Here is a 56,834-nt window from a genome sequence, read left to right on the forward strand (position 1 = left end):
TGCAACAGGCCGGGGTCAATACCCGCCTCCGCGGCAAGGTCCATATAGGTCCGTCCCAGCGCATCGAGCGCGATCGTCAAGCCGCCGGAAGCCGACCCCGTCAGCGCCGCAAGGATGTTCGTCGCGACCGCGAGCGACACCAATGGACCGCCTTCAATTCGCAACACCCAGTCCCGCACCACGCCGAAGGCGGGAAGCGAGGCGATAACGGCGCCGAATCCGACAAGGCTTGCGACGCTCAGGGCCGGCAGGACCGACGCGTTGGCACCGGCATCCATCGTTCGTCGCAGTGCGGGCAGCCGCGTCCAGTTGCAGAGGATGACCGTCACGATCGCTCCCGCCAACGCCACGACAACCGACCAGACACCGGCCACGGCAGCCAGTGATGTATTTCCCCACCGCTGTTCGGCCAGGAACGAGAAATCAAGCCGAGGCAGCACAACCAGCGACATCACTAGATTGACGGCGACGACGACGATCAGGGGAAGGATGGCGTTGAAAATCGGGACAGCGGCATCGCTGTGATATCCGTGGCGGAGCTCCGCCGGGTCGAATTCTCGCGCCGTCGTAGCCCGCTCGCGCAACAGCTCGTCGTCGGCTGCATCCGCCGGCACCGGCGGCTCGTCGCCATACCCCTCTTTTGCGCGATGCGCTGCCTTCTCCGCGCGAAGCAGCCACCACAGCCCGACGCTCAGCATGATGATCGAGGCGACAACGCCGAGGCCCGGTGCGGCAAAGGGGGTCGTGCCGAAGAAAGGCATCGGTATCGCATTCTGTATCGACGGCGTGCCCGGCAGCGCCGACATGGTGAAGGTCGAAGTCCCGAGAATGACCGCCGCCGGTACCAGACGACGTGGAATCCCCGCCGTGCGAAACAGCGACTGCGCCATCGGAACGATGACAAAGAAGGCGACGAACAGGCTGACGCCGCCGTAGGTGACCAGTGCGCCTGCGAGCACGACCGCAAGGATGATCCGGCGTTCGCCCAGGCACCGGGAGATGAAGCCCGCGACCGCAGCGACCGCGCCGCTGTCATCCATGAGCTTTCCGAACACGGCGCCAAGCAGAAAAATAGGAAAGAACTGCGCGAGAAACTCCGACGCACTACCCATGAAGGTCTGCGTCCAGTTGGCAAGCAGCGGCTCGCCACCGAAGGCTGCGGCCACCAGCGCACAGAGCGGCGCGAGCAGCAGCACGCTCCAACCGCGGAAAGCGAGACAGACCAGCAGTCCAAGCCCGACGAGAATGCCGAGAAGACCCATCGTCTCAGCACTCCGCCAGCAGAATATCGAGATCTGCGGTCGAACGCTCACCGAGATCGGCGCCATGGGCGTCGAGGAATTCGCCGGCGGCTCGCCGCCCTTCCTCGTGCAGCTTGGCCACGAACGCCCATTCGGCATTGAGCTTGGATGACGAACCGAACGTCGCGAGCATGTCGCTCTTGATCCGGTGCGTCTTCATCTGCGCCCAGCGGGCGCCTTCCCCTGTACCGGGATCGGCGACCTGGCGAAGCAACGCGATCATCCGCAGCTCCTTTGCCAGCGGCGAGTTGAACGAGATCTCGTTAAGCCGGTTGAGAATGTCAGCGGCCGTGCGCGGCTGCTCCGGACGCTCGGTCGGGTTGATCTGGACGACGACGGTGTCGCGCGCGTCGGTCTCGCGGACGAGCGGTGTAATCGTGGGATTGCCCGCGTAGCCGCCGTCCCAATAGGGCTCGCCATCGATCTCGATCGCGCGAAACATCGTTGGTAAGCAAGCCGACGCGAGCAGGACTTCCGCGGTAATCTCCGCGTTGCGAAAAATCCGTCCGCGGCCCGTACGCACGCGCGTGGCGGTGATGAAGAGCTTGATCGGCGCGCGTGCAAGACGCTCGAAATCGATACTGTCGTTCAATATGTCGCGTAGCGGATTGAAGCCAAGCGGATTGAGGTCGTAGGGTGAAAGCATCCGCGACATCAAATCGGTAAAGAGATAGGCCGGGGAGCTGTCAAGCGACCAGCGTCCCATCAGGCGGTCGAGCGGCGACCGTTGCAACGGACTGAATGCGGCGGCGCGCGAGACGCTTCGCCAATATTTTTCAAGCGCTTCGCGTGCGCCGGCAGCGCCGCCCGCGGTCCAACCATCCGCCAGCACGGCTGCGTTCATTGCTCCGGCCGATGTCCCGGATATGCCCGCAATCTGAAACCAAGGTTCTTCGAGAAGCCGATCCAGGACACCCCACGTGAACGCACCGTGCGATCCCCCACCTTGAAGCGCCAGGTCTACGAGCACGGGGCTACGGTTCATGAATCCATGCTCACCAGCACGCGAGGCGCTCATTATGTCGCAGTTCAACCGAACATGCGAGACAAAGTTGCGGTCGCTGCCTAGTTCCGACGGCGAACTTCGAACGATATTATCTCAACTCGAAGCGAAGCGAAGCGAACCGATCGCTTCAGTGCCGCCACAGCCCACCTTTCTTAAAAGGCGACATGCATGGGGTGGCGGGCGTAGAGTGTGCCTCTCGCGGAGGATCGCAGATGGACCTTCAGAAGATCATGGCGAAGGCAAGAGACATCGCCAGCAGCACCGGCACGATCACGACCGAGCAACTGAACGGGATGTGCCCCAACAATATGGAGCCCGAAGATATCGCGGCTCTCTTTGCGGCTCTGCGCACTGAGGGGATTCGTCTCAAGGACAACGACGCAGAAAAGTAGGAGCCACTGTGCTTTGACAATCGATCACTGCGATCGAAGCGCTGCCCGGGTTTGGATGGTAGCAGATTGGCCATCCGGCGACATTGCAGCTATGATCCGCTACAGCTGGACGTGTCCTTCTGCCCCGAGATTCAAGAAGATCAAAAGGAGGAATAGGAATGTCGGTCGCCTGCAAGTTCGAACGCAGCATCCTCAGCCACGACGAGTATGAAGCAATCCGCCTGACGCATCATCCCGCCATCTACGGCGTCGAGGTGAGCGAGCTCGAGGCCATGCGACCCCGCTTGCGCAAGATGCGCGACAAGGAGCGAACGGTCGGCCGACAAAAGCAGCGAGAGAGCCGCGGAAAGGCCGAGGCTCGCGGCACGAGCTTTCCAGGAACCGCGAAGCATGCGTCAGAGCGAAAACAGGTCTTCGCGGCAGCGCTGAAACGGGTCAACACGGAGCTGAGGCGTCAGCACAATCTGGCAGCCCGGACCGCACATGTCGAAGCAGCGCGAAAGGCCCTCGCGCTGCACCGGGCCGCGAACTTCACGACGCGTCCCCCGGCAGGAGGCACCGCGGGCGAAGGCATGGCGTCGAAGCCAAGCGAACGCCGACGAAAGATCATTGCAGGCGCAAAGATCGGACGCGTATCGCAGGCGACAAAGGTCGCTCAAGCCGTCCGCGACGCGCGCGGTGCATGATCCCGGGCAAACAAGCGGCTGATTGATTCCGGCGCGGCATCGGCAGCCCGCGGCATACGCCAGCCGTCGCGGTTGCGCGCGGTCTGTCGCATGCTGAAGCGGACAGGGCGCGGCGTTGCAGCGGCATTGGTCAATGCAACCGCCAGTCGATCAGTGCCCGCCAGAACCTCAAACCCAATCCGGACGCTGATTTCCCGCATGAACCGCGTGACCGACCGGATACAAGCTCTTGATGCGGTCCCGGACGGCGATGATGCCAAAACAGGGCGTAAGAGAGACATGCCCCGGCTGAGGCGCCGTGCCGAGCTCCTCAATCGCCTATCATGTTCTCCACAATAAGCGCCATCCTGACGTGCCTGCTGGTGATCGTGGCATTCGTCAGTACCTATTTCCAGCTGCGGCACGAATATGGTGTCGCCATACTTTTTATCGTAACGCTCGGATCTTTCACCGCAGCGCTGATAGATCTCGTCCGTGAACGAGGATTGCCGTGCACGAATACGATCTGGATCGCTAGAGATCGCCTCAGGAAACAATCTCCATGAGCATCGCCATCAGCGCCTCCGGTGCGGTGACGTTCGGCGAGTGGCTGGCGTCGATCTCGAAATAGCGCCAGCCGGCTTCGTTCCTGATGCGCCGGGCGAACTGGCCGAACGTGTCGGCCTGCGTGGCGCGGGTGGCGTAGATGTAGCTGCGCGGCAGGCTGGTCTCGCCGTGCTTCAACCGCAATTTCTGCTCGAAGCATTTGATCGGCATGTCGACGCGCCGCGCGCTCAGCCATGCGACGTCGGCGGGCGACGTGTCCGGCGGCACCGGCATCGGCGGAATACGCCAGCCGTCGCCGTCGCTCGCGAACTCACGCATGGTCTCGATGGCCGATTCGTTGAGATCGAACAGCGACTGGCCGTCGCGCGGCACGAAAGCGTCGATATAGATCATCTGCGCGATGCGCTCGCGCACCCGATCGGCGACGCCGGTCGCGACCATGCCGCCATAGGAGTGCCCGATCAGCACGATGTCGTGCAGGTCCTCGTAACTGATGACGCTGAGCACATCCTGGATATGCGCCTCGAGGTCGAGTCCTTGATGCGCAAGGTGCGCGCGCTCGCCAAGCCCGGTGTAGCTCGGCGTGACCAGCCGATGGCCGGCGGCCTGCATCAGGGGATGCATCTTCTTCCATGCCCAGCCTGCCGACCAGGCGCCGTGACAGACCAGAAAGGTTTTTTGCGAATTCGCAGGCGAGCCTGAAGTCATGGGATGCTTCCGTTCCGATTATCGTTGATGAGCCGCGATTTTGAATAGTACCTGCGAGACGCGTTGTGTAAACGTGGCGCCAAACACCACCGTCGTTCCGGGGCGATGCGCCAGCATCGAACCCGGAATCTCGAGATTCCCCGGTGCGCGATTGCGCACCTGCGGTCTGGTCCTTCGGACCATCCCGGAATGACGAAGGAGAAAAAATGAACCCGGCAAGCTATGCGATCCTGTTCTTCGGCGCGCTTGCCGGCGGTTTCGTCTCCGGCCTTGCCGGCTTCGGCACCGCGCTGATGGCGCTCGGCATCTGGCTCTATGTGCTGCCGCCGACACTCGCGGTGCCGCTGGTGCTGGTCTGCTCGGTCATCGCGCAGCTCTCGACCTTGCCGTCGATCTGGAAGAGCATCGATTTCCGTCTGGTCTGGCCGTTCGTCATCGCAGGCCTCGCGGGCGTGCCGATCGGCATCCTGCTGATCGCGCGGGCCGACCCCGAGGTCTTCAAGCTGACGATCGGCGTCTTCCTGCTGGTGTTTCCGACCGCGTTGTTCCTGCAACGCAAGCCGATGTCGATCGCCTTCGGCGGCAAATGGGCCGACGGCGCGATCGGATTTGCCGGCGGCATCCTCGGCGGCCTCGCCGGACTGTCCGGCCCGCTGCCGATCCTGTGGGCCAGCGTGCGCGGCTGGGGCAAGCAGCAGCGCCGCGGCGTGTTCCAGATCTTCAACTTCACGATCCTGGCGGCCGCGCTTTGCGTGCAGATCGCAAGCGGCCTGGCGAAGCCCGAGCTGATCTGGCTGGTGGCGTGCGCGTTTCCGGGGACGCTGCTCGGCGCCTGGCTCGGCGCGCGGCTCTATCACGCGCTCAGCGACCGCAATTTCTCCGACGTCGTGCTGCTGCTGCTGTTCCTGTCCGGCGTCGCGCTGGTGTGGAACGGACTGGCGCCGACATAGCGCGGGCGATACGGGAGCGCCGGTGCTGATCCAATCAGAACCGGCGCTCCAGCCATGCGCCATCTCACTCAGCCGCGGCCTGACCGAACTCGGTCGCCTGGCGCTCGAACAGGCCGCGATAGATGCCGCCGGGACGCGCGGCCAGCACCGCATGGGTGCCCTGCTCAACGATCTCGCCGCGGTCGAACACCAGGATGCGATCCATGCTGCGCACGGTCGACAGCCGGTGCGCGATCACGATCGAGGTGCGGCCCTTCATCAGCCGTTCCATCGCCTGCTGGATCAGCGCCTCGGATTCCGAATCGAGGCTCGAGGTCGCCTCGTCCAGGATCAGGATCGGCGCATCGGCCAGGAAGGCGCGCGCCAGCGCCACGCGCTGCCGCTCGCCGCCCGACAGCTTGACACCGCGCTCGCCCACCAGCGTGCCGTAACCCTTCGGCAGCCGCATGATGAAGTCGTGCGCATTGGCAAGCCGCGCCGCCTGCTCGATCGCCTCCATGCCGGCGCCCGGCCGGCCATAGGCGATGTTCTCCGCCAGCGTGCGGTGGAACAGGATCGGCTCCTGCTGCACGATCGCGATCTGGCTGCGCAGCGATTGCTGCGTCGCCCTGGCGATGTCCTGACCGTCGATCAGGATCCGGCCAGCGGAGACGTCGTAGAGCCGCTGCACCAGCTTGACGAAGGTCGTCTTGCCGGAGCCGGAGCGCCCGACCAGGCCGACCCGCTCGCCGGCGTCGATGTCGACCGACAGCCCGTCATAGAGCGGCCGGCGGTGGCCGCCATAGTGAAACGTGACGTCGTCGAACACGATGCGGCCGCCCTGGATGTCGATCGTCCCAGCATCGTCCGCATCGACGATGCCGAGCGGCTCGCCATGGATCTGCACCAGTTCCTCCATGTCGTTCACCGAACGCTGCAGGTTGTTGATGTGCATGCCGACATCGCGCAGATAGGCGTGGATGATGTAGTAGCTGGTCAGCACATAGGTGACGTCGCCCGGCGTGGCGCGGCCCTGCGCCCACAGCAGGATCGCCGCCGATCACCGAGGCGCGGAAGCACAGCAGCACCACGAGCTGCGCCGTCGAGGTGTGATTGTAGCGGAACCAGGTCCGCCGCACTCGTCGGCGCCAGCGGCTGATGACGCCGTCGAGCCGCACGTCCTCGCGCGTCTCCGCGCCGAACGACTTCACCACCGCGTTGCAGGTCAGGGCGTCGGCCAGCGTGCCGCCGACCTTGGTGTCCCACGCATTGGAAACGCGCGCGGCAGGCGCGACGTAGCGCACCTGGAACACCATGGTCATCGCGACATAGATCACCGAGCCGACCGCGATCACCGCGCCGAGCTGCGGCCAATGCACGCCGAGCAGGATCATCGAACCGACCAGCACCACGACCGACGGCAGCAGCGCCATCAGGATGGTGTCGTTCAGCAAATCGAGCGCCCACATGCCGCGCGTGATCTTGCGCACGGTGGAGCCGGCGAACGAATTCGCGTGCCAGTCCGTCGAGAAGCGCTGCACCCGCATGAAGGCCTGCTGCCCGACATCGGACATCGTCTTCAGCGTGAACGGCACGATGGTCTGGATGCCGACCAGCCGCAGCACCAGCGACAGCGCGCCGAGGCCGACGATGGCGCCGAACGCCAGCATCGCCGCATGGCGCGCGGCCGCATTGGTGGCGCCCGCGGTCAGCGCGTCGACCAGATGGCCGGAAAACACCGGCATGAACAGGTCGGCCGCGGTTGCGCCGAGGAATCCGGCCGTCACCGCGGAGGCACGCAGCGGCTGTTCCAGCCAATGGCGGAAGACAAAGGGAAGCACGATCCGGATTGCGGCCGGCCGCTTGGTCGTCAGAGAGGTCATGGCACATTCCGGCCACGCCTTTGCAGCGCGTGCCGACTCCATCTGAGGCGACGTGCGGGCGGAATCCGGCCGCGAGCGCCGCTGGAAATTGTCGATAAATTGTTGGGACGTTTTGATGATCGGGGATCAGACCCGATCAGCGCCGGGAGCTAACGCGTAAAGGCGTCCAGCACCGTCGAACGCGGGCGCGCGATCTGCGAAATAAGCGACTTCATGCGCATCTCCCCGGTTCGAGTAAGGAAGCGCTGCTTATAAATGCATCACGCGCGATTGGCAAGGTAACATCGGCGTGAGTGCGTCAATGTGTCGGCGATATCAGCTATTCACGCGACCGGGCGCAGCCCGCGCGCCGATGCGATGCACTCAGCCCGGCGACAACGGCACACTTTCGTAGCCCGGATGAGCGAAGCGATATCCGGGGCCGCGTCACGTTCAGTGATGAACTGCCGAGATCGGTCCCGCATATCGCTTCGCTCATGCGGGCTACGAAAACCGATGACACCTAATGCGCGTCGCCGCCGCTCGCGGTCATCGACGGCGGCTTGTTGACGAACAGCACCAGAAGGCTGAGCGCGACATAGAACAACGACAGCATGAAGAAGGCATCGCCATAGCCCATCACTGCTGCCTGACGGTGCACGATCTGCGAGAGCTGCTTCATCGCCATGATGGCGGAATCGCCCATGCCCTGCATGCGCTGGGTGAACATGTTGAGGGTCTCGACCGCGGTGGTGTTGCCCCAGGTCACGCGGTCATGCAGCCGCGAGATGTGCAGATCGGTGCGGTCGTTGAGCACCTCGTTGATGACGGCGAGACCTACCGCGCCGCCGAGGTTGCGCATCAGGTTGAACAGGCCGGAGGCGTTCTTGACGCGATCCTGCGGCAACGTCGCGAGCGCGATGTTGTTGGTCGGCACCATGGCGCACATCATGCCGATGCCGCGCAGGATCTGCGGCAGCAGCAGCTCGTAGAAATCATAGTCGCGGGTGATCCAGGTCATCTGCCAGGAGCCGAGCGCGAAGGTCACGAGGCCGAAGGCGATGATGTAGCGCAAATCGACCTTCTGCATCAGCCGCCCGACCACCGGCGCCATCAAGAACATGGTGACGCCGGAGACGAACATGGTCTCGCCGATCATCAGCGCGCTGTAGCCGCGAACCTCCGCGAGATAGCGCGGATAGACATAAGTCAGGCCATAGAGCCCGATGCCGATGCAGAACTGCAGCACGCAGCCGACCGCGAAGTTGCGGTTACTGAAGGCGTAGAGATCGACGATCGGCTCCTCCGCGGTCAAGACGCGCCAGAAGAACGCGACCGCCGAGACGAAGCCAATCGCGGCGCAGACCGCGACCGAGGTGTCCTGCAGCCACTCATATTGCGGCCCCTCCTCCAGCACATATTCAAGCGAGCCGAGGAAGCCGCCCATGAAGATCAGCCCCCACCAGTCGAAGCGCTCGAGCAGCGCGAAGTTCGGCTGGTCGAAATCGACCAGCGCCAGCACGCCTGCCGTGATGATGACGCCGGGCACGATGTTGATGAAGAACAGCCAGTGCCACGACATCAGGTCGGTGATGTAGCCGCCGACGGTCGGTCCAACGGTCGGCGCCAGCGTCGCGACGAGGCCGATGATCGGCGCCACGATGTGGAATTTGGTGCGCGGGAAGATCGTGTAGGCCGAGGCGAACACCGTCGGGATCATGCCGGCGCCGAGAAAACCCTGCAGCGCGCGCCACAGGATCATCTGCTCGATCGAGGAGGCGAAGCCGCACAGCAGGCTCGAGGCGGTGAAGCCGAACGCGGAGATCGCGAACAACAGCCGCGTGCCAAGCGCGCGCGACAGGAATCCGGACAACGGAATCGCGATCACTTCGGCGATCAGATAGGCGGTCTGCACCCACGACACTTCGGTCGAGGATGCCGACAGGCCGGCCTGGATCTCGGACAGCGAGGCCGAGACGATCTGGATGTCCAGGATCGACATGAACATGCCGAACACCATGATGATGAAGGCAACCAGCCGCTTCGGCTGGATGCGCTCGGACTCCGGGGCGCCGGTCATCATCGAGGGTGAAGCAGTGGTCGTATCAGCCATGGGCTCATCGGCTCCGAGCCTCGGACTCTGTCCGAAGCTTCAAGACATCACTGCGGATGGATCATCATCGGCGCGTCGAGATCAGTTTCGGCGTCGGCATCGGCCGCGCCCTCGCGGGTGTCGACGGTGGTGTAGACCGACATGCCGGCGCGCAAGAGGCCCTGCTTGGCGACGCTGGCAGGCACGCGGATGCGGACCGGCAGGCGCTGCACGATCTTGGTGAAGTTGCCGGTGGCGTTGTCGGGCGGCAGCAGCGTGAACACCGAGCCCGCCGCCGGCGAAATGCTGTCGACGAGGCCGGTGAACTTGCGGAAGCCGTAGGCGTCGACCTTGATCGTCACCCGCTGCCCGGTGCGGATGCGCTTGAGCTGGGTCTCTTTATAGTTGGCGTCGATGTAGACGCCGTCGAGCGGCACCACATTGCCGAGCCGCTGGCCCACATTGATATAGTCGCCGGTGTTGACCAGGCGGTTGGAGAAGGTGCCGTCGACCGGCGCACGGACATTGGTGAATTCGAGATCGCGCTCGGCCTTGGCGAGCTGGGTCTGCAATTCGGCGAGCTGGGCGCGGGCCTCGGCCTGCTGCGCCTTGGTCACCTCGACATTGTCCTTGGCCGCATCATAGGCCGCCTGCGCGGACCGCACGCTGGCCGCGCCCTGATCGCGGCCGGCCTCCGAGACTTCAAAGGTGGCACGCGAGGCAAAACCTTTGGTGCTGAGCGCCTGCTGCCGATCGAAATCGAGATCGGCGCGCTTCAGGCCGGCCTGGGCGGACACGAGCTGGGCCTGCGCCTGCTCGACCGAACTCGCCGCCGCCGCAACCTGGCGGCCGATGCGCTCGATCGTCGCCTGCTGGGTCGCGATCCTGGTGCGCGCGGCGTCGGCCGCGATACGGTAGTCGCCATCATCGATCCGGAAGATTACGTCGCCTGCGCGCACCAGCGCGTTGTCGCCGGGCAGGATCGCCGCGATATGGCCCGCGACGCGCGCGCCGAGCATGGAGTTGTTGGCGCGGACATAGGCATCGTCGGTCGAGACGTAGAAGCGCCCGACCATCAGGTAATAGGCGGCATAGCCCGCGGCAGCGAGCGCGAGCAGGCCGACCACGCCCAGCATCACGAATTTGCGCTTGCCGGATTTCGGCGCCGGCGCCGCAGCGGGCGAAGCCGCCGGCTGCTCGGGCGCAGACGCGGGCGGCGCCTCCGCGGGACGCTTGGCTTCTTCAGCTCGGCCCTGCTCGCCGAGATCGGCGGATGCATCGCGCGCGATCGCGTCCTCGGCCATCTCAGGCTCGGAACGAACAATGCGTGCAGCCTGATCCCGTGCTGCGGCCATGGCCGAGGCTCCCCACAAAAATCTTGACGCGCGCGATGGCGGAATAAGGGCCGTGCGGCGCATCGTCACTCCTAAGATACCATTGACCGAACGGTTCGGTCAATCTATATTCCCGCCCGCTAGATGATAAAGCTTCGATTCTTCCCTTTCCTACTCTGGGTTGAGTTCTTTCCCGAGAAGCTAATTCAATGGTTGCAGCGCCCCGAACCTCCCTCCAGTCCGTCGGCGAGGAGGAATCGTCGAAACGCCGCCAGATCCTGGACGGCGCCCGCAAGGTATTCCTGGAGCTCGGCTTTGACGGCGCGAGCATGGGCGAGATCGCACGCGCTGCCGGCGTCTCCAAGGGCACGCTCTACGTCTATTTCCCCGACAAGGCCGGGCTGTTCGCGTCAATCGTCGAGGAGGAAAAGCTCGAGCAGGGCAAGGTCGCCTTCAATTTCGATCCGGCGCGCGACGTCGACACCACCCTCCCCGAATTCGGCCGCGCCTATGTCGCGGTGTTGTGCCGGCCCGGCGGCGGCTCGGCGATCCGCACCGTGATGGCGATCGCCGAGCGGATGCCCGAGCTCGGCAGCCGGTTCTACACCCACGTCATCGCCCACACCGTCGACCGCTTTGCCGCCTATCTCGAGGCACGCGCCGCGCTCGGCGAGCTCGTGATCGACGACTACCAGCTCGCGGCCTGGCAATTCATGCAGATGTGCCAGGCGACGCTGTTCCAGGCATTCATCTTCCAGGCCAGGCCGTCGCCCTCGCCGGAGCGGATCGCAACCGTCGTCGACAGCGCGACGCGCGTGTTCTTCGCGGCGTACCGGCCGAAGGCCGGGTGAGATCGACGTCTCATCGCGGACCAACGCGCTCTTCATCCCGTCATGCTGAGGTGCTCGCGTAGCGAGCCTCGAAGCATGCGCGGCCCGGCTGGTGGCCGTCGTGCTTGGAGACGGCCAAGAGTTTATCATCCGGCCGCGCTTTGCGCGGACTCGTTGGCAGCCTCATCAACATGACGGACGTACGTTCTTTAGATCGTCACGGGGGGTATTGTTCTCCAGCCGTCGATGTGCACGATCAATAACTCCAGCACGACGAGGCGATCGACCATGAACGACCTCAGCATCCGACAGATGCAGCCGGACGAGATCGCGCTCGCGGTGGACTGGGCCGCGGCGGAGGGATGGAATCCCGGTCTCGCCGATGCGCCCTGCTTTGCCGCCGAGGATCCGCAAGGCTTCTTCATCGCCGAGCTCGATGGCGAGCCGGCCGCGGTGATCTCCTGCGTCAATTACGGCGCGCAATTTTCGTTTCTGGGCTTCTACATCGTGCGCCCGGATCTGCGCGGCCGCGGCCATGGCCTGAAGATCTGGAATGCGGCCATCGCGCATGCGCGCCCGCGCGTGATCGGGCTCGATGGCGTGGTGGCGCAGCAGGCGAACTACCAGAAGTCCGGCTTCGCGCTCGCTTACGCCAATGTGCGCTATGGCGGCACTGTCGCCACACCATCCGCGCCGAGCGGCGACACCGTCGCGCTGACCGATCTGCCGATGGCGCTGATCGAGGCCGATGACGCCACGGTGTTTCCCGCACCGCGGCCGGCATTCCTGCGCGCCTGGATCAACACGTCAGGACATGTCGGGCGCGCGCTGATGCGCGACGGCAAGCTGGCCGGCTGGGGCGTGATCCGCCCGTGCCGGACCGGCCGCAAGATCGGTCCGCTCATTGCCGATGACCGTGCCGGCGCCGAGGCCGTTGTCGCGGCATTGCTCGCGAGCGCGGGCAGCGGTGAGGTCTTCCTCGATGTCCCCGCGGTCAACCGCGACGCCGTCGCGCTGGCGCAAGGCCTCGGGCTGTCACCGGTGTTCGAGACCGCGCGGATGTATACCGGCACGATCCCGCCACTCCGGATCGATCGCGTGTTCGGCGTCACGACGTTCGAGCTCGGTTAGCGCGAGAGATTTCGGGATATTAGAAATATACCCGTGAGTTGCCCGACGTGTCAAGTGGCTAGGTCGAACAGTCGCCGTGTCGGATTCCGGCCGCCGTCGGCTCCTTTGCATGGGGTTGTTTTCGATATTTTCGCAACGCGCCTCCCCCGCAAGTGCCCGCAAGCGGGAGAGGGAGCGCGGCTGCAATTCAAACCCGAGCTAGTTCGCCGCCGCGTTGACCTCCGGCGTAGCGACGTTGTCCTGCTCGACCTCCTCGGGCAGGCCGGCGAAGCGCCGCAGCGCCTTCGCCATCTTCACGCGGCCGGCAACGCCGGTGATGATGACGTCGACCATCACGAACGACGAGTGGAAGTGGCCCTGCGCCTCGAGCTGCTCGACCTTGACGCCGGCCTTGGCGAGCGCGTCGCCATAGGCGATGCCCTCGTCGCGCAACGGATCGAACTCGCTGGTCGCGATGAACGTCGGCGGCAGGCCTTCGAGCTTGCCGCGCAGCGGCGCGACGCGCGGGTCGGTGCGGTCGGCCGGCGAGCAGTACAGGTCCCAGAACCAGTACATCAGCCCGCGGGTCAGGAAATAGCCGGTCGCGTTGTCGACATAGGACGGCCGGTCGAATGTGGAATCGGTGACCGGACAGATCAGGAGCTGGCCCGCGATCTCGGGCCCGCCGCGATCGCGCGCGAGCTGGCACGTGACGGCCGCGATGTTGCCGCCGGCGCTCCAGCCCGCGACCAGCAGCGGCCCTGCCCTGCCGCCGAGCTCGGCGCTATGGGCCGCGATCCAGCGCGTCGCCGCAAAACCGTCCTCGGCCGCGGCCGGGAAGCGATGCTCGGGCGCATGGCGATAGCCGACACTGACGATGATCATGCCGGTGCGCCGGCACAGGTCGCGGCAGAACGGATCGTCCGACATCTCGTCGCCGAGCACCCAGCCGCCGCCGTGGAAATACACCACGATCGGATGCGGCCCCGGCGTCGCCGGCCGGTACAGCTTGTACGGCAGCGGACCGTCCGCGCCCTGCAGCATGCCGCTGCCGACCTCGCCGACCGGGCGGCCAAAGGGACGCCCCTTGTTGAATTCGGTGAGGAAGTCGCGCGCGCCCTGCGCCCCCATCGTCTCGAGCGGCGGCAGGTTCATTTCGCCGAGCAGGTTCAGCACCAGCCGCACATCCGGCTGCAGGCGCACGATCTCGCCGTCATTGCATTGCTCGGCAACGCCGGGACCCGAGAGCTTGAAGCCGAGCATGCCGCGGCCGACCACCTCGTTGCAGATGCTGCGATACGGACCGACGCCGCCCGTATAAGGCATCACGCCTTGCGGCTTGCCGGGCACGTTGGCGCCCGTGTACCAGGTGTTGGCGAGCCGGTGCAGCGTCAGCGTCGCGCAATCGGCCATGTGCCGTTCCCAGCCGGCCTGCGCGGTCTCGGTCGCTTCCATCGTGGTGAAGCCGGCGTCGCGCAGCGCGGCGATCCGCTCCACCACCCAATCGACGTGCTGCTCGATCGAGACAGCCATGTTCGACAGCACCGACGGGCTGCCGGGACCGGTGATCATGAACAGATTGGGAAAGCCCGCGACGGTGACGCCGAGATAGGTCTGCGGTCCGTGCGCCCAGACATCCGACAGCGACTTGCCGCCGCGGCCGGAGATCGGATGCACCGCCATGATCGCCCCGGTCATCGCGTCGAAGCCGGTGGCGAACACGATGACGTCGACGTCGAACTTGCGTCCGTTGGTGAAGATGCCGCTGGTGGTGATCCCCTTGATCGGCTCCTGCCGCAGATTCACCAGCGTCACGTTGGGACGGTTGTAGGTCGCGTAGTAGTTGGTATCGAGGCAGGGACGCTTGGCGCCGAACGGATGATCATGCGGGGCCAGCGCCGCCGCCGTCTCCGGATCCTTGACCACAGCGCCGATCTTTTCGCGGATCAGGTCGGCGACCAGTCTGTTGCCGTCGACATCGACCGCCTGGTCGGCCCAGAGCTGGGTCAGGATATGGACGAGGTCGCCCGCCGCCCACGCCTTCTCGAACCGCTCGCGGCGCTCGGCGTCGCTCAATTGCCAGCTCACCACGGTCTGCTGCGGATAGGGCACGCCGGCCATCGACCAGCGCGCCTGGTCGCGATAGGCGGCGCGGTCGCTCTCGAAATAGGTCTTGCGATCCTCGGGCGCTGGGCCGTTGCCCGCGGGCAGCGCGAAGTTCGGGGTGCGCTGGAACACGGTGAGCTGCGCGGCCTGCTCGGCGATGATCGGTATGGACTGAATGCCCGACGATCCGGTGCCGATCACGGCAACGCGCTTGCCCTTGAGATCGACGCCCTGATGCGGCCAGCGGCCGGTGAAATAGATCTCGCCCTTGAAGTCCTTGACGCCGTCGATCTCCGGGGGCTTCGGCGACGACAGGCAGCCGGTCGCCATGATGTAGTAGCGGCACGAGACGTCGGCGCCGTTGTTGGTCGAGATCTGCCAGCGCGAGGTCGCATCATTCCAGGTCGCCTGCGTGACCTTGGTGCCGAACCTGATGTCGCGACGCAGATCGTAACGGTCGGCGACGAAGCCGAGATAGCGCAGGATTTCCGGCTGGGTCGCGTATTTCTCCGACCAGGTCCAGGCCTGATCGAGCTCGGGATCGAAAGTGTAGCTGTAGTCGATGGTCTGGATGTCGCAGCGCGCGCCGGGATAACGATTCCAGTACCAGGTGCCGCCGACATCGGCGCCCTCCTCGAGCGCGACCGCCGAGAAGCCCGCCTTGCGCAACCGATGCAACAGGTAAAGTCCGGCGAAGCCGGCGCCGACCACCGCAACGTCGACCTGCTGCGTGGTTCCGCTCTGCGTGGAGTCTGAAGCGCGTGCTGCAACTGCTGCGTCTGGCATGCCATTCCTCCGTATGTTTTGATTTGACGGAAGGCTATAGCCCTGCGCCTTCAGTTTGTCATCACGACAAACGCAATCAGAGGTCGCCGCAATTGTGACGCCCGCGGCCTGGAGCGCGCCGCGCAGCGCGTAGACGCAACTGGTGACGACGCAACGCGGTACGAACGGCGCCGCACACTTTGATGTCGTCCCGGCGAAAGCCGGGACCCATACTCCGCGGCGGATGTTGTGGACGGGACTCGTCGTTCCATCGACGCGCAACGATGACCATCGGTGGTTATGGGTCCCGGCTTTCGCCGGGACGACACCGAATATTTGGTGCCGCTTGTGAATCACAAGCTCGCTTGCTCCTCAGAGTCCGTCTATGAGTCAGGCCCTGGGGATGACGGGTTTAGCAGTTGCCTCAAATCGACCGCATCAATCCGCCGTCGACGCGGATGTTTTGGCCGGTGATGTAGCCCGCGCCGTCGGAGACGAGGAAGCTGATGGTTGCGGCGATCTCCTCCGTCTTGCCGTAGCGCTTCATCGGCACGCTGTCGCGGCGCTCGTCGGTTGCCGGGAGGCTGTCGATCCAGCCTGGCAGCACGTTGTTCATGCGCACATTGCTGGCGGCGTAGCTGTCGGTGAACAGTTTGGTGAACGCGGCGAGCCCGGCGCGGAACACCGCCGAGGTCGGAAACATCGCGCTCGGCTCGAACGCCCAGGCGGTGGAGATGTTGACGATCGCGCCCGACTTCTGCGCCTGCATGTGAGGCGCGACGAGACGCGTCGGGCGGATCACGTTCATCAGGTAGACGTCGAGACCGGTGTGCCACTGCTCGTCGGTCAGTTCGAGCACACCCGCGCGCGGGCCGTGGCCGGCGCTGTTGACCAGCGCATCGATGCGGCCCCAACGCTCCACCACGCCGTCGACGGCGCGTTTCAGATCATCGTTGGAACGGTTCGAGCCGGTGAAGCCGAGGCCGCCGAGCTCCTTTGCCAGCGCCTCGCCCTTGCCCGACGACGACAGGATCGCAACGCGGAAACCATCGGCCGCGAGGCGCCGCGCCGCCGCCGCTCCCATGCCGCTGCCGCCTGCGGTAACGAGCGCGACCTTCTCCAAAGCCATGACCTGATATCCCTTCTTATTGCTTCGTTCGAGGCGACCCTAGCACTGCCGATCGCAACGCGCGACATCGCGCCTGCTTTGCGTCACCGGACGAAATGCGGCATGGTGACCGACATCGTTCTCCGGTACGCAGTATTCACATGACATCCCTCCTTCGACACCTTGTCATCGCCGCCGTGATGCTGTTCGCCGGTCCCGCGCTCGCGCAGACCCGGTCCATCACCGTCGCCTCGACGACATCGACCGAACAGTCCGGCCTGTTCGGCTATCTGCTGCCGCGGTTCTCGGAGACCTCGGGCATTGCCGTGAAGGTGGTCGCGGTCGGCACCGGACAGGCGCTCGACATCGGACGGCGCGGCGATGCCGATGTCGTGTTCGTGCACGATCGCGTGGCCGAAGAGAAATTCCTGGCCGAGGGCTTTGCGACCAGGCGATATGACGTGATGTACAACGATTTCGTCATCGTCGGCCCGAAGGCCGATCCGGCGCATATCGCCGGCGACAAGGATGTCGCGGATGCCCTGCGCAAGATCGCTGCGACCAGTTCGGCCTTCATCTCGCGCGGCGACCACTCCGGCACGCACGAGGCCGAGCTGCGGCTCTGGAAGGCGGCCGGCGTCGATCTCGGCTCAGCGAAGGGCCAGTGGTATCGCGAGATCGGCCAGGGCATGGGTCCGGCGCTCAACATGGCATCCGCGTCGAATGCCTATGTGCTGTCCGACCGCGGCACCTGGCTGTCGTTCAAGAACCGCGGCGAGCTCGCCGTGCTGACCGAAGGCGACCGGCGGCTGTTCAACCAGTACGGCGTGATGCTGGTCAATCCGGCGAAACATCCGACGGTGAAGGCCGCGGACGGCGAGGCCTTCATCGACTGGCTGGTCTCGCAGGCCGGGCAGTCAGCCATCGCCGGCTACAAGGTCGGTGGCGAGCAGCTATTTTTCCCCAACGCCGCGCACTAGCAGAAACGCGATCGTGCTGACGCTGACGCTCAGCGCAAGCAGGATGACGCCGAGCCCGAGACCGAGCGCCAGCTCGCCCTTGCTGGTCTCGAGCGCAATCGCGGTCGTCATCGTTCGCGTATAGCCGCTGATATTGCCGCCCACGATGATGATGGCGCCGACCTCCGCGATGGCGCGGCCGAAGGCGGCGAGGAACGCGGTGAGCAGCGAGGCGCGGCCGAGCGAGAACACCAGCGCGAGGCTGCGCAGGCGGGACAGGCCGTCGGTGCGGATCAAATCGGCATATTCCGCCCACAGCAGCGCGACCGGACGATGCACCAGCGCAACCACGATCGGCGTCGCCAGGATGACCTGCGCCACCACCATCGCCGTCGGCGTGAACAGCAGCCCGGCGAAGCCCAGCGGTCCGGATCGCGACAACAGCAGATAAAGCCCGAGGCCGACCACGACCGGCGGCAGGCCGAGACAGGCATTGGCGAGCACGATCACCACCTGCCGTCCGCGAAACCTCGATATCGCAAGCCAGCCGCCGATCGGCGCGCCGATCAGAAGCGCGAGCAGGCTCGCCAGCAGGCTGACGCGCAACGACAATGCGACGATCCCAAGCAGGACCGGATCGCGACCGGCTATCAGCGATGCCGCCGCCGTGATCGACTGTGCGAAATCATTCATGCCGGCACGTTTTGCCCGCACAACGTGCGCATCGTCAAATCGCAGGAACGATCAGTCGCTCAGGCCGGCGCGCCGTTCTTGAGCAGCTTGGCCACGGCCGCGACCAGTTCGTCAGGCGAGAACGGCTTGTTCAGCAGCACGCTGTCCGGCACGCCCCGGGTCGGCCACTCGTCGCCGCCGCCGCCGGTGATGTAGAGCACCGGGAATGACGGGTCGATCTCGCGGGCGCCGCGCGCCACGCGCCAGCCGTCGAGCCGTCCGAGCAGGCGGATGTCGGTGACCAGTGCTGAGTATTTGGTGCGGAACGCCTTCAGCAGCGTCAACGCTTCCTCGCCCGAGCCCGCGATCGCCGGCTCATAGCCGCCGTCCCTCAGGGCGTCCTCTACCATCATCTGAAGATCACGATCGTCTTCGATGACGAGAATGATCGGCGCGTCTTGCAAAGCTATCCCCCAGAAATCAGCCGGGTGCGCCCGGCTCCGAAGCATATGCAGCATAAAAGTGGCTACCGTTTGCACGGTGTCACCCAGTAAAAATACGGGTATCAGACGCGTCCCTATTCGTCGGCGAATTCGTCTTCTTCGTTGACCCCCGCCTTACCCCGCAGGGCCGGCTTTCTGCCGCCGAGCGATCCTGTGACATAAGGTTCGCGCGTTGCATAGGGGTTACGGCCGCCGGCACGCGCCGCGAGCTCCTCGCCCGAGACGGCGGCGGGCTGGCAGATCAGACGCCGGCTGGCCCGGCGCATCAGATCCACATGGATGTGGTCGTAGTGATAGACGTTGGACCCCGGCGCCAGCACCGTGGTGAATAGCTGGCAGGCGGCGGCCTGGACATCGCGCAGAAAGCCCTGCTCCTCCGGCAGGCCTTTCCAGCCATCCTTCACGGTGATGCGGCGACCGTCAGCCAGCGTGAAGGCTGCGATGTCGAGCGCATTGCCGAAGGCGTGCTCGGAAATATGCGCGTGCGAATTGCCGTTCATGCCGCGGCAGGAATAGGCCGAGATCTGCTTGATCTCGACGACACGCGCGCCGAACCAGCGCTGCGCCGCCGGCTGTACGGAATCGGCGAGCCAGCGCTCGAGCACCGAGACGATCGGGCACGCCAGCGTTGCCGCCGGCTTCACTGCGACCGGGCCGACCGTCACCACCGGATTGCCGCTCGAGGGACCGAGCCGCGGCGGCGGTGGCGCGCCGGGCGGCTGCTGGGAATACGGTGCCGGTGAATAGGGCGCGGCCGCGCTGTCGCGCTGCGGATTGGATGGCAGGCCGGGATAATAAGGTCGCTCGCCCCTGGCGTCGGGCGAGCCTTCCGGCGGCAAATCGATCTCGTCCTGCTGCGGCGGAACACCGGGCGCCGACAGCGAGACCGGCCCATTCTGACGGCTGCCATAGCCCGGCTCGTTGCCATAGCTCGGCTGGCCGACGGCCTGATTGGAATACGGCGCCTGCGCGGGCGGCGGAGGCAGCTGGCGGTTGATCGGCCAGCGCGGCTGGTTGCCGACTGATGCCGGCGGGCGCAGGCTGTCGTCGGCAAATCCGTAAGCCGAACTGGCTTCACCGAGCGCGGCGACCTTGAGCGGGAACTCGGCGCCGCAGACGCCGGGACCGGAGATCGGATCGATGCGGACGAGGTCAGCGCTCTCCTTGACCGCGCCCGACTTCAGGCATGCGGCCTCGGCCTCGGCCCGCCACGGTTCGCGCTCGGCGGTCTGAAACAGACCGCGACCGCAACCAGCAAGCGACACAAGGACAAGGGAGCCGACGAGATACAAACGAACTCCACGCGTCATGGCGCGGAGGTTCTGCGAATTTGATTAAAGACTCTTCAACGCATTTCGATGCGTTGTTTTCAGCTGTCCTTAACCATGCAGCGGAACCCGGCAGGGCATACGCGCCCTGCCGAGATGATGTCATCACCACGTGTAGCGAACGACACCCTTGCCGCCATAGGACGACGTGACGTCGGAGAACTCGCCCTCGAAGGTGAGCGCCGCCGACCAGCCGCTGGTCCAGTTCATCGCCGCGCTCGCGGTGGTGAGCACCGCATCGCTCGCAGGCGCCGCACCGTTGACCACGAAGGACGCGCCCGGCAGCGTCTGGAATGTCGCGGCAACGCTGCGATCGGCGTTGTAGTCGTGCGCCCAGGCGAGCCGGCCGCGCAGGCTGAGAATGCCATCCTGCAACGCGATCAAGCGATCGCTGCGGAGGCCGAGTTCGCTGCGCGTGGCGGTGACGGTCTTGGCGCCATAGGCCACCGCGAACGCGCTCGATCCCGACAGCACCTGCTCGGCATAGGACGGCAGATCGTAGGTCGTGAACTGTCCGGCGGCATAGGGCGTCAGCGCCAGCGACCACGGCGTGATGAAGCGATAGCCGCCTTCGATCCGGCCCGACAGCGCATTGGCGTTGAATTGCGCGCGCAGCCGGTCGATGCCGGCGATCGTCACCGTGCGATCAGTGGTGACGTCTTGCCAGCCATAGGCCAGCGCGCCCAGCAGATAGGCCGGCCCGAATCCATGACGGATGAAGGCGCCGGCCTGGAACAGGTCGGAGCGTCCGCCGCCGAGTGCGTTGGCCACGGTGAAATTGGTGCCGCCGCCGGCGAGCGCAAAGCCCGCGATCGTGTCGGGCGAGATCCGGTAGTCGGCGCCGACGGCGACACCGAAAATGCGGCTCGTCGTCGAATTCGATCCGGCGGCAGTGCCGCCATCGGTGCTCTGCCCGCCGCCGAAGCCCGCCGCCCAGACGCTCCAGCGCTGCTCGAACGTCTGTTGCAGCGGCGGTGCCTTGCGATAGATCGCGGCATAGGCGTCGCGCGCGCCATTCGCTCGCGACATGCCGGTCGACGCGTAGCTCATGGTGTCATCAGCGAATTGCGACGCGCCGCTATTTGCAGGCACGCCGCCGCGCCCTTCGGTGAAGGGATCCGTCATGACGCCGAGGAACATGTTCATGGCGTCGAAAGTGGTCTGCTGCGAGCCGGTGCCGAATTCGCCCGACGCCTGCATCAGCCCGGCCGGCGTCAGCGCGCCGAACGCGGCGGAAATGCTGCCCGTGCTGTTGAAGGCGTTGCTGATCGCATGGCCGACCGCGGCCTGATTGCCGCTGAGCCTGGCGGCTGCGGCAAAATTCAGCGCCAGATTGAGATAGACGCTGTTGGCGTCATAGCTCAGGCTGGAGATGAAGTTCGATGGCAAATTGCTGTTGACCGGCCCGGCAAAGCTGCCGCTGACACCGCCGGCCGCGTTGAGGATGGTGTACTGCTTCTGGAACGTGGTGCCGGTGAAGGACGCGTTGACCGTGGCGCCGCCGAGCGTTGCCGCACCTGTCACGTTGGTGCGATCGGACGCCGCGGCCGACACTTCGACCAGATAGGTCGATGCGGCGGTGAAGGTCAGGCTGCCCTGCACCGTGAGCGTGCCGATCGAATTGCCCGGCGACAGCGTGCCGCCATTGACCAGGACATTGCCGACGCTGCCATTGCCGCCGAGCGTGCCGCCGGCATTGACGGTCACGGCATTGCCAAGCGAGCCATTGACCAGCAGCTTCGCACCGGCGCCGATGGTGGCGCCGGCCTGGTAGCTCTGCGCGTCGGTCACGGTCCAGACGCCGCCCTGCACGTTGAGCACCTCGAAATTGATCACGTTCGAGAGCGTGCCCGAGCCTGGCCCGAACAGGTTGAGCGTGTCGGTGCCGACGCCGCCATCGATCCGGCCGGTGATGGTCGAGCCGCCATAGAGATTGAGCGTGTCGTCGCCGCCTTCCATGCTGATCGCGCGGCCGGTATTGCCAATGATGGTGCCGTAGTTCGACAGCACGTCGGCGCCCTCGCCGGTCTGGATCGCTGCGCCGTCCCCGCGGATGAAGCGGGTCGAGCCGGTACCGGTATAGGTCACGCCGTTCAGCGTACCGACCGAGCCGGTATCGGGCGTGCCGTTCTGCAGCAGCGTAACGCCATTGGGATCGGGAATCGTGCCGTTGCCGATGATGGTGCCGTAGTTGACGATCCTGTCGTTGTCGACGGCGGCATTGCCGGTCTTGTTCTCGGAGCGGATCGCATAGATGTTGTTGCCGACGATGGTGGCGCCGGCATAGTTGATCAAGTCGAGCGCCGCCGATCCGCTGCGCGAATGGTCCGGATTTGAATCGTTGTTGACGACGATGCCCGCCGCGGCACCGCTGATGGTGCCGTAGTTGCGGATGGTGCCGCCGCCGATCGCAAGGCCTTCGCTGTTGTTGAAGCGGCCGCCGTCATCGGCGCCGGTTGCGCCGGTGCCCTGGACGATGCCGTAATTGGTCAGCGTCAGGACATTGTCGATATCGATGCCGTCGCCATCGCTGCGCGTCGAGACGCCATCGATCGCCCCGGTGATGGTGCCGTAGTTGGTGACGATGGCGTTGCTGCCGCCGACGCCCGCACCGTTGCGGCCGATGATGGTTGCGCCGGCAAAATTGTTGACCGTGATGGTGCCGGCGTCGCCGGCGGTGCCGTTCTTGGCACCCGAGATCAGGCCGCCGGCATAGTTGTTGACGGTGCCGTTGTGGCCGCCCTGAAGATCGATCGCATCGGCGCTGGGCCGGCCGGTTGCGGGATCGATCGTGCCGTTGGCGATGATCTGGCCGTAATTGTCGATCGTGAAGTTTTCGCCGGGACGGATCGCGTCCGCATTGGCCGCAGTGATCAGGCCGGTCGCGCGGTTTGTGATGTGAACGCTCGCGGCGGTCGAGATGAGATTGTCGAAGTCGATCGCCTGCCCGGTCGCCGATTTGATGGTGCCGGCATTGTCGACCGAGAACCTGGCCGCGGTCGTGCTGTTGCTGCCCGACGCGCCGTTGATCTGGATGGCATCATCCGCCGACTGGATCGTCGCGCCCGCATTGTTGACGACCGACAGCGAGATCACGTTGTTGAGATTGGTGGTGGCGCGGATCGCGCGAGACCCTGCCGTATTGGTCGCGTCGATCATGCCGGAATTGGTGATCGTGGTGGTTCCGCCGCCGATCCGCATCACGTCGCTGCCTGATGACTTGATGATGCCGCCGCTCTGGTTGGTGATCGAGAACACGGTGGTGTTCGACGTCGCGTTGACGAAGTCGAAGACGCGGCCGTTGCCCGTCGACTGGATGGTGCCCGCATTGTCGACGGTGACCGACCCGCTGCTCAGGCCGCCATTGATCCGGAATGCATCATTGGACGCGGTGAAGAGCGCGCCGGAATTGTTGATCAGCGTGAGATTGCCGCTGATGGCGCTGCTCGAGGTGTCGATGCCGCGCGAGGTCGCCGAGATGGTGCCGTTGTTGGTGATGACGACGCCGGGCGACGACAGGCCGGTGATCCAGGTGATCGCGGTGCCCGTCACCGACAGGCTGCTGCCGGCGGCGACCGAGCCGGTATCATTGTTGGAGACGGTCTGCGCCGTCGTGCTGTTGGGAGGAGTGCTGAAGCTTGCGGCCAGTGCCGGACAGGAGAACCCCAACGAAGTCGCAGAAATAGCCAGCGCAAGCCGGCTTGCGCGGCTCAGAAACTCAGATTTCACGTAACGCCCCAAGTACTTATTACCGGGGTAGAGCCCCGGTCATTGCGGGCGGCAATCTGGGTATGGTTTGTGACAGGCGCACAACAAATGACGATGCTGCCTTGCGGCGCAACGACACAGGGGCGAGAGCAACCGACGGACATCCAAGCGGGTACTGCTATCGGCCCCTGGAACCGGCGCCGCCGCCGAATATATTTGCGACGCGTCAACGCCTTGATTCGGCGGCTATTTGAGCCGCGCATCGCAATGCGGTATTGCCGCGAATAGCGAGCCTGACAACAAGACTGCCTTTTTCGGCCTGGAACCCCTTGCTAGCTTTGACGTTAATGCGGGCAGCGTGTGTGAACCGAGGGAGTTTCCCCAATGGATTTCGCGAGTCCTCTGCTGAGCAAGCTGAGCATTGTGGCCGCGTACATCGCGTTAGCCTTCGTCGGCGCCATTATTCTCGGCGTGTTCTAGGACATTCGACAGGCATGAGTTCAGCGCCCGGCGGCCGCCCCCGCCGGCGCTGTGCTGTTTTGCGTTCACTCCGCCACAACTACAGCTCGATGATCGCGATGAGGGGCTCGAATGCGATGCGCGTGCAGCGCTGCGCCGTGCAACGGCGGGGCGAGTCTTGCGGTCGCCCTTCAGGTAAACCGCTTATATCTGCCCGGCGGTCGCTTCATGTGCGTCGCCGGACCCGCTATAAGAGCCGCATTGTCGAAAATGAATTGAACCTGCGGGCGACCGGCGACCAATGAAGCATTTCCTCACCGCGGCCAGGCTGTTGGCCCTCGATCTCGCCTCGACGCTTGTCTTTCTTGTTCTGTTCCTGCTGACGCACAACACCGCGCTCGCGGTCGGCCTCGGCATCGCATTCGGCGTCGTGCAGATCGGCGTCCAGATGGTGCGCGGCAAACGGATCGACACCATGGAATGGCTGAGCCTGTTCCTGGTCGTCGCCGCCGGCTCCGCCACGCTGCTGACCCACGACCCGCGCTTCGTGCTGTTCAAGCCGAGCGTGATCTACGCCATCGTCGGCGTCGTGATGCTGAAGCCCGGCTGGCTCAACCGCTACCTGCCCGAGATCGCACAGAAGGTCGTGCCCGATGTCGCCGTCAAGGTCGGCTATGCCTGGGCCGCCCTGATGTTCATCTCCGCCGCGGTGAACGCCATCGTCGCGCTGACCTGCGAGATCACGACATGGGCCGTCGTGATGCCGATCTTCGGCATCTTGAGCAAGATCGTGGTGTTCCTCGGCGGCTTTGCCGCGCTCCGCCTCACCGCGAGGCGCCGTATCCGCGCCATGCCGGAGACGCAGCGCGAGGCCGTGCTCGCGCTCGAAGGGGCACCGGCGCCAGCTGCGCCGTAGCCCCCGACCGGGGTGTGGTCGACGAAACAAACGGCCCGCGCGACGAAACCATTTTGCCGTGACAACGAAGAATTGCTGAAACCAAGCCTGCCTAGTGATCGGTTCGACAACGCGCTGCTTCGGCGCGATCACAAGGGGGACATGATGGCTTTCACCGCTTCCGCGCTTCGTCACGGCAAACTGCTGGCGGCAACCGCGTTCACGCTCGGTCTGCTGACCTCGGCGTCCTATGCCTACACCGACGAGCAGCAGCAGATGTGCACCAGCGACGCCATGCGGCTGTGCAGCTCGGAAATCCCCGACGTCGATCGCGTCACCGCCTGCATGATCCGTCAGCGCGCGCTGCTCAGCGACGGCTGCAAGGCGGTGTTCCACTACGTGCCGCCGGCGGCTGCGCAACCCGCGAATTATGCGCCCGCGGCCAAGCCGGCGAAACCGCTCAATATCACTCCTCACAAGCGCGGCTAAGCAAAACCCCAACAGCGACCAGGCACCGCGCTTCCGGCAACGGAGCGCGGTGCTTGATCGTTTCGGTCCGCCATGACAACAAGGCACGACCGTTCATCCGGCATTCAGCCTGACGCGGCTCAATTGCCGTCCCCACTGCCTCCCCCGGGAATCGATGGCGATGCGCCGCAGCCTTCTCTTTGCGCTTCTGCTTGGCGCCGGCGTCACGATCGGTTGGCAATCAGCGGCCAATGCTGCGCCGGACTTGACGCGGCTTGCACAGGCGCAACCTGCACAGGCGCCCGCCCCGGCGCCGAGTCCGACGCCGCCTACGCCCGCTCCCGCAACACCCGCGCCTGCAACGCCGGCGCCGGCCGCGAGCGCGCAGCCCGCAGCGCCCGAGCCGATCGGCAACGTGGCGACACTGACAGGAACCGCGACCGTCACGCGCAACAGCACCGCGACGCCGCTGCAGATCCGCGACGACATCTTTGCCAATGACGAGGTCGCGACATCAGGGACCTCCTCGCTCGGCATCACCTTCAACGACGGCACCACCTTCAACCTGCGCGCCAATGCCAGGATCACGATCGACAATTACGTTTATGAGGACGGCGGCCAACAGAACAGCGCGCTGTTCAACGTCACCAAGGGAACGGCGGCCTTCGTCGCCGCCGCGGTCGCCAAAACCGGCGACATGAAGATCTCGACCCCGACCGCGACGCTCGGCATCCGCGGCACCACCGGTCTCGTCGAGGTGCCCGAAGGCGCCACCGCGACCAGCAGGAATGTCGGCATCAAGCTCTATCCCGACGCCGACGGACATGTCGGCCGCATCGAGGTCAACGACCGCAGCGGTGCCTCGCTCGGCGTGCTGACGCGCGGCGCCAGCGGCTTTGCGATTCGTCCGGGCACCGGCGGTGCCCGCTTCGCCGCGGTGCCGCTGACGATCTCGCCGCAACAGATCACGCGCGACCAGGGCTTTGTGCGCCAGGTCCATAGCGCGCAGACGCTGGGCCGCCAGGTCGTGACCGAGCAGCGCGACTTCCGCCGCGCCAATCCCGATTTCCGCAGGGCCAATCCGGCCGCGCCCTATCCGAACCGCGGCCAGCCCGTGCAGCCGAACCCGCAGCGCCAGAACGGCCTGCCGGGCCAGAACCGCAACACGCCGCAGCAGCCGGGTCAGCAGAACCGTCCGGGCCAGATGCAGCAGCCCGGTCAGCCGAACCGTCCCGGCCAGCAACCGGGCACGCCTGGCCGGCAAGGTTCGCAGCAGCGGCCCGGCACGCAGCAGCAAGGCGGCGCACAGCATGCGCTGCCCGGCCAACCCGGCGGCGCGACGCTGCCGCACGCGCCCGGCGTCCAGACGCCAGCCGGACAACAGCCGGCGGGACAACAGCCAACGCGCCAAGCCCCCACGCAAGAGCCCGCGCGCCAAGGCGGCACGACGCAACCCGGCGGACAACAATCGCCGGCACGTCAAGGCGGTCTGCAGCCCGGCCGCACCCAGGCGCCGGGCGGCGTGCGCCAGCCAGGACCACCAGCGGCCCAGCCGGGTCAATCGGGCGCGCCGCGACAAGGCACAGCGCAGCCCGTGCCGCAGGCGCCCGGCCAGATCCGACCCGGCATCCAGCAAGCCGCACCGGGCATACAACGGCCCGCGGTGCAGGCGCGGCCAGGCTTCCAGCAACGGCGCGCGCCGCCTCCGCCGCGCGGCGCGAAGCCTCCACCCAGGGACAAGCGCCAGTAACTGAGATCACAGCAATGTCGATCAAACGAGCGAATGGCGCCGGCGAGTTACGCCGGCGCCATGCACAGATCGACCAATGCCGAGCGGCAGGTCAGCCGCGCCTGGTGATCACGGCCTCCAGATATTCGCTCGGGATCACCAGCGTGCCGTCCCTGGCGATATTGAACTGGTCCATCAGGCTGAACATGTCGGCGGCGAGCAATTGCTGCTTGACCGGATCGATCGCCCCGAACGCCTTCAGCACGGGCCCGTAATAGGTGCGGAAGATCTCGAGGAAATGCTCGCGCGACCTGTAACGGAAATTGAAGTGCCTGCGCCTGGCATCGAGCGTCGCCTGCGGGCCGAACAAGGCGCCGAGATGCGCCTCGGTGCCCCACAGCGCGGGAGACTTCACGCCCGGCGCCGGCGGCACATACTTCCCGATGGTCTTGAACAGCTGGCCGATGAAACCTTCCGGCGTCCAGCTTGCGAGGCCGATCTTGCCGCCGATGCGGCAGACGCGGCGCAGTTCATTCGCCGCCTGCTGCTGGTCGGCGGTGAACATGACCCCGAAGGTCGACAGCACGACATCGAAGCTGGCATCGGCAAACGGCAGCTTCTCCGCGTCCGCTTCCTGGAACGTGATGGGCAGACGCTCCGCCGCCGCCCGCTCGCGGCCGCGCTCGAGCAACGCCGCGACGTAGTCGGTCGAGACCACGTCGGCAAAGCGCCGCGCCGCAGCCAGCGTCGCATTGCCGTTGCCGGCGGCGACGTCGAGCACCATCTGATTGCTGCGCAGGTCGACTGCCTCGCAGAGCATCTCGCCGACGATCTGGAGCGTGGTGCCGACGATCGCATAGTCGCCCGCACTCCAGGTGGCTTGCTGGCGCGCCTTGACGGCGGCAAGATCGATGGTCGGCATTTCGGTCTGAACGTTCATGTGCATCTCCTTTGAAAATGTGATGCGGCTCGCGGCGAGGCCGCCGGCTTCGCCGAAAGTCCGCGGGTTGCGCCAAAAAACGGCGTCGAGCAGTGCAATGACTTCAAATGTGCTGCGCGCTATGTGCGGCGGTCGAGCAGGACCGGGATGGTCGATGCGGCAACTATGCTCCAGTCCGAGCGATGCCTGCAGCCGTGGCTGCTACGCTGCGTCGAGGCGGCCTGCTGCGCCGGAGCTGCACGATGCTCCAGAACGACAGGTTCCTCCGCTCGGGTGAACACGGGCGAGGACAAACCCGCGATCACCAGCCCGAGCAGCGCGCTTCGCCCGATCGGCCGTGAGCAGCGGTTCCCGGCGCCCTTCGACTGGCCGCCGGCGTCGCGCGGCATCAGGCGACTGGCCTGCCGCTCGCGATGGGCGAGCATGCCTGCGACCGATTGATTGACGATCCGGCGGATCCGCAAAAGCAGGAAGGAAAAATGCCTTCGTACCTGACTTGAAATGGATTCCATGAATGAAATCGACATAATTGTTTCCTTGATCGAAGTGTGATGGCGCTCCGGATCAGGTTTGGTCGGGATACGCCATGCGACGCCGCGCAGGCGTCATTCGGCCGCAATGGGCGGTTGGACCGGATCACCACGCACCACCACGGTTGCCGCGACCTTGTAGAATTCCTCGCCCGGCATGCCGACGCAGCGCGCATGCTCCCGGATCGAGTCACCGTCACGCGCCTCGTATATGCAGAATGTGCCGATGCGACCATCCGCCTCGTGCACCACATAGCTGCGGATCCAGCGGACACGGTCCGGCATCTGCTCGTCGCCGACCCTTGCGGACGTTGCGCCGGCGAGTTCCAGCTCGCTCATGTCCGCCCAAGCGCTCGGACGGCGAATGACATAGAGTTCCATCGAAATCTCCTCGGTTGCAATTATTGAACGGCCGGCGCTCATGGCGAGCCATGATCAGCTATAGGCGCTGTCGATGCCGACTGTCCTTACCGCGGACTGATCATTGCCTGATCTTTGTCTGATCCTTGCCTGAACCTTTTCCGCCGAGCCCGCACTCATACACATGGCATTCTCATTTGGACTGTTCGAGCTTGATGAAGCTGGACGCGTGTTGCTGTGCGCGCGCCAAGAGGTCCCATTGCAGCCGCGTGTGTTCGATCTGCTGATTTATCTGGTTCGACACCGCGACCGGGTCATCCCCAAGGAAGAACTCCTCGAAGCCGTCTGGCCGGATGTGACGGTCACAGACAACTCGCTGCAGCGGGCGGTGAGTGCGTTGCGCGCCGCGCTGCGCAACGGCGGCATGGACGGCGCGATCCGAAATCTGCCGGGCAAAGGCTATCGCTTCTTCCTCGAGTCCGAGATCCGGCAGCCGGAACGCATCGACCCCAAGCAAGTCGATGGCACCGTCGGTGCAATCGGTCTCGCCCGACGCGCAGCGGCCGGACAATTGTGGTTGCAGGCAGCGACCCTGTTCGCGAGCGCGGATGAAAGCGGCCAGCTCAACGCTGAAGATCTGCACGATTGGGCGCTTGCCCTGCAGTGCCTCGGCAGGGCCACGGCAGCGATTCCGATTCTGGTTCGCGCGGTCAGCGCACGCAGCCAGGCCGGTGACGCGGCAGGCGCCACGGTCGACGCGATAGCACTCTCGGCCTTGCATTTCGAAAGCGGCCAGGCCGCGATCGGAAAGGGCTGGCTCGCGCGGGCGGAAGATTGGGCTTCAACGCTCGACGATCCTCCGACGACGGCCCTGGTGTTATGGATGAAGTCGAAACTGGCTGCTTTCGATGGCGAGCCGGAACAGGCACTCGCGTTGGCCGACGCTGCCTACACCGCCGTCAGATACAAGGATGCGATCAATATCGAAGCGCTGAGCCTGGCCTATCGCGGCTTCTATCGGCTGTGCCTCGGCGACACACACGGAGGACTGTCCGATCAGGACCATGCCGCCGCAGTTGCCCTGTCCAGCAACAATCTGGACCCGATCATGGGCGGCAACCTCTATTGCAACATCCTCTGGGCGGCCCGGATGTTCGGAGATTGGGCACGCGCCGACCAGTGGACGCGGAGCTACCAGAACTTTTGCTCGGGCAGCGGCATGGAATTGACGGGCTCGTGCCAGCTGCACCGCTCCGAGGTGCTCGGCATCAGAGGCTCGCTCGACGAAGCGCTGTCGCGCATTCAGGACGCGCTCGGACGCCTGACCAGCGATGCGCCCTGGTCGCTTGGCGATGCCAACCGGGTGCTGGGCGATATTCAGGCGGCGATCGGCAATGACGACGCAGCGCTCGAAGCCTATGACAGGGCTTACACGCTGGGCTGGTGCCCGGAGCCGGGCCGCGCCATGCTGCTGCTCGCAAGAGGGGAAGCGGAGGCCGCCTATGCAAGCCTCGAGCGGAGCCTGATCGGCAAGACCTGGTGGACGCTGCAGCGACGCGGAATCCTGCTCGCGCATCTGGCGCTGGTTGCCGCGCACACGCATCGGACCGTTCGAGCGAAGGCATTGATCTGCGAACTGTCGGGAAGTCCGGATCGCTGGCCGATGCCCTCGATCCGCGCGCTCACCAACGAAGCACAGGCGATCCTCGCGCTTTCCCGGCAGGACCATGAAACAGCCATGCGGCATCTCCATCTCGCCCGCCAGCTGTGGTCCAGCATCGAGGGGCGGGTTCAGATCGTGCGACTGAGGCTTCAGATCTCCAGCCTCCAGCTGGAGCATGGAGATGTTCGCGGCGCCATGGCCGAAGTTCATGCGGCACAGCTTCTGGCCCGTGACCTGGGCTCGCCCAAGCGTCTTGCCGAGTGTCTTGCCTTGCAGCGTGACATTGACGCCTGGCAGCCAACGGCACGACGTCAGATGTGCGGGTGATCACGCCGCGCGGCGCAGCCAGTCGCGCACGCGTTCGATCAGATTCTTGCGCGGCGTGGCCTGAGGTGCCGCGCCGGCCGGCACGACCTCGTGCACGAATGGCGGCGCTTGGTCAGGGACGACCGTCTCGGCGCCCCGCTCGGTCTCGGCAGTTGCATCGGGTGCGGCCACCGGAACGTCTTGCGGCGCCATGGCCGGCGGATCGGGCTCGCTTTGCGCGAGTGGCGGCTGATCGATGGCCGGCGTCTCCGCCGGCGCAGCCGCATCGGCAACATCAGGCGCGTCGGTGACCTCCTGCTCGTCGATGACCTGTGGCACTGCGGCTTCGCGAATCCGCCGGCGCTCTGCGGCCACGGCTCTCGCCCGCGCGCGCCGCTCGCGCTCGGTGAGCGCCGCGGCCTGCAACGCGATCGGTCCGACATTTTCCAGGAACGCGCGCTCGTAGCCGCGCGACAGACGCTCGAGTGCCGCATCGAGCGGCAGCCAGTCCACCTCGCGGATGTCGCTCATCAGCGCCCGCACCGGCTTGCCGCCGGCATCCATGCGCCAGTAATGCACCACCTTGGATCGGCCGCCTGAATCATAGACCAGCGTGCCGAGGAATTCGTGCACGTCGACGTCATGGCCGGTTTCCTCGAGCACCTCGCGCTCGGCAGCGGCGCGCGGCGTCTCGCCGTCGTCGAGCTTGCCTTTCGGCAACACCCATTCATTGCGCTTGCGCAGCCGCACCACGGCGAAGCGCTGCGGTGCGTCCCGCCGCAGCACAATGCCTCCCGCCGCCAGAACAGGCGTCCGCGCCATCTCGTGTCCATCAGGTTTGCGATTTAGGATCGTCGCACGACGATCCCGGCTACTCTAAAGCATGATCGGAAAAAGTGGAAACCGGTTTTCATGCTCAAACGATGAGCGCTATGGAAACAAGGCTATAAAGGCTTCCGCAGCAGCGGCTCGCCGCATTTGATCCGCGTTCCCTCCGCGACGTTGTCGCAGAATTCGAAATTGCCGGGCGCCAGCACGATGATCGTCGAGCCGTGTTCGAACCAGCCGAGTTCATCGCCCTTCTTCACATGCGCGTTACAGGAAAAATCCACCAGGCCCCGCGACTGCGCGTTCAGCGTGATATCGAGGAAATGCAGGCGGAGGCTGGCGACAAGGATCGCCGCGACCGGAACCAGCGTCAGTGCCTCGCCGGTTGGCAGCTTGGCGCGCAGCACCGCGCGCTCGTTCTTGCAGAACAGCCGCTCGATCCGCTTCAGCGCGATCGGATTGACGTTCCAGACGTCGCCATGAATGAACGTCACCTTGTCGATGGCAAGATCATAGGGCGCGTGGAAACGGTGGTACATGCTCGAGGTCAGCCGCAGCGTGACGAAGCGGCCGTTCCGGTGCTGCTCCACGAGCGCCGGATCGCCGACCAGATCGAGCAGCGAATAGGGCGCGCCCTTGACCTGGAACAATTGCCCGTCCTCGATCCGCCCATGCGCGCCGATGATCGCATCCGACGGGCTCGCGATGATGGCAGGATCGGCAGCGGCCGGACGCAGGCCGGGCTTGAGCTCGCGGGTGAAGCAATCGTGCAGGCTCCTGAACTCGGTCTTCTTGGCCTCCGACAGATCGAGGTCGGAGAACAGCTTCCAGCAGGCGATCGAGGCGTCGCGCACCAGGGGGTTCTCGACCTTGGAGAACCAGCCCATGAAGCGGGTCAGCGCGGCCCGCGGAATCCGGTTGGTGAGCAGGAAATTGAGGTCTTCCTGCTGGGTGAATGCCGAGATCAGGCCCTTGACTGTCATGAATCTGTTAGGTGCTGAGGCTAGCGCTTCTGTCATGGAAACATCCCTTCCGATTCTCTCGCTGTCCGCCGCCGCGCTTGCCGGCGCCGCCGCAGCTTTCCCCAAAATCCAGGCCCGCATCGCGCTGTCGCGCGCCAAGCACCGCTCGCTGACCGGACATTCCAAGATGTCCAAGATGGTCGCGCGCATGGTCCCGCACTACGAATTCGACATCGACGACTTCTTCCGCTCCGACGGCGCGCCGAAGGACGTCGCGATGCAGCGCCAGGACGGCTTCTTCCGCCTCGCCGGCCTCTACGGGGATCGCTACCCCAAGGGCCGCGCGCTGACCGCCGAGGTCACGGAGCGCATCTCCGACCTGCAGTTCACCGAAACCTACCGCGTGCCGTTCCAGTACAGCCGCCTGGTGCGCGAGCATCTCGGCACCTCGGCCTTCGTCGAGGCCTCCAGCGGCGTCACCGTCACCGACGTCGACGGCAATGTCTTCTACGACCTGACCGGCTCCTACGGCGTCAACATCTTCGGCAACGACTTCTACAAGGAGTGCATCGCCGAGGGTGAGAAGCGCGCCCACGCGCTCGGCCCCGTGCTGGGTCCCTATCACCCGGTCATTGCCGACAACGTCAAGCGGCTCTGCGAGCTGTCCGGCCTCGACGAGGTCTCGTTCCATATGTCCGGCACCGAGGCCGTGATGCAGGCGGTGCGGCTCGCGCGCTACCACACCAAGCGGAGGCGCCTCGTGCGCTTCGCCGGCGCCTATCACGGCTGGTGGGGCGACGTGCAGCCCGGCGTCGGCAACCCGGTGTCGCCGCACGAGACCTTCACGCTCGCCGACATGTCGGAGAAGACGCTGCACGTGCTGCGGACGCGCAGCGACATCGCCTGTGTGCTGGTCAACCCGCTGCAGGCGCTGCATCCCAATTCCAACGCACCCGGCGATTCCGCGCTGGTCGACTCCGCGCGTTCTTCCAAATACGACCGCGCCGCCTACACCGAATGGCTGAAGAAGCTGCGCGAGGTGTGCACCGAAGGCGGCATCGTCCTGATCTTCGACGAGGTGTTCGTCGGCTTCCGCCTCGCCGCCGGCGGCGCCCAGGAATATTTCGGCGTCAAGGCCGACATGGCGACCTACGGCAAGAGCCTGGCCGGCGGGCTTCCGGTCGGCGTGGTGTGCGGCCGCAAGGATTTGATGCGGCGCTTCCGCGACGACCGCCCGGCCGACATCTGCTTCGCCCGCGGTACCTTCAACTCGCATCCCTATGTGATGACGGCGATGGACGAGTTCCTGAGCCGGCTCGCCAGCCCGAATTTCCGCTCGATCTACAACGGGCTGGACGAGACCTGGAACGGCCGTGCCAAGGCGCTCAACGACCGCCTCGCCGCGCAAGGCTTGCCGGTTCGCGTCGGCAACATCTCGTCGATCTGGACCGTCTATTACACCGAGCCGTCGCGCTACAACTGGATGCTGCAATACTATCTGCGGGCCGAGGGACTGGCGCTGAGCTGGGTCGGCACCGGCCGCCTGATCTTCACCCTGAACTACACCGACGCCGACTTCGCCGAGGTCAGCGACCGCTTCGTCGCGGCAGCCGAGAAGATGAAGCGCGACGGCTGGTGGTGGCACAAGGCCGGCCTCACCAACAAGAACATCAAGCGGCAGATCCTGAAGGAGATGGTCGCTGTGAGGTTCGGCCGCTGAGCACACCGTCATTCCGGGGCGATGCACAGCATCGAACCCGGAATCTCGAGATTCCGGGTTCGCTCGCTGGCGCGATCGCCCCGGAATGACGGCGTTTAGGTCGTCACCGTGAAGTTCAGGCGCTGAGGCAACGCGCGGCTCCCCTGCTCCCTCGCCCCGCGCTTGCGCGGAGAGGGTTGGGGTGAGGGGCTGCATCCATAAAATCGGAAATGGACGGACTCGTGGTGAGCCCCCCTCACCCGGATCGCTGGCGCGATCCGACCTCTCCCCGCAAGCGGGGCGAGATGACGTGTACGCGCGGTCGAAGGCGCTCAAGTGATGATCCGCCGTAATCCTAAGACGTAGATGCCCGGGACAAGCCCGGGCATGACGCAGTTTGAAGACGCTGGGAGCAACGATCAGGCGTGCTTGACGTGCTTCTCGAGACCCGGATCGATCAGTTCGCCCTTCATCAGGAACAGCGGCGCCTTGTGATAGAGCTTCAGGTCGTTGAACGGGTCGGTGACGATCTTGGTCATCCAGACGAGGCCGGTCTCGACGTCGCGGATGAAGAACAAATGGATGGTGCGGAACAAGAGGCCGCCGATGCCGACCACGAGCCAGATCTTGGCCACCTGGCGGGTGAAGTCGCCCATCGTGACCCAGGGCTTGAACAGGCCGAACAGCGTCGGATCGAAGTACAGCACCATCGGCGACAGCGCCCAGATCGCCATCAGCACGACCTTGCGCTGCAGATTGTAGCCGACCTTGATATCTTCCTTGTGCTCGTGGGTCGCCTGGTTGACGTGGTCGTAGCCCTTCGGCTCGAAGAAGAAGTGACCGGCCTGGCGCGAGGTCATCGAGACCAGCCAGCCGACCAGCGCCGACACGACCGGATCGAAGAACAGCATCACATAGGCGAACAGGAAGCTCAGCGCGCTGACGAAGTGCAGGCTCTGGTTGATCCGGCTGTGATGGTAGAAGCGATGGTCATCCCAACGCTGGGTACGCAGCTCTTGCAGGAAATTCTTGATCATTGGTTCCCCCAACATCTTTCGGAACAGGATTTACAGGGATTCGATGTATCGCGTGTGACATCATCATAATGACATATGACAATGCGGAGCGACGCCTTGACGCAACCGGAGCAGGGTCTCGCCTCATCCCGACGAAATCTGCGGAGATCAGGCGAAGGAGATCGTAGCCTCCCGGCTTCGGGCGCGCTGTGCGCTACCTCACCCGGGAGGAGCGGCGGGCTGGGCCGCCTCAGGCGGCTTTGGCGACATCCGCCTTGCGGAAGCGGACCAGCGAGAAGTGGCCGAGCGGCGGAATCAGGCGGCGCTCCGCGAGCTCCATGCCGCGCGCGCCGGCGAGCCATTTGGTGTAGCGCGACCAGGCGAATTCGGCGGTCCGGAACCCGAGCGGGCGCACCACCGGCTGCAGCTTCTGCTCGATGAAGCGGCGCACGCCGGCATCGGCGCTGACGCGGGTCAGGATGATCAGTTCGCCGCCCGGACGAACCACGCGGGCGAACTCGTCGAGCGCGGCTTCCGGGTTCGGCACCGCCGACAGCACGTACTGCGCCATCACCACGTCGAACGAATTGTCGGGGAATTCGAGCTTTTCGGCGTCCATCACCGCGAGGCCCTCGACATTCTTCAGGCCCCGCTCCGCGACCCGCTTCTTGGCCTTCTCCAGCATCGCTTCCGAGATGTCGGTGCCGAAGATGCGGACGTTCGGGCTATAGAGCGGCAGCGAGATGCCGGTGCCGACGCCGACCTCGAGCACCCGGCCGCCGATCTTGTTGGTGGCCTGGATCGCGGCCTGCCGGCCCTTGCTGAACACACCGCCAAACACGAGGTCGTAGATCGGCGCCCAGCGGTCATAGGCCTGCTCGACCGTGTCGCGGTCGAAGTCCATGGAACGGTCGGCACCCAGCTTGATGATTTCAGCCATAGATCGTCTCTCGTCTCTCGTTCGATTGAGGTGTTAATTCGGAACCGCGCTGCGGCCGGCAACGCGGCGGGCGGGCCGCGGCGCGCGGCTCGGCTGCAGCGTGGCCAGATTGCCGATGAACTGACGCGCACTGTTTTCCCAGGAACGCTCCAACGCAAAATTGCGGCAGTCGGCGCGCGACATCGTCAGCGCGCGCAGGCAGGCGCTGCGCAGGTCGTTGTCGATCGCGCCGATCGGATGGTTGGCGATGACGTCCTTCGGGCCGGTGACCGGGAATGCCGCAACCGGCGTGCCGCAGGCCAGCGCCTCGAGCTGCACGACGCCGAAGGTGTCGGTCAGGCTCGGGAACACGAAGACGTCGGCGGCGGCGAGGTGCGAGGTCAAATCCTGCCCCTTCTTCTCGCCGAGGAAAATCGCGTCGGGATATTTCTGTTCCAATGCCGCCCTTTGCGGGCCGTCGCCGACCACGACCTTGGAGCCCGGCAGGTCCAGCGACAGGAAGGCGTCGAGATTCTTCTCCACCGCGACGCGGCCCATGGTCATGAAGATCGGCCGCGGCAGATCGAGCACCGCCGGCTGGTCCGGATTGAAGATCCTGGTGTCGACGCCGCGGGTCCAGAAGCCGAGCCTGCGGAAGCCGCGCTCGGCGAGCTCGCTGCGCAGCGAGTCGGTCGCGACCATCGTCATCGACCCGGCGGCGTGGAAGTGGCGCAGCACCGCGTAGCCGACGCTGTCGGGAATTCCGGTGCGAACCGAAACATATTCCGGGAAGCGCGTTGTATAGGATGTGGTGAAGGCGAGCTTGTTGCGCTGGCAATAGCCGCGCACCGCCCAGCCGATCGGCCCTTCGGTCGCGATGTGGATCGCCTCGGGCGCGGCCTCCTCGATCCGGCGCGCGATCTCGCGGCGGTTCGGCAGCGCCACGCGCAGGCCAGGATAGGTCGGCACGCCGACCGAGCGGAAACCGTCGGGAGTGAGGAATTCGATCTCGGCGCCGAGCCCGGCTGCGCTGCGCGCAAGCGACGTCAGCGTCCGGACCACGCCGTTGACTTGCGGATGCCAGGCATCGGTCGCAACGAGTATGCGCATTGCAGGAGATCCAAATCGTTAATCTTGATTCTGCTCGCACGACGTTCTGACATGGATGTTTCAAACGTATGACGTCATCGAAATGTTAGGTTGTTTTTCACGGCAAACGGCCGATTTTTCGTGTAACGTGACAGCCAGATGTCGGAGCAGAGTGAAAATCCCGGCGCCAAGCGCCGCAGGCTCAGGCGGCGAAACTCGTCGCTGCTGATCCTTGCGGCCGGCATGCTTGTGTTCGGCCTCGCCGCCGGCGCGCTGTATTACGCGCTGCGTCCGGTGACGCTCGCGATCGCGGTCGGCCCGACCGGCAGCGAGGACGTCAAGCTGATCCAGGGCTTCGCCCAGGTCTTTACGCACGACGGCAGCTCGGTGCGGCTGAAGCCGGTCACGACGCAGGGCTCCGCCGAGAGCATCGCACTGTTCACGGCGAACAAGGTCGACCTCGCGGTGGTGCGCGGCGACCTCGATCTGCCCGCGAGCGCCGAGTCGGTTGCGATCCTGCGCAAGAATGTCGTCGTGCTGTGGGCGCCCTCGGGCGCCAAAGGCAAGCGGCGGTCCGCGAAGATCAAGAGCATCGACGATCTCGCCGGCCACAAGGTCGGTGTGGTCGGCAGCACCCAGGCCAACGTCACGCTGCTGCGGGTGATCCTGACCGAGTCCGGCGTCAACCCCGACAAGGTCGCGGTCAGCCAGTTCGCCGTCAACAAGATCGCCGACCTCGCGCGCGACCCCTCGCTCGATGCCTACATGACCGTCGGCCCGCTCGACAGCAAGATAACGGCGGAAGCGATTACGGCGACGGCGGCGGCGCGCGGCGAGCCGGTCTTCCTCCCGGTCGATGTCTCGGAGGCAATCGCGCAGAAGCATCCGCGCTATGAGTCCGAGGAGATCGCCGGCAGCATCTTCTCCTCGTCGCCGGCGCGGCCCGAGGACAAGGTCGAGACCGTCAGCGTCAATCACCTCATCATCGCGCAGCATGCGCTGAGCGAGGCGACCGTCGGCGCGCTCGACCGGCAGCTGTTCACGCTGCGCCTCCAGGTCGCGCGCGATCTGCCGGCGGCGGCAAAGATCGAGAAGCCCGACACCGACAAGGACGCCGCGCTGCCGGCGCATCAGGGCGCGGCCGCCTATATCGACGGCACCGAGCGCACCTTCCTCGAAAAATACTCCGACTACATCTGGGGCGGCATCCTGCTGCTCTCCGGCCTCGGCTCGGCCGGCGCCTGGCTGCGCCACTACGTGAAGCGCGACGAGCGCGAGCACTACATCACCCATCGCGACAATCTGCTGACCCTGATCTCGCAGGTGCGCGGCGCCGAGACGCCGGAACAGCTCGCCGCCATGCAGGGCGACGCGGATGCCCTGTTGCGCGAGGCGCTCGACTGCTACGACGACGGCGCGATCGAGGAAGGCGATCTCTCGGTGATCGGGCTGACGCTCGAGCAATTCCATCACGCCGTCTCCGACCGCCGCGCCGTGATCAACGGCGACAAGCCGGGCCTGCCGCGGATGCGCGCCGGCTAGGCCGCGTGCACGCCGAATTGCACCGAGAGCAATGTGCACCGAGAGCAATGTTTGGATTGCGCATGCAGGCGCGCGTGGCCATGTTGAGTACATGACCACAACGCTTCGCACGACACCATGATCACGTCCATCGTCGCTGACCTGCCCGGACCTTTCGTGCTCGCGGTTGCCTTCGCCGGCGTCTTCCTGATCGCCTTCATGAAGGGCGCGTTCGGCGGCGGTTTTGCCATCGTCGGCATCCCGCTGCTGTCGCTGGCGATGGACCCGATCGCGGCGGGCGCGCTGCTGGCACCATTGTTCGTCGTCATGGACGTCACCGCGCTGCGGTTCTGGCGCCCGAGCACGTGGTCGCGCATCGACCTCGCGATGCTGCTGCCGGCGCTCGTCGTCGGCATCGGCCTCGGCTATTTCGTGCTGCGCGATCTCGACCGGCATGCCGTCGAGATCGTGATGGGCGTGGTGACGCTGGTGTTCGCCGCGCTGTGGCTTCTCGGCGGCGGCGAGATCAAGCCGCGTCCGCGCTCGACGTTCAAGGCGACGTTCGCCGGCCTGTCCTCCGGCGTCACCACGATGGTGGCCCATTCGGGCGGGCCGCCGCTTGCGATCTATCTGCTGCCGCTCGGCATGCCGAAGGCGCTCTACGCCGGCACCACTAGCCTGTTCTTCACGGTCGGCAACCTCTTGAAGGCCGGCCCGTGGCTCGTGCTCGCCACGCCGTCGCGCAGCCTGTGGATGCTGATGGCGCTTTGCGTGCCGGCGGTGCCGGTCGGCGTCTGGGCCGGATGGCGGCTGCACGAACGTCTCGACCAGCGCGCGCTGTACCGCGCCTGCTACGCCATTCTGGTCATCACCGCGGCCAAGCTGCTGTGGGACGGATCGGCCGGATATCTCAGCTCCTGAACGGCGAAGGTGCTGGCTCCTCGTCAGGAGGAGTGCCTGCTGCGGACGGCGCTCGCGGCAACGGCAAGAGGCGCAATGTCCTGGCGCGGCGCGGCCGCGTCGTCCGGCGCAAGGCGCTCGCGCGCCACGAAGGAGAAGCGGCTGCGCAGCTTCAGGATCGGCTTCTCGATCCAGTGCCAGGAGAACGCGGCGAACAGCGTGATCAGCAGCAGCGCAATCGCGAACTGAACGATCACGGGCGCGTGCGGCAGCCATACCCGCACCACCTGCTGCACCGGAAAGCCGTAGAGATAGATGCCGTAGGAATAGTCGCCGCGCGAAATCAGCGGCAGCCGCGGCAGCTTCGAAACGCCGAGATAGGCGGTGATATAGACCAGCGCCGGGGCGATCAGCAGATTGAGCACCGGCTGGCTCATCCAGTCCGCCGGACCGAGCAGCGCGGCGCCCGCGCAGAGCGCGCAGCACGCGGCGAGAAGCCATCCGTTGTAGGGAATGCGGTCACGATAGAGATAGATCGCGATGCCGAGCATGAACGCGACCGGCAGCTTCGCGCCGCGTCCGAGGAACGGCGCCGTGCTGAAGATCCTGTCATGCAGCGTGCCGGCGACCCCGGCGGGCAGTTGCGAGGGTTGCGCGCCATGCCCGGCGAGTACGAGCGCAAGGCCGATGCCGACCAGCACGAGCGCACCGAGCACGATGAGCGGCGGCTTGCGCAACAGGCCGAACAGGATGAACACCGTCATCAGCGCGTAGCAGCCATATTCGAACGGCACCGTCCACAGCGAGCTGTTGACCTCCGGCGCGGGATTTCCGCTGAACACGCCGGGCAGGACGTAGTTCACGAGGCCGATGATGTTGGTGAAGTATTTGTAGGTGCCGAAATTGGCGAAATAGTCCGACAGCGGCAGCGCGGTGAAGATCGGCCCGAGGATCAGTGCCGACAGCACGATCTCGACCGCAAGCGCCGGAATGATCCGCATGCCGCGATTGGTGAGAAATTCCTTTAGGGAGAGCCGCAGGCCGCTCGCCGCGATCAGAAAGCCGCTCAGCGCGAAAAACATCACGAGAATGGCGTAGTGCGGAAACCAGGCGATCCACGCCTGCTCGCCGTCGCCACTGCCGCTCGCGACATAGGGCGCGTGGGCGGCGACGACGGAAATCGCCAGTGCGATACGGAGAAAATCGAACCCGGGGCCGAAGCCCTTCTGCCGATCCAGCATGCTGCCGATCGTGTGCCCCAGCATCATTTCCACTCCATTCCGAAACAATGCGCTGGGACAGCAAGCACCGTGCCAGGAAGACTGTCTTGCGGCGGGACACCCCCTTCCCGGCAACCCGGCCTTAACCGTGCGACGAAACACGCACGAAACAATTCCCTAACGGCACGAAACCATTTTGGCGATTTCGTGCAAACGTCCTGAAACGCCTCACCTGTACTGCTTTGACCCAACGACGCGCCGGAACTGGCGCGCAGGGCGCAAACAACAGGGGTCGACAATGTTCAATTCCATCAAGCTGAACTCACGTCTCGCTGCCGCCGCCTTCGGTGCGCTGGCGATTGGCACCGTCGCTTTTTCGAATTCCGCCGCGGCCGCTCCGCTGCCGATGTTCCCCTTCATCCTGACGCCGCCGACCGAGGCCGTGCAGCCGCCGGTGCAGTCGATGCCGCAGACGCAGGAGGAAGACCGTTCGGTCGAGTTGCCCGCCCGCCTGCGCCGCCAGGTCGTCGCCTATCCGACGCGCGAGGCGCCCGGCACCATCATCATCGACACCCCGCACACCTATCTCTATCTCGTGCTCGGCAACGGCCAGGCCATGCGCTACGGCATCGGTATCGGCCGCGACGGCTTCACCTGGTCGGGCACCCAGACCATCACCAAGAAGGCGGAGTGGCCGGATTGGACGCCCCCGCCGGAAATGATCGCCCGCCAGCCCTATCTGCCGCGCCACATGGCCGGCGGCCCCGGCAATCCGCTCGGCGCCCGCGCCATGTATCTCGGCGGCACCATCTACCGCATCCACGGCACCAACGCGCCGGAGACGATCGGCACCCGCGTGTCCTCCGGTTGCCTGCGCCTGACCAACGCAGATGTCTCCGACCTCTATTCGCGGGTCAGCGTCGGCACCAAGGTGATCGTGCTGCCGATGACCGACCGCCGCGCCGATCTCGGCTCGGCCGTCCGCTAGGTCTCGCCCTTCCAAGGCGTCCTTAACAAAGGCGTCCTCGACGACGGCTCCGGCATTCTCATGCCGGGGCCGTTGTCGCGTTCATCAACCTTAACGCCTTCGCCCCTGAAGCAGCTTGATCCCGCCACACTGGCGCCCTCGTCGGGGGGCCTGTACAAGCCGTCAAGTTGATTTTCATCCGGGGGAATGATGCGTCTACCGATGCATCCAAGGACGATAGCGCTCGGGACCGCGGTGGTGCTGGTCTCGTTCGTGATCAGCCTCAAGGCAATGGACTGGCTCGCGCCGAGCGTCACCGTGCAGAAGCCGAAGCTCGCAGAGCTGCCGCCGCTGCCGCAGGCGCCGCGTTCCTCGACGATCGTGGCGCAGGTCTCGGTCGCGCTGTCGGCGATCCGCGACGCCGCCGAACGCGGCGCGCCGAAGACGTTCGGCGGCAAGGCCGACAACCCGGTCCAGCAAATCCTGCAAAATGCCGACATCGGCTGGACCGCATCGCGCGGGCCGATCGCGGCCACCGGCGCGCAGGACGTGCTGACGCTGACCACCCCGATCAACGGCACGCTCAAGGTCACCGGCGCGTTGTCCGCCAAGGCAACCGGTGCGGTCAACGACGCGCTCGGCAGCCTGCTCGGCGGCAATGTCGCCAAGCAGATCGGCGCCGTGAACATCAAGAACATCAACGCCAACGCCGAGATCAAGGGCAACGTCACCCTCACCGCGCGGCCGAAGCTCGGCGCGTCCTGGCGGATCGAGCCGAACCTGCAGGCACAGGTCAATCTCGGCGACACCAGCCTGTCGACGGCCGGCGTCCGCATCAGCGTGCCGGCCCAGGTCAAGCCTGTCATCGACAAGGCGGTCGCCGACCAGATTTCTGTGGTCGAGGCCCGATTGCACAACGACCCGGTGTTCCAGAACAACGCCCGCACGCAATGGGCCAAGGCCTGCCGCTCGATCCCGCTGCAAGGCACCGGCGGCACCACCTCGATGCCGCCGATGTGGCTCGAGCTGCGACCGACCCGCGCGATCGCCGCGCAGCCGAAAGTCGATGCGTCCTCGCTGATCCTGACGATGGGGATCGAGGCCGAGACGCGGATCACGGAGGCGCAGACCACCCCGAACTGCCCGTTCCCCGAAAAACTCTCGATCGTGCCGCCGATGCCGAGCCAGGTCGCGATCGGCCTGCCGGTCGACCTGTCCTTCACCACGCTGAGCCAGCTGGTCGAGGCGCAGCTCAAGGGCAAGACCTTCCCCGAGGACGGCTCCGGTCCGGTCGACGTGACGGTCAAGAGCGCGAGCATCGCCGCCTCCGGCGACCGGCTTCTTATCTCGCTCCTGGTGCACGCCAAGGAGAAGGCCAGCTGGTTCGGGCTGGGCGCCGAGGCGACCGTGCACATCTGGGGCCGGCCGCGGCTCGACCAGCCGTCGCAGACGCTGCGGCTGACCGACGTCGAGCTGGCGGTGGAATCCGAGGCCGCGTTCGGCCTGCTCGGCGCCGCCGCACGCGCGGCGATCCCGCACATGCAGCAGACCCTCAACGACCGGCTGGTGGTCGACCTGAAGCCATTCGCGACCAACGCGCAGCGCAAGGTCGCCGCCGCCATCGCCGACCTGCAGAAGAACGAGGAGGGCATCCGCGTCGACGCCGAGGTCAACAGCATCCGGCTGGCCGGGATCGACTTCGATTCCAAGACGTTGCGGGTGATCGTGGAAACCGACGGCACCATCAAGGCCGCCGTCACCGCGTTACCGGCGCTGTAGGACACTGCCCGAGCGGATTGCTCTCTTACCTCGCCCCGCTTGCGGGGAGAGGTCGGATTGCGAAGCAATCCGGGTGAGGGGGTACAGGTCTCACGACAATCGCCACCCGTGGATAAGGCCCCTCACCCCAACCCTCTCCCCGCGAAGAGCGGGGGAGAGGGGGAACACTTGCCGCGCGCATGCTCAAAAAGTCGTCTTTGCGACAGCTTGTCGCAGCGGCTAGAACGCCCCGGTGGAAGCAACCCTCAACGAAAAAGTCAGGGAGAAAAACACGATGAAAACACTCTTGGCCGCAGCGGCGGCCGGCCTCGCGCTCGCGGTCTCAGCGACCGCGGCGAACGCCCAGATCTCCGACGACGTCGTCAAGATCGGCGTGCTCACCGACATGTCGAGCCTCTATGCGGACGCCACCGGCAAGGGCTCGGTCGCCGCCGTCGAGATGGCGGTCGCCGATTACGGCGGCAAGGTGAAAAGCAAGCCGGTGCAGGTGATCGCAGCCGATCACCAGAACAAGCCCGACGTCGGCGTCAACATCGCACGCAACTGGTACGACAACGACAAGGTCGACGCGATCCTCGACGTGCCGACCTCGTCGGTCGCATTGCCGATCTCGGCGCTGACGCGCGAGAAGAACAAGATCCACATCAATTCCGGCGGCGGCTCCTCCGATATCACCGGCACCGCCTGCTCGCCCAACACGGTGCACTGGACCTACGACACCTATGCGCTATCGAACGTCGCCGGCAAGGCGATGGTCAAGCGCGGCGAGGACACTTGGTTCTTCGTCACCGCCGACTACGCCTTCGGCATGGCGCTGGAACGCGATGCCGCCAATGTCGTCAAGGAGAGCGGCGGCAAGGTGCTGGGCGACGTGCGTCATCCGCTCAACTCGTCGGACTTCTCGTCCTTCCTGCTGCAGGCGCAGGCCTCCAAGGCCAAGGTCGTGGCGCTGGCGAATGCCGGCGGCGACACCACCAACGCGCTGAAGCAGGCTTCCGAGTTCGGCCTGACCCAAGGCGGCCAGAAGATGATCGCGCTGCTGCAGGAGATCACCGACACGCATTCGCTCGGCATCAAGGCGACCCAGGGCCTGATCGTCACCGACGCCTTCTACTGGGACATGAACGACGAGACCCGCGCCTTCTCGAAGCGCTTCAACGAGAAGGTCGGCCATATGCCGACCATGATCCAGGCCGGCCTCTATTCGGCGACCATGCATTACCTGAAGGCGATCGAGGCCATCGGCACCGACGAGGCGCCGAAGGTGATGGCCCAGATGCGCGCCACGCCGGTCAACGACTTCTTCGCCAAGAACGGCCATATCCGGATCGACGGCCGCATGGTGCACGACATGTATCTGTTCGAGGTCAAGAAGCCCGAGGAATCCAAGGGCGAGTGGGACCTCTACAAGCTGATCGCCACCGTGCCCGGCGACGAGGCGTTCCGCCCGCTCGACAAGGGCGGCTGTCCGCTGGTGAAGTCGAACTGACGGCCACGCCACACCGGATCGCATCCAGCGATGCGATCCGGTCTCTCCGCGCATCGCAGACGGAATTCCGCGGCTGCCATGCCGTACCCCGCAAGCCGGAGCGAAAGTCACTGCAGGCATTACGCCTGGAAGACCCGCAGCGTTGCGATCTGGAATGGACGCAGCGCCAGGCGGCATCCCCGATCCTCGGTCGGCAAGGCCTCGATGCGGTCTTCCAGGGTGTTGCTGATCCACACCGACGCGATGTCGACGCCGAAATCGAGCGCCGCGGCGGTGCGAATGCCGGCGCTCTCGTAAAGCCGCACCACCCAGCCGTCTCCATCCTCGGCGGGCTTGATCGTATCGACGATCACGTTGGCCGGAGATGCGGTCAGGAACGATCGTCGCAACAGCGCGCCAGGGCGCCCTTTGGTCCACAGCACCGGACGCTCGAACCGCAAGGCGCGCCCGACCGTGTCCGCGCTGCGCCAGTCGCCGTGGTGGGGATAGATCGCATAGCGCATCCGGTGCCGCCCGATATCGGCCTGCGGATCAGGCAATTCGGAGCCGCGCAGCAGCGTCAGCGCGAGCTGGTTGCCGAACGCCGAATAGCCGTGACGGCAGTCGCTGAACAGCGACACGCCGAAATCCGGCTCGGCGAGATCGGCCCAGCGATGCCCGGGCACCTCGTACTTGGCCGCATCGGCATCCGCGTTGGCATGGGTCGGCCGCTCGGTTGCGCCGAACATGGTTTCATAGGTTGCGTTCGATGCACGGCAGGCGACGGGGAACATGACCTTCAGCGCCGTCTTGCGCTCCTGCCAATCGACCGTGGTTTCGAATTCGAGATGATCGGCGCCGGCATCGAGGCGGATTACCTGCACGAGCCGGCTTGCGCGTCCGAGCCCGCGCTCGAAACGAATCTCGCCGCGCAGCCCGCCATCCGACAGCACGGCGCAGCTCACATCTCCTGTCACCTCGCGCGCGGTCTCCAGCGCGAACGGATCGATATCCCATGCCTCGAAATCGAGCGGCCGGTCATCGAGCAGCAGCAGCCGGGCTGCCGGCGATGCGAAGGTCTCGCGGCCGGTCGCAACATGCAGCAGCGACCGAACGAGCCCGCTGCGATCAATGCGCACTTCGAGCCGCGCGTTCGACAGCACGAAGCCGTCCAGATCGGCGGCGACCACAACGCGATCGTCGGTCGTCGTCGTTTCACCCGCCGCAAACGGCGCGGCGGCGATGTGACGAAGCTCGCCGTCGGGGTCGGACGCGACCTCGGCGCGCGCGCAGCCCAGCGTGTTGACGGGTGTCCAATTGCCGTCTTCGGGATCGCACAGTGTCGCCAGCACGGCTTGCGTGCGACGCCCGGCCTCCTCCGCCACGCCAGCGAGTTCGACCTCCGCACGTTCATAGACCTCGCGGATGCTGCTGCCGGGAATGATGTCGTGGAACTGGTTGACCAGCAGCGTGCGCCACAGCGCTTCGATCTCCTGTGCTGACGGTGCCGGTTGCCGGCAGGCAGCCGCGACCGTGGTCACGAATTCGAGGGCCTGAAGGCCGGCCTCGCAAGCGCGGTTGAGGCGCTTGGTCTCGGCCTGCGTGGTGTAGGTGCCACGATGATATTCGAGATAGAGCTCGCCTTCGATCGTTGCCAGATCCGGCGCTGATATCGCCAGGCGGTCGAAGAACTCGTCGACGGAGCGAATCTGGATTCGCGGCAGCCCCTGCAAGTCCCTTGCGCGCTGCATCGTCTCGTCGGCACCGCCGCCGCCGTCGCCATAGCCGAACAGATAGAGTGCGTCGGACGAACGGTCGGCGTCCTTGTAATTGGCGGCGTGATAGCGGAGCTCCGCGACCTGCGCCGATCCGTTGTAGGTGTCCGCCGGGGGGAAATGCGCCAGCACCGTGCTGCCATCCAGTCCGCGCCAATGGAAGCTGTGATGCGGCGGTGAGGTGAACTTGTTCCACGACAGCTTCTGGGTCAGGAAGCGCGACATCCCCGCGGACTGCATCAGCTGCGGCAGCTGGGCGTCGTAGCCGAACACGTCGGGATTCCAGAACACGCTGGAGCGCGCGCCGAACGTTTGCTCGAAATAGCGCTGACCATAGAGGAACTGACGGCAGATCGACTCGCCCCACGGCAGATTGCAGTCCGGCTCGATCCAGCTGCCGCCGACCGGAATCCATTGGCCGGCGGCGGCCTTGGCGCGAATTCGGGCGAACAGGTCAGGGTCATTCTGCTCGATGACGGCGTACTGATAGGCCTGCGAGCAGGCGAACTTGAAATCGGGATAGCGCTCCATCAGCGCCACCGCCGTGGAGAAGCTGCGTTGCGCCTTGCGCCGGGTTTCCGCCAGCGGCCACAGCCATGCCGTGTCGAGATGGGCGTGGCCGATCGCCGACATCTCGTGGGTGATGCTGCCGTTTCGTGCCGCGAGCAGGCCGTCGAGGATCGCCCGCGCCGCCGGCCATGTCGCGCGATCGTCGGGATCGGTGATGTTGCAGATACGGTTGAGATCGTGCAGCAGGCGCCCCGCCCAGGTCCGATCCAGCGCCGGCTGCGCCGTCTCTCCGACAGCGCCGTATGACCTCGACTTTGTCGTGGGATCGCGGTCAGCCTCGAGCTGGCGCAGCACCTCGTAGTCGAAATAGAATGCCGTGGCCTCGGAATCGAAGCAGCGCAGCTCGCAGGCGACCAGCGCGTAGGCCTGCGGATCGCTCCAGGACGCACCGAACAGGCCGTTGCAGGCCACCTCCACATGGAAGCTGATCGTCTCCCCGCCGCTCGCCGACTGAACGAGCGGCGCGGTGTGGCGGCCGGGATTGAGACCCTGCGAGGAACGTCCGTTGAGCCAAAGCAGCGCTTCCGAGCGGCTGTCCCAATACAGATCCACGCGCGTGCCGGCCCAGGCCCGCGGCACCTCGGCCACGACCTGCACCCAATAAGTCGCCCATAGCGGTCCCAGCGTCTCGCCCAACGGGACCGGCCGATAATCGAGCTTGAGCGCCTCCTCGAGGCTGATCCGCTCGGTGGGACCGGCAAGCGCGAGCGAAGTGACCGGCACGCGGTCGGCATGAATCTTCTGTTGCAGCCGCTCCGCAAAGCCTTGCAACCGGCGCCGCGTGTATTGCGGGTAGCGGCCGCGAATCCGGGTTACCGCTGGATCGCCGCTATCGCGGTCCCTGTCATTCATCAGGTTCTTCAGCCATTTGACGAATGATCACGTGAGGGTTGATGATGATTGCAACGCGCTGTCCGAATTGGATCGCCTGACCTACTCCCTACACTCTTCCCAAATTTTATCCATCCGGCCAGCAAAAAAGCGCGCCCGGCAGCAACCGGACGCGCTCTTCTCTTGCAGGTGACGCGATGCGTTAGTCGGTCGAATACTTGAATTCCGGCATCGCCTTCAGCTCATCCTTGCTCGCATTGAACACGGCGTGATCCGGATACCAGGGATTCGGCTTCGACGTCGCCGCCGCAGGGGCCGCGCCCGTGGTGGTCGTCTTGCTGGTGCTGCCGGCGCCGGTGTTCGAGGCGCCGGTATAGGCGATCGGCTCGTTCACGAACTTCACCTTGTCGATCGGGACCGCGACCAAGTGCTCGCCGACGCCAAGGAAGCCGCCGACGCCGATCACGACCGCCTTGATTGTACCGCCCTTCTCCATCAGCAGATCATTGATCGAGCCGACGCTTTCATTGGCATCGTTGTACACGCTGAGGCCGACGACCTTCGACGCGCGCCAGTTGCCCTTGAACGAATCCGGCGACGTGGCTGACGTCGACGCCGCAGGAGACATCTTGTCGCCCTTATCGGTTGGCGTCTGCGCAACGGCGACGGTTGCAAGCAGCGCGGTGCCGGCGAGGCCGGCGATGATGGATTTGACCAACATTGATGGCTCTCCTCTCGCAAAATCGATGCTGGGAAAACCCGTCATCTTCGCAACCGTTCCTAACGGACCTGCGCTCAAAAGCCGCTTAAATGCCGAGGAACGGGGGTGAGGACCTTTCAGCGCACGGAAACGCTGCGCCGCTTGACGAAAGGTATCGTGATCTCTCAAGTGAGCTTGCGGTTGAGCCTCACGACTGCGCCGGACGCGCAGTCCATGATGTGACGATGTTTGGCTCACTAAGTCGTCCCGGCGAACCGCGCTGCACAAGCCGCGCGCTCGTCCCAGCGACCGCATCATCGATCGGCGAGCGTCGTCATGCGCGCATGTTGCCGCGCGATCAGAAGCCGCCCCAATAGGGCGGCACGCCGTAGAAGCGATGCAGCTCGACTTCCTGCGAGCGATCGCCCCAATCGAAATCCTTGTCGGCACGGAACGACGGCGCGCGCTTCAGCTCCTCGTCCTCGATGTCGAGCTCATAGGCCTCGAACTTCGGGTTGTAGTGCAGCCGGCCCCAGGGCAGCGGGATCAAATTGGTTCCAATGCCCAGGAAGCCGCCGAAGCTCAACACCGCGTACGATACCTTGCCGGAGATCTTGTCGATCATCAGCCGCTCGATATGGCCGATCATGTCGCCATTGGCCCGGCGCACCGCCGTCCCCTCGACCCGGTCGCTTGCAATGAGCTGATGCGGCCTGGTCTCGACCTCGACAGCCATCTCACCCTCCTTGACCCGAAAGAGAAATAACGCGTCGCCGGGGTAACGGGTTCCGCCCCCGGATATGACAGCCGCCCTTCCCCTTCTCCGGCCGCCATAACGACCAGGGGCCAGAGGGTTCTGCCCGCATTTCAGGGCATCAGGATTGATGACAGAACGATAACTTTTCTGCCTGCGGCCGACCTGTTAACCCGGATAGCCGGGCAAGATTTCAGACACATACTGAAACAAAATTCCTGAGCCGCTTTCCCCGAATCACGGACAAAAGATCGGTATGACCCAGGCTGCGCCCAATATCCTTGTCGTCGAGGACGACCGCGAGACGCGGTCGCTTATCGCAAAATATCTCCGTACCAATTCTTGTCATGTCACGACCGCCTCTGACGGCCGCGAGATGGCCAAGGCGATGACCGACCACCGCGTGGATCTCCTGGTGCTCGACGTCATGCTGCCCGGCGAGGACGGCCTCAGCCTGTGCCGCAAGGTGCGGGCGGAATCGCAGACGCCGATCATCATGCTGACCGCGCGCGGCGAGGACGTCGACCGCATCCTCGGCCTCGAGATGGGCGCCGACGATTACCTGGCAAAGCCGTTCAACCCGCGCGAGCTGCTGGCGCGGATCAACGCGGTGCTGCGCCGGCAGGCCGCCGCGCGCAACGCCAGCGCGATCGAGGGCGCGACCACGCTGACCTTCCTCGGCTGGCGTATCGACATCCGCCTGCGCGAGCTGCGCAACCCCGAAGGCGCGCGCGTCGCCATGACCAGCGCCGAGTTCGACCTGCTGCGCACCTTCTGCGAGCGGCCCGGCCGCGTGCTGTCGCGCGACAGCCTGCTCGACCTGACCCAGGGCCGCAGCGCCGGCTCGTTCGAACGTTCGATCGACGTGCTGGTCAGCCGCATCCGCCGCAAGATCGAGCCCGATCCGCAGGAAGCCACCATGATCAAGACGGTGCGTTCCGGCGGCTATGTGTTCACGCCGAGGGTGGAGGCGGTTGCCGCCACGAACAATTGACCATGAAGCTGCTGCGCGTGCTGAGTCTGCGGGGGATCGGCGCCCAGATGGCGGCGCTGGTCGTCGTTTCGATCGTCGCGCTGCACTTGATCATCACCGCCACCTTCCTGATCCATCGCCCTGATCGGGTGGAGCCGTCGGACCGCTGGCACACCCAGCTCGCCGCCGCCGCGCAGCTGCTCGGGCATGCCCCGGCGTCGGAGCGGCCGCGGCTCCTGGCCGACGTCGCCCGTGCTTTCCCGCAACTTGCGATCGGCGACCTGCCTTCCGATGCCGGCGCGCTCACCGAAACCGACACGCCGAGCCTGCACGCGCTGCGCCGGCTCGGCGCCGGCTATCGCATCTTCCTGCTGCCGCGCGAAGCTGGCAGCACGCCACATGACGGCGAAATTCGCCGCGTCGCGATCCGCCTGCCCGACGGCGCCATGTTCGCCGCCAACCTGATGCCGGATCAGCACATGCGGCCGTTCTGGGGTGGACCGTGGATGATGACGGTGCTGTTCGCCGTCATCAGCGTCACCCTGCTCGGCCTGTGGGCGGCATGGGCGCTGACCGCGCCGCTGTCGTCCTTCGTCAAGGCCGCCGAGACCTTCAGCCTGAACGGCGCCGCCGCGCCGCTGCCCGAGCGCGGTCCGGAGGAGATCCGTTCGCTGGCCCGGGCGCTGAACCGGATGCGCGAGCGCATCACCGCATTGATCGACGATCGCACCAAGATGCTGGCCGCGATCAGCCATGACCTGCGCACGCCGATCACGCGGATGCGGCTGCGCGCCGAATTCATCGAGGACGAGACCCACCGCCACCGCATGCTGCGCGACCTCGACCAGATGCGCTCGATGCTGGAATCGGTGCTGTCGTTCCTGCGCAACGACCGCAAGCTCGAGGAGATGACGCTGGTCGACATCGCGAGCACGCTGCACCTCGTCACCGATCAGTTCGCCGACATGGGACACAAGGTCAGTTACACGGGCCCGCAGCACGCGATGGCGACCGCGCGGCCGGCCGACCTGCATCGCTGCATCACCAATCTGGTGGAGAATGCCGTGCGGTTCGGCGGCGAAGTTGCCGTCCGCCTCGACGTCAAGCCCGACCGCCTCGTCGTCGACATCGAGGATGACGGGCCCGGCATCTCGGATGCGCACAAGGCGAGCGTGCTGGAGCCGTTCGTGCGCGGCGACCAGGCACGCAACATGGATGAGGCCGAAGGCTTCGGCCTTGGACTGTCGATCGCCAACGCCATCGTGCTCGCGCATGCCGGCACGCTGTCGCTGCACGATCGCAAGCCGCACGGGCTCGTGGTCCGGATCGAATTGCCGGCGCGGCAACAGCAATTGCAGCGGCAGAAATCCGCGGCCTGATCAGGCGAAGCTGATGCGATGAGGAGACGTCAGGCGGCGAGCGGCGTAATGAGCTCCGCTTCCTCGTAGATCGCGATGGCCTCGAAGCGGTAATTGCAGGCGCGGCAATTCCACAAGAACGACGAGCGGCCTTCGCTGTGCTCCACCCAATCAGGGCGGGCGATCGGCTTACCGCATTGCGCGCAGGGATTTTCGCGAGGCATATAGCCGGTGTCCTGACGGACCATGGCGCATCTCCCGAATGTTGTTTCTTGCGTGCTTGGACAGAGCTGCTGACTGAACGATCGCGCACTCTGCCGTGGACGAAGTCTAGACCTTCATTGATTCGTTTGCACGACAAACTGCTGTGGATAGCGTGCGGCAAAATTAGTCAGAAAAATTAGAAGGAAATTGCAGGCCAAGACAATTTTTGGCTGAGACGATTGAAGCAAACAATTTGAAGCATCCGTATTGCAATCGCGTGGTCCCTTCACCCCATGACCGGACAATCACGGATGCATTAACGTTCGCTGATGCGAAGGTTTTGCCACATTCCTGCCCGCTAGCCGTACCAATGAGACCGCAGAACCGACGCGCATCTGAAAGCCCGAGCGATTGAGATGAAGACCGTACAAGCCCTTGGCTGCCTTGCCGCAATCGCGGTGCTGGCGTCCTGCGCGAGCGCGCAGGCGCAATCGCGCGCGCAATATGAGGCGATGGTGGCGGCCGAGGCCCAGGCCAACCTCGTACCGGAAGAGCTGGTGCATCGCGTCATCGTGCGCGAGAGCAAGTACCATCCGCAGCTGATCGGACGCGGCGGCACCATCGGGCTGATGCAGATCAAGCTCGGCACTGCACGCGGCCTCGGCTACACCGGTACCGCCGAGGGTCTGCGCGATCCCCAGACCAACCTCAAATACGGCATCAAATACCTCGCCGGCGCCTATCGCGCCGCCGATGGCAATCACGATCGAGCCGTGCGTTATTTCGCGGGCGGGTATTACTACGTCGCAAAGCGCCAGCGCGGGGATCACCTGAAGGAAGCGAAGCATGGCGGCGCGGGTGCACCGCCGAAGGAATTCGCCAAGTCGGAGCAAATGACGGCCGATACCGCCGAGCCGAAGCCGGAACAGGCCGAAAAATAGCGCCGATCGTATCCGCGCAGCCCCACGGCGCGTGCCGGCCATCCTCGACACCGCCTGTCAACGCGTCTGGCATACAAGTTGACACACGAGCCCATCCGCCTACATTAGGGGCGTTCCGAGGGGTGCTCCGAAGGAGGAGCTGAGATACCGCAAGCTTGGGCTAGCCAGTAGGCGAATAGTCCGGGACCGCGGTGACCCTTTGAACCTGATCCGGGTCATGCCGGCGAAGGGACAGGGATGTATCAGACGTCAAGACCGCGGGGGGATTCCCCCGTCTCCATCATCGGCGCCGGCATAGCCGGCGCCTGGCATGCGCTCTTGCTCGCAGAGGCCGGACGTGCCGTCACCCTGCATGAGCGCAGTGACGCCGCGATGACGGAATCCACAAGCCACTGGGCCGGCGGGATGCTCGCGCCCTGGTGCGAGGCGGAGGCCTCCGAGCCGGTGATCTCCCGGCTCGGCATCCGCTCGCTCGAGCTCTGGCGGCAGCATGTTCCGGAAACCCCGTTCAACGGCTCGCTGGTGGTGGCGCATCCGCGCGACCGCGCCGATTTCGAGCGCTTTGCCCGCCTCACCACCGGCCATCGCCGGATCGACGCCGAGGGCGTTCGCGCGCTCGAGCCGTCGCTCGAGGGCCGTTTCCGTGACGCCCTGTTCTATCCCGACGAGGGCCATGTCGAGCCGCGCCGCGTGCTGCCGCGGCTGCATGCCGCGATCGGCAAGGCCGGCGGCGCCATCAAGTTCGGCAGCGACGCCGAGGCAGCCGATCTCGACGGCGTCGTGATCGACTGCCGCGGCCTTGCCGCGCGCGACCGCGAGCCGAGCTTGCGCGGCGTCAAGGGCGAGATGATCATCATCGAGACCTCCGAGGTCGAACTGGCGCGCCCGGTGCGGCTGATCCATCCGCGCTGGCCGCTTTATGTGATCCCGCGCGGCGACGGCCGCTTCATGCTGGGCGCGACCTCGATCGAGGCCGAGGACAACGGCGTCAGCGTGCGCTCGGCGCTGGAGCTGTTAGGGGCCGCCTATGTCGTGCATCCGGCATTCGCCGAGGCGCGCATCGTCGAATTCGGCGCCGGCCTGCGCCCTGCATTTCCCGACAATCTGCCGAAAATCAGGATCGAGCAGGAACGCATCACGGTGAACGGACTCTACCGTCATGGCTTCCTGCTCGCGCCGGCGCTGGCGGAGCTGACGCTCGCCTATCTCGCGCGCGGCGAAATCGACAATGAGGTGATGCAATGCGCGTGATCGTCAACGGCGAGCAGCGGGAGATCGTGGCCTCCAGTGTCGATGCGCTGCTGGCCGAGCTCGACTACGAGGGCACGCATTTCGCGATCGCGCTGAACTACGACGTGGTGCCGAAGAGCCGCTGGGCCGACACCGCGTTGAAAGCCGGCGACGAGATCGAGATCATCACGCCGCGGCAGGGAGGGTGATGTGAGTTTGTTCGCACACTCCCTCCCCATGTCGTCCCGGCCGAGTGCGCGCTTGCGCACGGAGCCGGGACCCATAACCACGACCGGCTATTGGCGGAACGAACGACGCCCCGCGTGCCCTCTTGAAGGGCCGCGGCGTATGGGTCCCGGCCTTCGCCGGGACGACGGCGTGATTTGAGGAGACACCACGGATCATGGTCACCTTCTACGGCAAATCCTTCCCGTCCCGCCTGCTGATCGGCACGGCGCTGTATCCCTCGCCTGCGATCATGCAGAATGCGATCCGCGCCTCGGGCGCCAGCATCGTCACGGTGTCGCTGCGGCGCGAGGCGGCGGGTGGCAAGACCGGCGATGCGTTCTGGTCGCTGATCCGCGAGCTCGGCGTCACCGTGCTGCCGAACACCGCGGGCTGCCGCAGCGTCAAGGAAGCGGTGACCACCGCAAAGCTCGCGCGCGAATTGTTCGGCACGCCGTGGATCAAGCTCGAGGTGATCGCCGACAACGACACGCTGCAGCCCGATGTGGTCGGCCTGGTCGAGGCGGCCGGCATCCTGATCAAGGACGGTTTTGAAGTCTTCCCCTATTGCACCGAGGATTTCTCGGTCGCCTCGCGGCTGGTCGACGCCGGCTGCAAGGTGGTGATGCCGTGGGCAGCACCGATCGGCAGCGCCAAGGGCATCACCAACCGCGACGCGCTGAAGCTGTTGCGCGACCGCCTGCCCGGCATCACGCTGGTGGTCGACGCCGGCTTAGGGGCGCCTTCGCATGCCGCCGAGGCGCTCGAGCTCGGCTATGACGCCGTGCTGCTCAACACGGCGGTCGCCAAAGCCGCCGATCCCGTTGCGATGGCCAATGCCTTCCGCCTCGGCGTCGAGGCCGGCCGCACCGCTTACGAAGCCGGGCTGATGGAAGCCCGCGACTTCGCCTCCCCCTCCACCCCTGTCGTTGGGACCCCGTTCTGGCATGCCGTATCCTGATCCGTTCTATCCCGTCGTCGACAGCATCAAATGGGTCGAGCGACTGACAAAACTCGGCGTCGGCACCATCCAGCTGCGCGCCAAGGAGCTCGACGATGCCGGGGCGCTGCAGATCGTCAGCGATGCGCTCACAGTGACCAAGGGCACGCCGACCAAGCTCGTGGTCAACGACTATTGGCGCGCGGCGATCGTCGCCGGCGCCGAGCATCTGCATCTCGGGCAGGAAGACCTCGCCGAGGCCGACCTCGGCGAGATCCGCAAAGCGAAGCTGACGCTCGGCATCTCCACCCATGACGACGCCGAGCTCGCCACCGCGCTCGCCGCCAAGCCCGACTATGTCGCGCTCGGCCCGATCTTCTTCACCACGCTCAAATCGATGCGGTTCGAGCCGCAGGGCATTCCGAAGATCACCGAGTGGAAGAAGCGGATCGGCTCGATCCCCCTTGTCGCGATCGGCGGCATCAAGTTCGAGCACGCCGCCGAGATCTTCGCCGCCGGCGCCGATTCGATCGCCGTCGTCAGTGACGTCACCCAGAACCCCGACCCCGACGCGCGGGTCAGACAATGGCTCGGCCTCAGCGCGGAGGCCGCGTGATGCACGTAACTCTCACCAGCGTCATTCCGGGGCACGCGAAGCGTGAACCCGGAA

General features: G+C 65.4%; 48 protein-coding genes, 1 pseudogene and 1 riboswitch (1 of these 50 cut by a window edge). Of the genes and pseudogenes, 24 read left to right on the plus strand and 25 right to left on the minus strand.

The window, feature by feature from the left end; translation table 11 throughout:
* Together ACZBJS_RS07280 and ACZBJS_RS07285 are read right to left on the minus strand one after the other, a co-directional pair.
* Positions 1–1,262 carry the 5' portion of a GntP family permease gene (locus ACZBJS_RS07280; protein WP_057014985.1) on the minus strand. Its footprint begins 190 nt before the window's first position, so 1,262 of the gene's 1,452 nt are visible here — the first part of the coding sequence; its start codon is at positions 1,260–1,262; the stop codon falls past the left edge of the window.
* A gap of 4 nt (positions 1,263–1,266) precedes the next feature.
* Positions 1,267–2,286, minus strand: coding sequence for a patatin-like phospholipase family protein (locus tag ACZBJS_RS07285; protein WP_057014984.1), 1,020 nt, complete (start codon positions 2,284–2,286; stop codon positions 1,267–1,269).
* Positions 2,287–2,519: 233 nt separating this feature from the next.
* Between ACZBJS_RS07285 and ACZBJS_RS07290 the strand changes: the two genes are divergently transcribed.
* The 3 genes from ACZBJS_RS07290 (at position 2,520) to ACZBJS_RS07300 (ending at position 3,930) form a co-directional block, all read left to right on the plus strand.
* The gene (locus ACZBJS_RS07290) at positions 2,520–2,699 is read left to right on the plus strand and encodes a hypothetical protein (RefSeq protein ID WP_076824115.1); all 180 of its coding nucleotides are present in this window, start codon (positions 2,520–2,522) and stop codon (positions 2,697–2,699) included.
* 158 nt (positions 2,700–2,857) lie between these two features.
* A complete protein-coding gene (locus tag ACZBJS_RS07295; protein ID WP_316393712.1) occupies positions 2,858–3,385 on the plus strand; it encodes a hypothetical protein in 528 nt (175 codons plus the stop codon).
* Between the two features lie 323 nt (positions 3,386–3,708).
* Entirely contained in the window at positions 3,709–3,930 is a 222-nt protein-coding gene (locus ACZBJS_RS07300; RefSeq protein ID WP_156436019.1) for a DUF2721 domain-containing protein, read from the plus strand.
* Here ACZBJS_RS07300 and ACZBJS_RS07305 read toward each other — a convergent pair.
* Positions 3,911–4,639, minus strand: a complete 729-nt coding sequence (locus ACZBJS_RS07305; protein ID WP_057014981.1) for an alpha/beta fold hydrolase — start codon at positions 4,637–4,639, stop codon at positions 3,911–3,913. The genes ACZBJS_RS07300 and ACZBJS_RS07305 overlap by 20 nt on opposite strands.
* A gap of 206 nt (positions 4,640–4,845) precedes the next feature.
* Here ACZBJS_RS07305 and ACZBJS_RS07310 point away from each other — a divergent pair, with 206 nt between their 5' ends.
* On the plus strand, positions 4,846–5,589 hold the full coding sequence (locus tag ACZBJS_RS07310; RefSeq protein WP_463438612.1) for a sulfite exporter TauE/SafE family protein: 744 nt from the start codon (positions 4,846–4,848) through the stop codon (positions 5,587–5,589).
* A 64-nt stretch (positions 5,590–5,653) separates the two neighbouring features.
* On the opposite strand, the pseudogene ACZBJS_RS07315 reads toward ACZBJS_RS07310, so the two are convergent.
* From ACZBJS_RS07315 to ACZBJS_RS07325, 3 genes and pseudogenes are all read right to left on the minus strand, one after another.
* Positions 5,654–7,451: pseudogene (locus ACZBJS_RS07315) on the minus strand (ABC transporter ATP-binding protein).
* 502 nt (positions 7,452–7,953) lie between these two features.
* A complete protein-coding gene (locus tag ACZBJS_RS07320) occupies positions 7,954–9,543 on the minus strand; it encodes a DHA2 family efflux MFS transporter permease subunit (protein WP_168859079.1) in 1,590 nt (529 codons plus the stop codon).
* A 47-nt stretch (positions 9,544–9,590) separates the two neighbouring features.
* Positions 9,591–10,877, minus strand: a complete 1,287-nt coding sequence (locus ACZBJS_RS07325; RefSeq protein ID WP_316393704.1) for an HlyD family secretion protein — start codon at positions 10,875–10,877, stop codon at positions 9,591–9,593.
* 188 nt (positions 10,878–11,065) lie between these two features.
* On the opposite strand from ACZBJS_RS07325, the gene ACZBJS_RS07330 reads away from it, so the two are divergent.
* The gene (locus tag ACZBJS_RS07330) at positions 11,066–11,707 is read left to right on the plus strand and encodes a TetR/AcrR family transcriptional regulator (protein WP_229193519.1); all 642 of its coding nucleotides are present in this window, start codon (positions 11,066–11,068) and stop codon (positions 11,705–11,707) included.
* A 267-nt stretch (positions 11,708–11,974) separates the two neighbouring features.
* Positions 11,975–12,817, plus strand: a complete 843-nt coding sequence (locus ACZBJS_RS07335) for a GNAT family N-acetyltransferase (RefSeq protein WP_463438613.1) — start codon at positions 11,975–11,977, stop codon at positions 12,815–12,817.
* Positions 12,818–13,015: 198 nt separating this feature from the next.
* Here ACZBJS_RS07335 and ACZBJS_RS07340 read toward each other — a convergent pair whose 3' ends face one another.
* Together ACZBJS_RS07340 and ACZBJS_RS07345 are read right to left on the minus strand one after the other, a co-directional pair.
* The gene (locus ACZBJS_RS07340) at positions 13,016–15,688 is read right to left on the minus strand and encodes a flavin-containing monooxygenase (protein ID WP_463438614.1); all 2,673 of its coding nucleotides are present in this window, start codon (positions 15,686–15,688) and stop codon (positions 13,016–13,018) included.
* A 403-nt stretch (positions 15,689–16,091) separates the two neighbouring features.
* Entirely contained in the window at positions 16,092–16,796 is a 705-nt protein-coding gene (locus ACZBJS_RS07345; RefSeq protein WP_316393700.1) for an SDR family oxidoreductase, read from the minus strand.
* A gap of 140 nt (positions 16,797–16,936) precedes the next feature.
* On the opposite strand from ACZBJS_RS07345, the gene ACZBJS_RS07350 reads away from it, so the two are divergent.
* Positions 16,937–17,755 carry an ABC transporter substrate-binding protein gene (locus ACZBJS_RS07350; protein ID WP_076824096.1) on the plus strand — a complete coding sequence of 273 codons (819 nt, stop codon included), beginning with the start codon at positions 16,937–16,939 and terminating at the stop codon, positions 17,753–17,755.
* Here the strand turns inward: ACZBJS_RS07350 and ACZBJS_RS07355 are convergent.
* The 4 genes from ACZBJS_RS07355 to ACZBJS_RS07370 all read right to left on the minus strand — a co-directional run bounded on the left by ACZBJS_RS07355 (position 17,729) and on the right by ACZBJS_RS07370 (position 23,966).
* Positions 17,729–18,427 carry an ABC transporter permease gene (locus ACZBJS_RS07355; protein WP_016845814.1) on the minus strand — a complete coding sequence of 233 codons (699 nt, stop codon included), beginning with the start codon at positions 18,425–18,427 and terminating at the stop codon, positions 17,729–17,731. The two genes, ACZBJS_RS07350 and ACZBJS_RS07355, sit on opposite strands and share 27 nt — an antisense overlap.
* A gap of 59 nt (positions 18,428–18,486) precedes the next feature.
* On the minus strand, positions 18,487–18,870 hold the full coding sequence (locus ACZBJS_RS07360) for a response regulator (protein WP_050425581.1): 384 nt from the start codon (positions 18,868–18,870) through the stop codon (positions 18,487–18,489).
* A gap of 113 nt (positions 18,871–18,983) precedes the next feature.
* Positions 18,984–20,219 (minus strand): extensin-like domain-containing protein, encoded by a 1,236-nt coding sequence (locus ACZBJS_RS07365; protein WP_316393694.1) that lies wholly within the window; start codon positions 20,217–20,219, stop codon positions 18,984–18,986.
* Positions 20,220–20,342: 123 nt separating this feature from the next.
* Positions 20,343–23,966, minus strand: coding sequence for an autotransporter outer membrane beta-barrel domain-containing protein (locus ACZBJS_RS07370; protein ID WP_463438615.1), 3,624 nt, complete (start codon positions 23,964–23,966; stop codon positions 20,343–20,345).
* A 739-nt stretch (positions 23,967–24,705) separates the two neighbouring features.
* Here ACZBJS_RS07370 and ACZBJS_RS07375 point away from each other — a divergent pair.
* The 3 genes from ACZBJS_RS07375 (at position 24,706) to ACZBJS_RS07385 (ending at position 27,517) form a co-directional block, all read left to right on the plus strand.
* Positions 24,706–25,320, plus strand: a complete 615-nt coding sequence (locus tag ACZBJS_RS07375; RefSeq protein WP_463438616.1) for an inner membrane-spanning protein YciB — start codon at positions 24,706–24,708, stop codon at positions 25,318–25,320.
* Between the two features lie 141 nt (positions 25,321–25,461).
* Positions 25,462–25,788, plus strand: coding sequence for a hypothetical protein (locus ACZBJS_RS07380; RefSeq protein WP_063790043.1), 327 nt, complete (start codon positions 25,462–25,464; stop codon positions 25,786–25,788).
* 154 nt (positions 25,789–25,942) lie between these two features.
* Positions 25,943–27,517, plus strand: a complete 1,575-nt coding sequence (locus ACZBJS_RS07385; protein ID WP_316393691.1) for a FecR family protein — start codon at positions 25,943–25,945, stop codon at positions 27,515–27,517.
* A 91-nt stretch (positions 27,518–27,608) separates the two neighbouring features.
* Here ACZBJS_RS07385 and ACZBJS_RS07390 read toward each other — a convergent pair whose 3' ends face one another.
* The 3 genes from ACZBJS_RS07390 to ACZBJS_RS07400 form a co-directional block, all read right to left on the minus strand.
* Positions 27,609–28,436 carry a class I SAM-dependent methyltransferase gene (locus ACZBJS_RS07390; protein ID WP_076824088.1) on the minus strand — a complete coding sequence of 276 codons (828 nt, stop codon included), beginning with the start codon at positions 28,434–28,436 and terminating at the stop codon, positions 27,609–27,611.
* A 119-nt stretch (positions 28,437–28,555) separates the two neighbouring features.
* The gene (locus ACZBJS_RS07395) at positions 28,556–28,963 is read right to left on the minus strand and encodes a hypothetical protein (RefSeq protein ID WP_316393690.1); all 408 of its coding nucleotides are present in this window, start codon (positions 28,961–28,963) and stop codon (positions 28,556–28,558) included.
* 78 nt (positions 28,964–29,041) lie between these two features.
* Positions 29,042–29,347: a nickel-binding protein gene (locus ACZBJS_RS07400; RefSeq protein WP_316393689.1), complete on the minus strand. Its 306-nt coding sequence runs from the start codon at positions 29,345–29,347 to the stop codon at positions 29,042–29,044.
* Positions 29,348–29,510: 163 nt separating this feature from the next.
* On the opposite strand from ACZBJS_RS07400, the gene ACZBJS_RS07405 reads away from it, so the two are divergent.
* Complete coding sequence (locus ACZBJS_RS07405; RefSeq protein ID WP_316393688.1) at positions 29,511–31,316, plus strand: winged helix-turn-helix domain-containing protein; 1,806 nt, start codon at positions 29,511–29,513, stop codon at positions 31,314–31,316.
* Here the strand turns inward: ACZBJS_RS07405 and ACZBJS_RS07410 are convergent, their stop codons facing one another.
* Both ACZBJS_RS07410 and asd read right to left on the minus strand, forming a co-directional pair.
* A complete protein-coding gene (locus tag ACZBJS_RS07410; RefSeq protein ID WP_316393687.1) occupies positions 31,317–32,117 on the minus strand; it encodes an NUDIX hydrolase in 801 nt (266 codons plus the stop codon).
* A 122-nt stretch (positions 32,118–32,239) separates the two neighbouring features.
* Entirely contained in the window at positions 32,240–33,106 is an 867-nt protein-coding gene (asd, locus tag ACZBJS_RS07415; protein WP_316393686.1) for an archaetidylserine decarboxylase, read from the minus strand.
* A gap of 34 nt (positions 33,107–33,140) precedes the next feature.
* Between asd and ACZBJS_RS07420 the strand changes: the two genes are divergently transcribed.
* Positions 33,141–34,805, plus strand: coding sequence for an aminotransferase class III-fold pyridoxal phosphate-dependent enzyme (locus tag ACZBJS_RS07420; protein ID WP_316393685.1), 1,665 nt, complete (start codon positions 33,141–33,143; stop codon positions 34,803–34,805).
* Positions 34,806–35,203: 398 nt separating this feature from the next.
* Here the strand turns inward: ACZBJS_RS07420 and ACZBJS_RS07425 are convergent, their stop codons facing one another.
* The 3 genes from ACZBJS_RS07425 to ACZBJS_RS07435 form a co-directional block, all read right to left on the minus strand.
* Positions 35,204–35,821, minus strand: a complete 618-nt coding sequence (locus tag ACZBJS_RS07425; protein ID WP_057014961.1) for a hypothetical protein — start codon at positions 35,819–35,821, stop codon at positions 35,204–35,206.
* 229 nt (positions 35,822–36,050) lie between these two features.
* A complete protein-coding gene (locus ACZBJS_RS07430; RefSeq protein WP_316393684.1) occupies positions 36,051–36,740 on the minus strand; it encodes a class I SAM-dependent methyltransferase in 690 nt (229 codons plus the stop codon).
* A gap of 33 nt (positions 36,741–36,773) precedes the next feature.
* The gene (locus ACZBJS_RS07435) at positions 36,774–37,829 is read right to left on the minus strand and encodes a glycosyltransferase family 4 protein (RefSeq protein WP_028332589.1); all 1,056 of its coding nucleotides are present in this window, start codon (positions 37,827–37,829) and stop codon (positions 36,774–36,776) included.
* 138 nt (positions 37,830–37,967) lie between these two features.
* Here ACZBJS_RS07435 and ACZBJS_RS07440 point away from each other — a divergent pair, with 138 nt between their 5' ends.
* Complete coding sequence (locus ACZBJS_RS07440) at positions 37,968–39,350, plus strand: TAXI family TRAP transporter solute-binding subunit (protein WP_168857512.1); 1,383 nt, start codon at positions 37,968–37,970, stop codon at positions 39,348–39,350.
* Between the two features lie 117 nt (positions 39,351–39,467).
* A complete protein-coding gene (locus tag ACZBJS_RS07445; RefSeq protein ID WP_076824231.1) occupies positions 39,468–40,250 on the plus strand; it encodes a sulfite exporter TauE/SafE family protein in 783 nt (260 codons plus the stop codon).
* Between the two features lie 23 nt (positions 40,251–40,273).
* Here the strand turns inward: ACZBJS_RS07445 and ACZBJS_RS07450 are convergent, their stop codons facing one another.
* The gene (locus tag ACZBJS_RS07450; RefSeq protein ID WP_253625813.1) at positions 40,274–41,497 is read right to left on the minus strand and encodes an acyltransferase family protein; all 1,224 of its coding nucleotides are present in this window, start codon (positions 41,495–41,497) and stop codon (positions 40,274–40,276) included.
* A gap of 250 nt (positions 41,498–41,747) precedes the next feature.
* Between ACZBJS_RS07450 and ACZBJS_RS07455 the strand changes: the two genes are divergently transcribed.
* The 3 genes from ACZBJS_RS07455 to ACZBJS_RS07465 all read left to right on the plus strand — a co-directional run bounded on the left by ACZBJS_RS07455 (position 41,748) and on the right by ACZBJS_RS07465 (position 45,684).
* The gene (locus ACZBJS_RS07455; protein WP_076824069.1) at positions 41,748–42,437 is read left to right on the plus strand and encodes a L,D-transpeptidase; all 690 of its coding nucleotides are present in this window, start codon (positions 41,748–41,750) and stop codon (positions 42,435–42,437) included.
* A 189-nt stretch (positions 42,438–42,626) separates the two neighbouring features.
* Positions 42,627–44,195 (plus strand): DUF4403 family protein, encoded by a 1,569-nt coding sequence (locus tag ACZBJS_RS07460; RefSeq protein ID WP_229191589.1) that lies wholly within the window; start codon positions 42,627–42,629, stop codon positions 44,193–44,195.
* A gap of 274 nt (positions 44,196–44,469) precedes the next feature.
* Positions 44,470–45,684, plus strand: coding sequence for an ABC transporter substrate-binding protein (locus ACZBJS_RS07465; RefSeq protein WP_463438617.1), 1,215 nt, complete (start codon positions 44,470–44,472; stop codon positions 45,682–45,684).
* 119 nt (positions 45,685–45,803) lie between these two features.
* Here the strand turns inward: ACZBJS_RS07465 and ACZBJS_RS07470 are convergent, their stop codons facing one another.
* The 3 genes from ACZBJS_RS07470 to ACZBJS_RS07480 form a co-directional block, all read right to left on the minus strand.
* On the minus strand, positions 45,804–48,860 hold the full coding sequence (locus tag ACZBJS_RS07470; protein WP_463438618.1) for an alpha-mannosidase: 3,057 nt from the start codon (positions 48,858–48,860) through the stop codon (positions 45,804–45,806).
* A gap of 181 nt (positions 48,861–49,041) precedes the next feature.
* Positions 49,042–49,560, minus strand: coding sequence for a PRC-barrel domain-containing protein (locus ACZBJS_RS07475; protein WP_057014954.1), 519 nt, complete (start codon positions 49,558–49,560; stop codon positions 49,042–49,044).
* A gap of 337 nt (positions 49,561–49,897) precedes the next feature.
* The gene (locus ACZBJS_RS07480) at positions 49,898–50,275 is read right to left on the minus strand and encodes a PRC-barrel domain-containing protein (protein ID WP_028344225.1); all 378 of its coding nucleotides are present in this window, start codon (positions 50,273–50,275) and stop codon (positions 49,898–49,900) included.
* Between the two features lie 274 nt (positions 50,276–50,549).
* Here ACZBJS_RS07480 and ACZBJS_RS07485 point away from each other — a divergent pair, with 274 nt between their 5' ends.
* Entirely contained in the window at positions 50,550–51,287 is a 738-nt protein-coding gene (locus ACZBJS_RS07485) for a response regulator (RefSeq protein WP_018273044.1), read from the plus strand.
* Positions 51,288–51,289: 2 nt separating this feature from the next.
* Positions 51,290–52,645: an ATP-binding protein gene (locus tag ACZBJS_RS07490; RefSeq protein WP_253625809.1), complete on the plus strand. Its 1,356-nt coding sequence runs from the start codon at positions 51,290–51,292 to the stop codon at positions 52,643–52,645.
* A 29-nt stretch (positions 52,646–52,674) separates the two neighbouring features.
* On the opposite strand, the gene ACZBJS_RS07495 is transcribed toward ACZBJS_RS07490, so the two are convergent.
* The gene (locus tag ACZBJS_RS07495; protein WP_028332600.1) at positions 52,675–52,872 is read right to left on the minus strand and encodes a hypothetical protein; all 198 of its coding nucleotides are present in this window, start codon (positions 52,870–52,872) and stop codon (positions 52,675–52,677) included.
* Between the two features lie 372 nt (positions 52,873–53,244).
* Between ACZBJS_RS07495 and ACZBJS_RS07500 the strand changes: the two genes are divergently transcribed.
* From ACZBJS_RS07500 to thiE, 5 genes are all read left to right on the plus strand, one after another.
* Entirely contained in the window at positions 53,245–53,769 is a 525-nt protein-coding gene (locus tag ACZBJS_RS07500) for a lytic transglycosylase domain-containing protein (RefSeq protein WP_057014952.1), read from the plus strand.
* Between the two features lie 108 nt (positions 53,770–53,877).
* Positions 53,878–54,019, plus strand: a riboswitch (TPP riboswitch).
* Positions 54,007–55,020, plus strand: a complete 1,014-nt coding sequence (locus ACZBJS_RS07505) for an FAD-dependent oxidoreductase (RefSeq protein WP_316393680.1) — start codon at positions 54,007–54,009, stop codon at positions 55,018–55,020. (Overlaps the previous riboswitch by 13 nt.)
* Entirely contained in the window at positions 55,011–55,208 is a 198-nt protein-coding gene (gene thiS, locus ACZBJS_RS07510; protein WP_076824056.1) for a sulfur carrier protein ThiS, read from the plus strand. Before ACZBJS_RS07505 ends, thiS begins: the two co-directional genes overlap by 10 nt.
* Before the next feature lie 194 nt (positions 55,209–55,402).
* A complete protein-coding gene (locus tag ACZBJS_RS07515; RefSeq protein WP_076824053.1) occupies positions 55,403–56,185 on the plus strand; it encodes a thiazole synthase in 783 nt (260 codons plus the stop codon).
* Positions 56,172–56,780, plus strand: coding sequence for a thiamine phosphate synthase (gene thiE / locus ACZBJS_RS07520; protein ID WP_316393679.1), 609 nt, complete (start codon positions 56,172–56,174; stop codon positions 56,778–56,780). Before ACZBJS_RS07515 ends, thiE begins: the two co-directional genes overlap by 14 nt.
* The last annotated feature ends 54 nt before the right edge of the window (positions 56,781–56,834 follow it).

The sequence above is a fragment of the Bradyrhizobium sp. KZN70725 genome (assembly GCF_055264925.1).

Coding starts and splice junctions, on each gene's coding strand:
- ACZBJS_RS07380 (WP_063790043.1), top strand. CDS start 25,462: ATGATGGCTTTCACCGCTTCCGCGCTTCGTCACGGCAAACTGCTGGCG.
- ACZBJS_RS07335 (WP_463438613.1), top strand. CDS start 11,975: ATGAACGACCTCAGCATCCGACAGATGCAGCCGGACGAGATCGCGCTC.
- ACZBJS_RS07405 (WP_316393688.1), top strand. CDS start 29,511: ATGGCATTCTCATTTGGACTGTTCGAGCTTGATGAAGCTGGACGCGTG.
- ACZBJS_RS07295 (WP_316393712.1), top strand. CDS start 2,858: ATGTCGGTCGCCTGCAAGTTCGAACGCAGCATCCTCAGCCACGACGAG.
- ACZBJS_RS07390 (WP_076824088.1), bottom strand. CDS start 28,436: ATGAACGTTCAGACCGAAATGCCGACCATCGATCTTGCCGCCGTCAAG.
- ACZBJS_RS07420 (WP_316393685.1), top strand. CDS start 33,141: ATGGAAACATCCCTTCCGATTCTCTCGCTGTCCGCCGCCGCGCTTGCC.
- ACZBJS_RS07465 (WP_463438617.1), top strand. CDS start 44,470: ATGAAAACACTCTTGGCCGCAGCGGCGGCCGGCCTCGCGCTCGCGGTC.
- ACZBJS_RS07325 (WP_316393704.1), bottom strand. CDS start 10,877: ATGGCCGCAGCACGGGATCAGGCTGCACGCATTGTTCGTTCCGAGCCT.
- ACZBJS_RS07500 (WP_057014952.1), top strand. CDS start 53,245: ATGAAGACCGTACAAGCCCTTGGCTGCCTTGCCGCAATCGCGGTGCTG.
- asd (WP_316393686.1), bottom strand. CDS start 33,106: ATGACAGTCAAGGGCCTGATCTCGGCATTCACCCAGCAGGAAGACCTC.
- ACZBJS_RS07290 (WP_076824115.1), top strand. CDS start 2,520: ATGGACCTTCAGAAGATCATGGCGAAGGCAAGAGACATCGCCAGCAGC.
- ACZBJS_RS07385 (WP_316393691.1), top strand. CDS start 25,943: ATGGCGATGCGCCGCAGCCTTCTCTTTGCGCTTCTGCTTGGCGCCGGC.
- ACZBJS_RS07350 (WP_076824096.1), top strand. CDS start 16,937: ATGACATCCCTCCTTCGACACCTTGTCATCGCCGCCGTGATGCTGTTC.
- ACZBJS_RS07310 (WP_463438612.1), top strand. CDS start 4,846: ATGAACCCGGCAAGCTATGCGATCCTGTTCTTCGGCGCGCTTGCCGGC.
- ACZBJS_RS07490 (WP_253625809.1), top strand. CDS start 51,290: ATGAAGCTGCTGCGCGTGCTGAGTCTGCGGGGGATCGGCGCCCAGATG.
- ACZBJS_RS07445 (WP_076824231.1), top strand. CDS start 39,468: ATGATCACGTCCATCGTCGCTGACCTGCCCGGACCTTTCGTGCTCGCG.
- ACZBJS_RS07435 (WP_028332589.1), bottom strand. CDS start 37,829: ATGCGCATACTCGTTGCGACCGATGCCTGGCATCCGCAAGTCAACGGC.
- thiE (WP_316393679.1), top strand. CDS start 56,172: ATGCCGTATCCTGATCCGTTCTATCCCGTCGTCGACAGCATCAAATGG.
- ACZBJS_RS07345 (WP_316393700.1), bottom strand. CDS start 16,796: ATGGCTTTGGAGAAGGTCGCGCTCGTTACCGCAGGCGGCAGCGGCATG.
- ACZBJS_RS07330 (WP_229193519.1), top strand. CDS start 11,066: ATGGTTGCAGCGCCCCGAACCTCCCTCCAGTCCGTCGGCGAGGAGGAA.
- ACZBJS_RS07480 (WP_028344225.1), bottom strand. CDS start 50,275: ATGGCTGTCGAGGTCGAGACCAGGCCGCATCAGCTCATTGCAAGCGAC.
- ACZBJS_RS07505 (WP_316393680.1), top strand. CDS start 54,007: ATGTATCAGACGTCAAGACCGCGGGGGGATTCCCCCGTCTCCATCATC.
- thiS (WP_076824056.1), top strand. CDS start 55,011: ATGCGCGTGATCGTCAACGGCGAGCAGCGGGAGATCGTGGCCTCCAGT.
- ACZBJS_RS07365 (WP_316393694.1), bottom strand. CDS start 20,219: ATGACGCGTGGAGTTCGTTTGTATCTCGTCGGCTCCCTTGTCCTTGTG.
- ACZBJS_RS07285 (WP_057014984.1), bottom strand. CDS start 2,286: ATGAACCGTAGCCCCGTGCTCGTAGACCTGGCGCTTCAAGGTGGGGGA.
- ACZBJS_RS07515 (WP_076824053.1), top strand. CDS start 55,403: ATGGTCACCTTCTACGGCAAATCCTTCCCGTCCCGCCTGCTGATCGGC.
- ACZBJS_RS07425 (WP_057014961.1), bottom strand. CDS start 35,821: ATGATCAAGAATTTCCTGCAAGAGCTGCGTACCCAGCGTTGGGATGAC.
- ACZBJS_RS07460 (WP_229191589.1), top strand. CDS start 42,627: ATGCGTCTACCGATGCATCCAAGGACGATAGCGCTCGGGACCGCGGTG.
- ACZBJS_RS07470 (WP_463438618.1), bottom strand. CDS start 48,860: ATGAATGACAGGGACCGCGATAGCGGCGATCCAGCGGTAACCCGGATT.
- ACZBJS_RS07455 (WP_076824069.1), top strand. CDS start 41,748: ATGTTCAATTCCATCAAGCTGAACTCACGTCTCGCTGCCGCCGCCTTC.
- ACZBJS_RS07340 (WP_463438614.1), bottom strand. CDS start 15,688: ATGCCAGACGCAGCAGTTGCAGCACGCGCTTCAGACTCCACGCAGAGC.
- ACZBJS_RS07355 (WP_016845814.1), bottom strand. CDS start 18,427: ATGAATGATTTCGCACAGTCGATCACGGCGGCGGCATCGCTGATAGCC.
- ACZBJS_RS07375 (WP_463438616.1), top strand. CDS start 24,706: ATGAAGCATTTCCTCACCGCGGCCAGGCTGTTGGCCCTCGATCTCGCC.
- ACZBJS_RS07400 (WP_316393689.1), bottom strand. CDS start 29,347: ATGGAACTCTATGTCATTCGCCGTCCGAGCGCTTGGGCGGACATGAGC.
- ACZBJS_RS07395 (WP_316393690.1), bottom strand. CDS start 28,963: ATGTCGATTTCATTCATGGAATCCATTTCAAGTCAGGTACGAAGGCAT.
- ACZBJS_RS07440 (WP_168857512.1), top strand. CDS start 37,968: ATGTCGGAGCAGAGTGAAAATCCCGGCGCCAAGCGCCGCAGGCTCAGG.
- ACZBJS_RS07300 (WP_156436019.1), top strand. CDS start 3,709: ATGTTCTCCACAATAAGCGCCATCCTGACGTGCCTGCTGGTGATCGTG.
- ACZBJS_RS07305 (WP_057014981.1), bottom strand. CDS start 4,639: ATGACTTCAGGCTCGCCTGCGAATTCGCAAAAAACCTTTCTGGTCTGT.
- ACZBJS_RS07485 (WP_018273044.1), top strand. CDS start 50,550: ATGACCCAGGCTGCGCCCAATATCCTTGTCGTCGAGGACGACCGCGAG.
- ACZBJS_RS07495 (WP_028332600.1), bottom strand. CDS start 52,872: ATGGTCCGTCAGGACACCGGCTATATGCCTCGCGAAAATCCCTGCGCG.
- ACZBJS_RS07320 (WP_168859079.1), bottom strand. CDS start 9,543: ATGGCTGATACGACCACTGCTTCACCCTCGATGATGACCGGCGCCCCG.
- ACZBJS_RS07410 (WP_316393687.1), bottom strand. CDS start 32,117: ATGGCGCGGACGCCTGTTCTGGCGGCGGGAGGCATTGTGCTGCGGCGG.
- ACZBJS_RS07430 (WP_316393684.1), bottom strand. CDS start 36,740: ATGGCTGAAATCATCAAGCTGGGTGCCGACCGTTCCATGGACTTCGAC.
- ACZBJS_RS07450 (WP_253625813.1), bottom strand. CDS start 41,497: ATGATGCTGGGGCACACGATCGGCAGCATGCTGGATCGGCAGAAGGGC.
- ACZBJS_RS07475 (WP_057014954.1), bottom strand. CDS start 49,560: ATGTTGGTCAAATCCATCATCGCCGGCCTCGCCGGCACCGCGCTGCTT.